Genomic DNA, 55641 nt, shown 5'->3' on the forward strand with positions numbered 1-55641 from the left:
CACGACGGCGATGAACCGCGGCATCCCCGCCACGACGCGGGCCGATACGGTCCGCTTCGACTTCAACGACCTGTCTTCGCTGGCCGCGGTGCTGGCCGCCGGGGACGTCGCCTGCGTCATGCTGGAGGCCGCGACGGCGCTGGCCGAGCCGCGTCCCGGCTTCCTCGACGGCGTCCGGCGGCTGTGCGACGCGCACGGCGCGCTGATGGTGCTCGACGAGACCATCACCGGCTTCCGGTGGTCGGCGGGCGGGGCGCAGGCCAGCTACGGGGTGCGGCCCGATCTGTCCTGCTGGGGCAAGGCGATGGCCAACGGCTTTCCACTCGCGGCACTGGCCGGGCGCCGTGAGTACATGGAACTCGGCGGTCTGCGCACCAGCGGTGACCGGGTGTTCCTGCTGTCGACGACGTACGGCCCGGAGACCGCGTCGCTCGCGGCGTTCCGCGCCGTCGTGCACGCCTACCGCACCCAGGATCCGATCGGCGCGATGGAGGCGGCTGGCCGGCAGCTCGCGGCGGAGATCACCGCCGCCGTCACCGCGGCGGGGCTCGCGTTCTACGTCGAGGTGGTCGGCCGGTCGTCGTGTCTGCTGTTCGCCACCCGGGACGCCGAGGGCCGTTTGTCGCCGGCGTACCGCACGCTGTTCCTGCAGGAACTCCTGCGCCGCGGCGTCCTGGGCCAGTCCTTCGCGACGTCGGCCGCCCACGGCGCCGCCGACGTCGACCAGACCGTCGCCGCCGTCACCGAGGCGCTCGCGGTCTACCGGCAGGCCATCGACCGCAAGTCGACCGACGGGCTGCTGCAGGGCCGGCCGGTGGCGCCGGCGATCCGGCGCGGCGCCGCACCGCGGTTCATCGAGCGGCGCGCGTAGCGGGATGCACGGCGACCAGGCCCAGTGCCCCACGGCGCTTGCACATGGCGGCCAGCTCGCCGTAGGCCTTCTCTCCGAGCAGTTCGGTCAGCTCGGGCGCGTAGGACTGCCAGACCGGCCGTGAGCCGACGTGCGTCGCGGGGTCGCCGGTGCAGTACCAGTGCAGGTCGGCACCGCCCTCGCCCCAGCCGCGGCGGTCGTACTCGGTGATCGTGGTCTTGAGGATCTCGCTGCCGTCGGGCCGCTCCACCCACTCCTGGGTGCGGCGGATCGGCAACTGCCAGCACACCTCCGGCTTCATCGTCAGCGGTTCCACGCCCAGCTTCAGCGCCTTGGAGTGCAGCGCGCAGCCGATGCCGCCGGCGAAGCCGGGCCGGTTGAGGAAGATGCAGGCGCCCTTGTACTTCCGGGTGCGCCAATTCGGCTTCCCGTCGTACTCGTCCATCTCGAGGTATCCCTTGCGGCCGAGGCCCTTCTCCCGGAACTGCCAGTCCGCGTCGGTGAGCTTCGCCACGGCGTCGTCGAGTCCGGCGCGGTCGTCGTCGTCGGAGAGGAAGGCGCCGTGCGAGCAGCACCCGTCGTCCGGGCGGCCGGCGACCGTCCCCTGGCAGGCCGGGGTGCCGAAGACGCAGGTCCAGCGGGACAGCAGCCACGTCATGTCCGCCGCGATGAGGTGCTCGGGATTCTCGGGGTCGAAGAACTCCACCCACTCGCGGGCGAAGTCGAGTTCGACCTCGCCGGGATGCTGCGGGACATGTGATCCGCTCACGGAATCCAACGGTAGACCCGTTACCGTGGGATCCGTGCGATTGGGCGTGCTCGACGTGGGCAGCAACACTGTTCACCTGCTGGTGGTGGATGCGCGGCGCGGGGGTCATCCCACGCCGATGAGTTCGACCAAGGCCTCGCTGCGCCTCGCCGAGGCCATCGACGGGTCCGGCAAGCTGACCCGCAAGGGCGCCGACAAGCTCGTCGAGACCATCGACGAATTCGCCAAGATCGCCACCAGTTCCGGGTGCAAGGAGCTGATGGCGTTCGCCACCTCGGCGGTGCGCGACGCCACCAATTCCGACGACGTGCTGGCTCGGGTGCGCAACGAGACCGGGGTCGCGCTGCAGGTGCTCAGCGGCGTCAACGAGTCCCGGTTGACGTTCCTCGCGGTCCGCCGCTGGTACGGCTGGAGCGCGGGCCGCATCACGAACATCGACATCGGCGGCGGATCGCTGGAGCTGTCCAGCGGCGTCGACGAGGAGCCCGACGTGGCGCTCTCGCTGCCCCTCGGTGCGGGCCGGCTGACGCGGGAATGGCTGCAGGACGACCCGCCGGGCCGGCGCCGCGTGGCGATGCTGCGGGACTGGCTGGACAACGAGGTGGCCGAGGCGGGTGCCAAGGTGCTCGGCGCCGGGACGCCGGACCTCACGGTCGCGACGTCGAAGACCTTCCGCTCGCTGGCCCGACTCACCGGCGCGGCGCCTTCTGGCGCGGGACCGCGGGTGAAGAGGACACTGACGGCAGCGGGATTGCGGCAGCTCATAGCCTTCATCTCTAGGATGACCGCCGCGGACCGAGCGGAACTGGAAGGGGTGAGCGCCGAACGCGCGCCACAGATCGTGGCGGGCGCACTGGTGGCCGAAGCGAGCATGCGTGCACTGTCGATCGATACCGTCGACATTTGCCCCTGGGCGTTGCGAGAGGGATTGATCTTGCGGAAACTCGACAGTGAGGCCGATGGAACCGCATTCGTGGAGACGTCGGCCGAATTAGCCAAGGCCAAAGGCGACAGACGATGACAGACCCTCAAGACGACGCCACCCGGCCCATCTCGGTCGCCGAACTGCTGGCCCGCAACGGCACCATCGGCGCGCCGCCGGTGGGCGGCCGGCGCCGCCGTCGGCGCGGCAACAGCGACTCCGTCACCGTCGCCGAACTCACCGGTGAGATCCCGATCATCAGCGCGGCGCCCGAGGAATTGGTGCAGCAGGCGCCGGTCGCGCCGGACCGCGTCGCCGACGAGGTCGACGAGGTCGACGACGCCGAGGTCCTCGACGCCCCCGATGAGGCGGGTGTGCTCGCCGACGACACGGCGGTCGAGGAAGGCGTGCCGGACGAGGCCGGGCGTGCCGAGGCCGGGCGTGCCGAGGACGCCGGAGACACCGAGGTCGTTACCGACGACGAGGCCGACGCCGACGACGAGTCGGCCCTCGAGGCCCGGGACCGTGCCACCGACAGCGGCACCGGCACGGAGACGGTCACCGAGGTCCCGGCCACGCCCGAGGAACGCGACTACGCCGCGCATCTCGCGCAACGCGACGCCGACCCCGCGCCGCTGGAGTTCACCCCGCGGACCCGGCGTCCGAGCGGTTTCACCGGCGGCGGCGCCGAGCAGATGAGCCCGGACCCCGCGGTCGACGACGACGTCGACGACGATGCGCTGGATCTCGACTTCACCGAAATCGCTTCCACGACAACCGAATCCGGTGACGCATCGCCGTCCTACCTGCGGTCGAGCACCGACACGCTGTTCGGCGGTCAGACCGTCGCCGACGACCTGGCCCGCCGCGGCAGGCAGCCCGGGCCGGAGGACATCGACCTCGGCGACGGCGACCTCGGCGATACCGGTGACGTCCGCGACGCCGCGGAGGACGACGAGGACGGCTTCGTCGACGTCGAGGAGGAACCCGAGTCCCGCGGCACGGCGATCCTGCGGGGCGCCTGGGTGGTGGCGCAGTGCATCCTGGCCGTCGCGTTCGGTGCCGGGCTGTTCATCGCGTTCGACCAGCTCTGGAAGTGGAACAACATCGTCGCGCTGGTGCTGTCGGTGCTGGTGATCCTGGGCCTGGTGGTCGGCGTGCGGGTGGTGCGCAAGACCGAGGACATCGGCAGCACGCTGATCGCGGTGGCCGTCGGTGCCCTCGTCACCCTGGGCCCGCTGGCGTTGCTGCAGTCGAATTGACCCCACCCCGGCCGGATAGGACCTGATGCGCCCTGCCATCAAGGTGGGTCTCTCGACCGCCTCGGTCTATCCGTTGCGGACCGAGGCGGCCTTCGAGTACGCCGCCCGCCTGGGGTACGACGGCGTCGAACTCATGGTGTGGGCCGAGACGGCCAGCCAGGACGTCGACGCCATCGCGACGCTGTCGCGCCGTTACGACGTGCCGGTGCTGTCGGTGCACGCGCCGTGTCTGTTGATCTCGCAGCGGATCTGGGGCGCGAACCCCATCCCCAAACTCGATCGCAGCGTGCGCGCGGCCGAGGAGTTGGGGGCGCAGACCGTGGTGGTGCACCCGCCGTTCCGGTGGCAGCGCCGCTACGCCGAGGGCTTCTCCGACCAGGTCGCCGAACTCGAGGCGCGCAGTGACGTGATGGTGGCGGTGGAGAACATGTTCCCCTTCCGCACCGACCGCTTCTTCGGTGCCGGGCAGTCCTCGATCGAGCGGATGCGCCGGCGCGGCGGCAGCCCCGGCACGGCGATCTCGGCGTTCGCGCCGTCCTACGATCCGCTCGACGGCGGCCACGCGCACTACACGTTGGACCTCTCCCACGCCGCCACCGCGGGGACCGACGCCCTCGACATGGCGCAGCGGATGGGTGACGGGCTGGTGCACCTGCACCTGTGCGACGGCAGCGGCGCCGCCACCGACGAGCACCTGGTGCCCGGGCACGGCACGCAGCCGGCCGTCGAGATCTGCCAGATGCTCGCGGCGTCGGACTTCGCCGGGCACGTCATCCTCGAGGTCACCACGTCGCGCGCGCGTACCGCCGCCGAACGCGAGCAGCTGCTGACCGAGTCCTTGGAGTTCGCGCGCCAGCACCTGCTGCGCTGAGGAAGGGAAGACCGTGAGCGACCCGAGCCCGGCGGAACCGTCGGCGTCCTTCACCGAGGCGATGGCCCTCGAGGAACTCACCCGCGACGGCGATGTCAGCCGCTTCGGCGGCGTACTGAACGAGCACTGGACGATCGGTCCGAAGGTGCACGGCGGGGTGATGCTGGCGCTGTGCGCGAAGGCCGCCCGCGCGGCGATCGGAACGCCCGGCCTGGAACCCATCGCGGTGTCGGGCAGCTTCCTCTGGGCGCCCGATCCCGGGCCGATGCACGTGACGGTGACGACCCGCAAGCGCGGCCGGCGGGTGAACCTCGTCGACGTGGAACTCGGCCAGGGTGACCGCGTGGCGGTGCGCGCGGCCATCACGCTGGCCGTACCGGAGCAGCACGTCGACCCGTTGCTGGTCGCCAATCCCGTGGTGCCGCTGATGACGCCCGAACCGCCACCGGGACTGGAGCCGATCGGCCCGGGTCACCCGATGGCCGACGTCGTGCACCTGGCCCGTGGCTGCGACATCCGCCCCTCGCTGACCACCATGGCACCGCGCGCCGACGGCGGCCCGCCCGTGATCGAGTACTGGGTGCGGCCGAAGGACTGCGCGCCCGACGTGCTGTTCGCGCTCGTCTGCGGCGACGTCTCGGCGCCGGTCACCTACGGCGTCAACAGGTTCGGCTGGGCGCCGACGGTGCAGCTGACGGCCTACCTGCGGGGCATCCCGGCCGACGGCTGGCTGCGGGTGCTGTGCACCACCATGCAGATCGGTGCGGAGTGGTTCGACGAGGACCACGTGGTGGTCGACTGCGAGGGCCGCATCATCGTGCAGTCCCGCCAGCTCGCGCTGGTGCCCGGGCCGGCCTGAGGCACGCCCGGCGGCGGCCGTGACCGCCCCGGACCCCCGGGCGTGCCATGCTTCCCCCGTGGCGAGAATCGCGATCATCGGCGGCGGAAGCATCGGCGAGGCGCTGCTGGCGGGGCTGTTGCAGGCCGGCCGGCAGGCCAAGGACCTCGCGGTGTCGGAGAAGGATCCGGCGCGCGCCAAGAAGCTCTCCGAGAAGTACTCGGTGCTGCTGACGTCGGTCGCCGACGCGGCCGAGAACGCGGCCTACGTCGTCGTCGCGGTGAAGCCCGGTGACGTCGCCGGAATCGTCGAGCAGATCGCCGAGGCCGTCGGCCGTGCCGACAACGGCAGCACCGAGCAGGTGATCGTGTCGGTGGTCGCCGGGGTGGGCACCGGGTACTACGAGTCGCAGCTGCCTGCGGGCGCCCCGGTCGTGCGGGTCATGCCCAATACCCCGATGCTCGTCGGCGTCGGCATCAGCGCCGTCGCGGCGGGCACGTTCGCCACCGAGGAGCAGGTGGCCGAGGTCGCCGAGATCTTCGGGTCGGTCGGCGAGGTGGAACGGGTGCCCGAGAGCCAGATCGACGCGGTCACCGCGGTGTCGGGATCGGGCCCGGCGTACTTCTTCCTGATGGCCGAGGCGCTCGTCGACGCGGGCGTCGCCAACGGCCTGCCGCGGTCCGTGGCGACGAAGCTGGCGGCCCAGACGATGCTCGGTTCGGCCGCGATGCTGCTCGACCGCATCGACGCCGGGGCCAAGGCGGGCGACGGCGCGATCGACGCCAGCGCCACCGTGTTGCGGGCCATGGTGACGTCCCCGGGCGGCACCACCGCCGCTGGTCTGCGGGAACTCGAGGCCGGTGGCCTGCGGGCCGCGGTGGCCAATGCGGTGTCCGCGGCGAAAACCCGCTCTGAGCAGCTAGGAATTACATCGGAGTAGTTCCGGAACTTCGTACGGAAAGTCCCACACCCGTCGCAATAATCCCTCCTGCCACGCTATTCTCCTCGTTGTATGCACGCACCTGCGCCAACGGTGGGGAAGCCGCTGGCAAGGCCGTGCCTGATTGATTGGGTTGCGATGACGTCTATGAACGGGCCATCGGCGCGCGATTCGGCCGGCGGAAAGGCTGCGCGCGACGCCGCCGGGGGCGCTGGAGACGGCGGTCAGCCGGCACGCGCTCAATTCCTCACGGTCGCCGAGGTCGCCAGCCTCATGCGGGTCAGCAAGATGACGGTCTACCGCCTGGTGCACAACGGCGAGCTGCCGGCCGTGCGCGTCGGCCGCTCGTTCCGCGTGCACGCCAAGGCCGTGCACGACCTGCTGGAGACGTCGTACTTCGACGCCGGTTAGGAGAGCGCGTCCGCACCGGCGGCACCGGGGCGTTTTCGTCCCGGCGCGGCTCTGCGGGTAAGCTCACCAGGTCAGTCGACAGGGCATGGCCGATTCGCTCGGCGGTGGTAGCCCTGGTAGTCCCTGGTTGTCTTAGGTAGCGGAGTTCATGGGTTCAGTCATCAAGAAGCGGCGCAAGCGCATGTCGAAGAAGAAGCACCGCAAGCTGCTTCGTCGCACCCGGGTCCAGCGTAGAAAACTCGGCAAGTAGTCCTCGGGCTCTGCCGATAGGCTGGGCCGATGGACGCTGACGGGCGCTCGGGCGGTCGGCCCCAGACGGGGTCGACGTCCGGCGGATCCTCCGACGACACCGCGGCGAACCAGCACCCGAAGGTGGTGCTGGTCACCGGCGCGTGCCGCTTCCTGGGTGGCTACCTCACCGCCCGGTTGGCGCAGAATCCCGCGATCGACCACGTCATCGCCGTCGACGCCGTGACCCCGAGCAAGGACCTGCAGCGCCGCATGGGGCGCGCGGAGTTCGTGCGGGCCGACATTCGGAACCCGTTCATCGCCAAGGTGATTCGCAACGGCGACGTCGACACCGTGGTGCATGCGTCGGCAGCCTCCTACGCCCCGCGCTCGGGTGGCCGCGTCGCGCTCAAGGAGCAGAACGTCATGGGCGCCATGCAGCTCTTCGCGGCGTGCCAGAAGGCGCCGTCGGTGCGCCGCGTCGTGCTGAAGTCGACCTCGGAGGTGTACGGGTCGAGTGCGTTCGATCCCGTGCTGTTCACCGAGGACGGCAGCGCCCGCCGGCCACCGACCGGTGGCTTCGCGCGCGACTCGATCGACATCGAGGGCTACGCGCGCGGGCTGGCCCGCCGCCGCCCCGACATCGCCGTCACCATCCTGCGGCTGGCCAACATGATCGGCCCCGGCATGGACACCGCCCTGTCGCGGTATCTCGCCGGGCCGGTGGTGCCGTCGGTGCTCGGGCGCGACGCCCGGCTGCAACTACTGCACGAGCAGGACGCCCTCGGTGCGCTGGAACGCGCGACGGTGGCGGGTCGGCCGGGCACGTTCAACGTCGGCGCCTCCGGCATCATCATGATGTCGCAGGCGATCCGCCGCTCCGGCCGCGTCCGGTTGCCGGTGCCGAAATCGGCACTGTCTGCCGTCGATTCGCTGCGACGTGCCACCCGTTACACTGAGGTCGATCGCGAACAGCTGAACTACTTGAGCTACGGCCGGGTCATGGACATCTCGCGGATGCGCACCGACCTGGGTTATAGCCCGAAGTGGAGTACGGCGGAGGCTTTTGACGATTACGTGCGCGGTCGGTCGTTGACACCGATCATCGATCCCGGGTGGGTACGCTCACTCGAGAAGCGCGCCGTGGCCGTGGCGCAGCGCTGGGGCCGGTAGGCGCCAGGATGACGAGGACCGGACGGGGTGGGAGAAGGTAGCGACGTGGCGGGCGAATCGAAGGCGAAAGTCATACCGCTGCACGGAAGTTCGAGCCGTTCCTCGGCTGCGCGCCGTGCCGCCGCGCGGGCCGAGAGTTCGCGCAGACACCCGTCGCTGCTGACCGATCCGGGGACCCGCGCCTCGGCCGAGCAGATGGCCGCCGTGGTCCGCGAGATCGACGCGCACCGCACCACCGCCGCGGGCACGTCGACCGCGGCCGACGATCCCAACGAGCTGGCCCAGAAGATCGCCGCGGTGGCCGAGTTCACCCGCAAGCGGATGACCGGCGACTACGAGGTCGACGAGTTCGGCTTCGACCCGCACCTCAACAACGCAATCTTCCTTCCTTTGCTGCGTGGGCTGTTCAAGTCGTGGTTCCGGGTCGAGGTCAGCGGCATCGAGAACCTCCCCGAGACGGGTGCGGCGCTGGTCGTGGCGAACCACGCGGGCGTGCTGCCGCTCGACGGCCTGATGGCGTCGGTCGCGGTGCACGACTACCACCCCGCGCACCGGGACCTGCGCCTGCTGGCCGCCGACATGGTGTTCGACATGCCGTTCGTCGGCCAGGCCGCGCGCAAGGCCGGTCACACCATGGCCTGCACCGCCGACGCGCACCGCCTGCTCGCGGCCGGCGAACTGACCGCGGTGTTCCCCGAGGGTTACAAGGGTCTGGGCAAGCCGTTCCGGGACCGCTACAAGCTGCAGCGGTTCGGTCGCGGCGGGTTCGTGTCGGCGGCGCTGCGGGCCAAGGCCCCCATCGTGCCGTGCTCGATCGTCGGGTCCGAGGAGATCTACCCGATGCTCGCCGACGTGAAGCTGATCGCGCGGCTGTTCGGATTGCCCTACTTCCCGGTGACGCCGCTGTTCCCGCTCGCGGGCCCGCTCGGGCTGGTGCCGCTGCCGTCCAAGTGGCACATCCAGTTCGGCGAGCCGATCCCCACCGACGCCTACGACGAGGCGACCGCCGAGGATCCGATGGTCACGTTCGAACTCACCGACCAGGTGCGCGAGACCATCCAGCAGACGCTGTACCAGTTGCTCGCCAACCGCGGCAACACCTTCCTGGGCTGACGCGCCGGGCCGGCTCCGCCGCCACGGCCGGGTCAGGCAGACGCGTCCTTGCCCGCGTCGGATCTTTGCCCGGCAACCATCCGCGCGATGGCGGCGTCGCGCGCCGCGGCGATCTGCGCGCTGACCTCGTCGGCCTCGTCGGGGTGCGACGCCTCGCCCAGCATGGTCACGATGCTGGTGAGCACCGGCTTGCCCTCGTCGTCGGTCACCTCGCCGCGGACCTCGGTCAGCACGGTGCCGTGCGACTCGATCACCGAGTCGAGGTAGGAGTCGAACCACAGCTTGTCGCCCACGACGATGGGCCGGTGGAAGGTCAGCTTCTGGTCGCGGTGCAGCACCCGCTCCAGGTTGATCGGCACGTCGAAGTTGTTGAAGATCTCCAGCTGCACGCGGCGGCCCGCCACGGCGACGAACGTCAGCGACGCGATCAGGGTGTCGTAGCCGCATTCACCCGCGGCGGCCTCGCTGTAGTGCGCGGGGTGGTCGTCCTTCACCGCACGGGCGAACTCGCGCACCTTCTCCCGGTCGACCTCGAAGTAGTCGGGGTACCGGTAGTGGGTTCCGATGATGTCGGCGGCGATGCTCATGGTTCGGTGCTGCTCCCGTGCAGTGGTTCGTCCCAGCCGGGCGAGCCTATCAGCGCCGGGTCAGTGACCGTCCCGGCGCGAGACCACGGCGGCCAGCGCTCCGCCGACCGCTCCGAGCGCCAGCGCCGAGGGCACCCCGATGCGTGCGGCCTTGCGGGCGGTGCGGAAGTCGCGGACCTCCCAGCCGCGCTCGCGGGCGAGGTCGCGCAGCGCCGCATCCGGGTTGATCGCCACGGCGGTGCCCACCAGCGACAGCATCGGCACGTCGTTGAAGCTGTCGGAGTAGGCCGTGCAGCGTCGCAGGTTCAGTCCCTCGCGGATGGCCAGCGACCGCACCGCGTGCGCCTTGCCGGCGCCGTGCAGGATCTCGCCGACCAGCCGTCCGGTGAAGACGCCGTCGACGGACTCGGCGATGGTGCCGAGCGCGCCGGTCAGCCCCAGCTTGCGGGCGATCGTGGCGGCCAGCTCGTAGGGCGTGGCGGTGACCAGCCACACCTGTTGGCCCGCGTCGAGGTGCATCTGGGCCAGCGCCCGCGTCCCCGGCCAGATCTTGTCGGCGATGATCTCGTCGTAGATCTCCTCGCCGACGTCGGCCAGCTCCGAGGTGGGGCGACCCTCGATGAACGCCAGCGCCTTGCGTCGTCCGGCGGCGACGTCGTCGCTGTTCTCCTTGCCGGTGAGCTGGAACTTGGCCTGCGCATAGCCGAACCGGGCCAGATCGCCGTAGGTGAAGTACTTGCGGGCGGCCAGGCCGCGGGCGAAGTGGACCAGCGAGCTGCCCTGCACCAGGGTGTTGTCCACGTCGAAGAACGCCGCCGCGGTCAGGTCCGGGGGCGGGGGTTGCGGTGCCGTCGCCTCGGCGAGGACGCCATGCTCGTCGACGAGCACGTCGGCGTCGCGCTCGGCGTCGGACGGGGCGTGCTCGTCGCCTGCGCCGTGTGAGTCGGACACGGCTCAACAGTAGGTCACGGGATACTGACGGGCATGAGGCAGAAGGTGGTGTTGCTGACGCGCGCCGGGTGCAGTCTCTGCGAGGCGGCCGCGGCCCGGCTGACGGCCCTGGCCGACGAGCTGGGCTTCACCTGGACCGCCACCGACGTCGACGCCGCCGCGGCGACGGGTGACGCCGCGCTGCGCGCCGAGTACGGCGACCGGCTCCCGGTGGTGCTGCTCGACGGTCGCGAGCACAGCTACTGGGAGGTCGACGAGCCGCGGTTGCGGGCCGACCTGACGGGCTGAGCACCCGGGCCGGGTGGGGTTGTGAGACTGCTCAGCAAATTTGGAGGACGGGCCGGTCAACGACTACCGTCGATGACGTGGTGACGAGGCCATGAGCGTTCTCCTGTTCGGCGTTTCGCACCGCAGCGCGCCCGTTTCCGTGCTGGAGCAGTTGAGCACCGACGAGTCCGACCAGGCCAAGATCGTCGAGGAACTCCTCCGGTCGTCGCTGGTCACCGAGGCCATGGTGCTGGCGACCTGCAACCGGGTCGAGGTCTACGCGGTGGTCGAGGCCTTCCACGGCGGTCTGTCCGTGGTCGGGCAGGTGCTCGCCGAGCACTCCGGGATGTCGCTGCAGGATCTCACCAAGTACGCCTACGTCCGGTACGCCGAGGCCGCGGTCGAGCACCTGTTCGCCGTCGCCAGCGGCCTGGATTCGATGGTGGTCGGCGAGCAGCAGGTGCTGGGCCAGGTGCGTCGCTCCTACGCCGCCGCCGAGGCCAACCACGCGGTCGGCCGCACCCTGCACGAGCTGTCCCAGCGGGCGCTGTCGGTCGGCAAGCGGGTGCACAGCGAGACCGGCATCGACGCCGCCGGGGCATCGGTGGTGTCGGTCGCGCTGGAGATGGCGTCCCGCCGGTTGGACGGCCTGGACGGTCGCACGGCGGTCGTCATCGGCGCCGGATCGATGGGCGCGCTGTCCGCGGCGCACCTCGTCCGCGCCGGCATCGGCCGCATCCACGTGGTCAACCGTTCGCTGCCGCGCGCCGAGCGCCTGGTGGCCAACCTGCGCGAGCAGGGCGTCGACGCACACGCGTTCCCGTTCGACCACCTGCCGCCGGTGCTGACCGACGCCGACGTCGTCGTGTCGTCGACCGGAGCGGTCCGCCCCGTGGTGTCCCTGGCCGACGTGCACCGCGGCCTGGCGCACGGGCAGGAACCCAAGCAGCTCGTCATCTGCGATCTCGGCATGCCGCGCGACGTCGACCCGGCGGTTGCCGGACTGCCCGGCGTGCACGTCATCGACATGGAGCGCATCCAGCGCGAGCCCGCCGCGCGCACCGCTGCCGCCGACGCCGAGGCGGCCCGCGCGATCGTCGCCGCCGAGGTGGCGAGCTACCTCGCGGGCCAGCGCGTGGCGGAGGTGACCCCGACCGTGACGGCGCTGCGCCAGCGCGCCGCCGACGTCGTGGAGGCCGAGCTGCTGCGCCTGGACAACCGCCTGCCGGGCCTGGACGCCGCACACCGCGACGAGGTGGCCCGCACGGTGCGCCGGGTGGTCGACAAGCTGCTGCACGCGCCGACCGTCCGGGTCAAACAGCTCGCGGGCGCGCCCGGCGGCGACAGCTACGCCGAGGCGCTGCGCGAATTGTTCGAACTCGACCCGCAGGCCGTCGACGCGGTCGCCGGTGGCGAATTGCCGTTGCCCGCAGGCGGTTCGGCGCCGTCGCTCGGCGCCGACCTGGACAAGACCGAGTAGCGCTTGCCGAACAACGCAGCCATCCGGATCGGCACCAGGGGCAGCCTGCTGGCCACCACGCAGGCCGGTGCCATCAGGGACGCCCTGACGGCCAGAGGCCACGCCGCCGAACTCGTCATCGTCTCCACCGAGGGCGACCGGTCCGACGCGCCGATCGCCGACATCGGCGTCGGCGTCTTCACCGCCGCCCTGCGCGAGGCGATCGCCGAGGGCTCCGTCGACATGGCCGTGCACTCGTACAAGGATTTGCCGACCGCCCGCGACGAGCGGTTCGCCATCGCTGCGATCCCGCGACGCGAGGACCCCCGCGACGCGCTCGTCGCCCGCGACGGCCTGGTGCTGGGGGAGTTGCCGGCGGGCTCCGTCCTCGGGACGTCGAGCCCGCGGCGGACCGCGCAGCTTAGAGCACTGGGTCTCGGTTTGGAAATCCGCCCCCTACGAGGCAACCTAGACACCAGGTTGAACAGGGTTACGAGCGGTGATCTCGACGGTGTCGTCGTCGCCCGAGCGGGCCTGGCTCGCATCGGACGACTCGCCGCCATCACGGAGACGCTCGAGCCGGTGCAGATGTTGCCAGCGCCGGCTCAGGGGGCGCTCGCCGTGGAGTGTCGCGCCGAGGACGTCGAGTTGGCCGCGTTGCTCGCGGAGTTGGACGACCCCGACACGCGCGCCGCGGTCACCGCCGAGCGTGTCCTGCTCGCCGAACTGGAGGCGGGGTGCTCCGCGCCGGTGGGTGCGATCGCGGAAGTGGTCGAGTCCATCGACGAGGAGGGCAATGTCTTCGAAGAGCTGTCGCTGCGCGGATGCGTGGCGGCGGTGGACGGATCCGACGTGATCCGTGCGTCCGGCATCGGGACTCCCGAGCGGGCCCGAGAACTGGGGATCTCGGTGGCCGCGGAGTTGTTCGAGCTGGGAGCGCGCGATCTGTTGGTGGATCGGACACAAGAGCGGGAGTGAAGGATGACGACCCGACGTAAGCACAAGCCCGGCCACATCACGTTCGTGGGCTCGGGGCCGGGAGACCCGGGCCTGCTGACCACGCGGGCCCGCGCGGTGCTGGCCAACGCGGCGCTGGCGTTCATCGATCCCGACGTGCCGGAGGCGGTGCTCGCCCTGATCGGCTGCGAGCTGCCGCCGCCGTCGGGACCGGAGGCGCCCAGCGCGGCCGACGACGCCGCCGATGCCGACGCCCCGGCGGCCCTGCCGGGTGGCGTGGACGTGCGGCCCGCGCTCGGCGATCCCGCCGAGGTGGCCAAGATCCTGGTGAACGAGTCCCGCGCGGGCTCCGACGTCGTGCGACTGGTGGCCGGTGACCCGCTGTCGGTGGACTCGGTGCTCGCCGAGGTCAACGCCGTGGCGCGGACGCAGGCGCACTTCGAGATCGTGCCGGGCCTGCCCGCCACCACCGCCGTTCCGACCTACGCCGGGCTACCGCTCGGCTCGGCGCACACCGTCGCCGACGTGCGCGGCGACGTCGACTGGGCGGCGCTGGCCGCCGCGCCGGGCCCGCTGATCCTGCACGCCACGGCCTCGCACCTGCCGGACGCCGCGCGCACCCTCATCGAGTACGGCCTGACCGACACGACGCCGGTCGTCGTCACCGCCAACGGCACGACGTGCCAGCAGCGTTCGGTGGAGACCACGCTGGTGGGTCTGCTGGACAAGGCGACGCTCGAGAAGCCCGTCGGCAGCGAGCCTGCCGGTCCGCTCACCGGCCCGCTGGTCGCGACGATCGGCAAGACCGTCGCCAACCGCGCCAAGCTGAACTGGTGGGAGAGCCGCGCCCTGTACGGCTGGACCGTGCTGGTGCCGCGCACCAAGGACCAGGCCGGCGAGATGAGCGACCGCCTGGTCTCGCACGGCGCCCTGCCGATCGAGGTGCCGACCATCGCCGTCGAGCCGCCCCGCAGCCCGGCGCAGATGGAGCGCGCCGTCAAGGGTCTGGTGGACGGCCGGTTCCAGTGGGTCGTGTTCACCTCGACCAACGCGGTGCGGGCGGTGTGGGAGAAATTCAACGAGTTCGGCCTGGACGCCCGGGCGTTCTCCGGAGTGAAGATCGCGTGCGTCGGTCAGGCGACCGCCGACCGGGTCCGCGCCTTCGGCATCAATCCCGAACTGGTCCCGACCGGTGAGCAGTCCTCGCTGGGGCTGCTCGACGAGTTCCCGCCCTACGACGACATCTTCGACCCGGTGAACCGGGTGCTGCTGCCGCGCGCGGACATCGCCACCGAGACGCTGGCCGAGGGGCTGCGCGAACGCGGCTGGGAGATCGAGGACGTCACGGCGTACCGCACGGTGCGTGCCGCGCCGCCGCCCGCGCAGACGCGCGAGATGATCAAGACCGGCGGTTTCGACGCGGTGTGCTTCACGTCGAGTTCGACGGTGCGCAACCTCGTCGGCATCGCGGGCAAGCCGCACGCACGGACCATCGTGGCGTGCATCGGGCCCAAGACCGCCGAGACCGCAGCGGAATTCGGGCTGCGCGTCGACGTGCAGCCCGAGACGGCCGCGGTCGGCCCGCTGGTCGAGGCGCTCGCCGAGCACGCCGCCCGGCTGCGCGCCGAGGGTGCCCTGCCGCCGCCGCGCAAGAAGAGTCGCCGCCGCTGACCGGTCACGAGGAGCGCTAGCCATGGCCTTCCCGAGGCACCGGCCGCGTCGGTTGCGCAGCACGCCGGCGATGCGCCGGCTGGTCGGCGAGACCTCGCTGGAGCCACGGCATCTGGTGCTGCCGATGTTCGTCGCCGACGGCACCGACGCGCCGCGCGAGATCGCGTCGATGCCGGGCGTGTACCAGCACACCCGCGACTCGCTGCGGCGCGCCGCGGTGGACGCGGTCGCCGCCGGGGTGGGCGGGTTGATGCTGTTCGGCGTGCCCCGCGACGAGGACAAGGACGCGATCGGCTCGGCCGGAACGGATCCCGAGGGCATCCTCAACGTCGGCCTGCGCGACCTGGCCGCCGAGGTGGGCGACGCCACCGTGCTGATGGCCGACACCTGCCTCGACGAGTTCACCGACCACGGGCACTGCGGCGTGTTGGACGTCTCCGGTCGCGTCGACAACGACCTCACCAACACCCGCTACGTCGAACTGGCCGTCGCACAAGCGGATTCGGGCGCCCACGTGGTGGGTCCGAGCGGCATGATGGACGGCCAGGTGGCGGCGATCCGCGACGGGCTGGACGCCGCGGGGCACACCGACACCGCGATCCTGGCCTACGCCGCCAAGTTCGCGTCCGGTTTCTACGGCCCGTTCCGGGAGGCGGTGGCCTCCAGCCTGTCCGGTGACCGGCGCACCTATCAGCAGGAGGCCGGCAACGCCCGAGAGGCGCTGCACGAGATTGCGCTCGACATCGACGAGGGCGCCGACGTCATCATGGTCAAGCCCGCCATGTCCTACCTGGACGTGGTGCGCGCGGCCGCCGACGTGTCTCCGGTCCCCATCGCCGCCTACCAGGTGTCCGGGGAGTACTCGATGATCCACGCGGCCGCCGCCAACGGCTGGATCGACCTTCGCACGGTCGCGCTGGAGACGCTCGTCGGCATTCGGCGGGCCGGCGCAGACATCGTGCTGACCTATTGGGCGGCCGACGTCGCCGGATGGCTGGCGTGACCGAAGCGACCTCGCCCGACGGCATCCCCGAGGACGTCGGCACGGGCTTCTGGTGCTGGCTGATCGCGGTGCCGCTGCTCGCGGGCGCCTACGTGCTCGACGTCGTCGCCGGGCAGGACTCCCGCACGCCGTGGGTGATCGACGCCTTCGCGGTGTTCTTCGTCGTGGCACTGTCGGCCATCGTGGTGGCGCTGCTGATGCTGCTGCGCCAGGGCTACCGCTGGGCACGCACGGTGCTCACCGGCGGCAGCGCCGCGAGCGTGGTGTACCTGGTGACGCACCTGTTCGGCGGCGACCGTCCGGAGACGGTGGCGCTGGGCTACGCGGCGTGCGTGATCGTCGGATCGGTGCTCGTCGTCGGCGGCGTCTACCTGCTGCACCGCAAGGACGCCCACGCCTATCTCACCCGATAGGCTGGCCCGACCATGCCCGCCCACCCCGCCGGTCCCGACCGTCCGCGCGTCGTCGACTTCGCGTTCGGCTGCTGGCTGGCGGGTGCCGTTCTGGTCGCGGCGCTGGGCCTGCTGACGCTGACCCAGGGCGGGCATCCGACTATCGTCGGCCTCGGCGTGCTGCTGGTGGCGGTGGGATTGGCGCAGGGCTACCTCGCCGGGCGGACCCGGCGGCGGCACGTCCGCTTCGCCAACGCCGCGGTGGGTCTCGCGCTGGCCGCCGTCGTCTTCCTCGCGCTGGTCCTGCTGCTGTTCGGCGGCGGCATCATCGACGTCGTCCTCATCGCGGTCACCATGGCCTGCCTCATCGCCGGCTGCGTGCTGATCCGGCGCACGGCTGCCCAGCAGTGGTTGGGCGGCGCGGCGTGACGGGCGGCCCGCTGTTCGCCGAACCCGGCGCCACGTGGTGGTGGGCCGCGGCCGGACCGGCCTCGGCGGCGGCGATGCTGCTCATCCAGGTGTGGGCCGGCTACGGCGTCCAGTGGCTGGTGCCCCTGGTGTTCTTCGTGCTCGTCACCGGCTTCCTGTCGATCCAGGTGAAGGCCGCCCGCATCCACACGTCGGTGGAACTCACCGAGGAGTACCTGCGGCAGGGCACCGAGACCATCCGGATCAGCGAGATCGTGCAGATCTACCCCGAGCCGTCCGGCTCGGAGACGCCGAAGTGGCAGTCGGCCCGCGCGCTCGGCGAGCTGACCGGTGTCCCGCGCGGCCGTACTGGCATCGGTCTGAAGCTGACCAACGGCCGCACCGCCCAGGCCTGGGCGCGACGGCACCGGCAGCTGCGCGCGGCGCTGGAGAGCGTGGCGGTGACGCCGTGAGCAGGCGGGTGCGCGGGATCGTCGAGCTGGTGCTGGCCGTCGCGGCAGCCGTGGGCTGCGTGCTGTGCTGGGTCGCCGCGCGGTCACCGGAACTGGCACCTCCGGTCACCGCGGACGAGCCCAGCCGGGTGGTGGTGGCCTACGACCCCACGCTGATCTCGCTGGCGCTGCTGCTGGCGGCGGCCGCCGGGGTGCTGGCGGTCGCCGGGGTCGGTGCGCTGCGCACCCGGCGGTGAGGCTGGTCACACGCCTGTTGGTACAAAGTACGCGATCTGTAACACTGTTTCCATGACGGACGTCGCGCACACCATGACCCCTACACCCGCGGACGCGCTGCCGCTGGGGCCCGACTCGCTGGTGTGGCGGTGGTTCGGCGACAACCGCATGTACCTCATCGGTCCTCGCCCGGCGGTGCTGCAGAACATGCTCGCCGAGCTGGGGCAGGGCGTGTACGACCACTCCACGTTCTTCGCCGACACCGCCGAGCGGCTGCGCCGGACCATCCCGCCGATCTTCAACACCGTGTACGGCACGGACACCGCGAACGCCGGCACCCAGGTGCGCGACTTCCACCACGACGTCAAGGGCGACCTCACCCACCCCGACGGCACCGTCACCCGCTATCACGCACTGGACCCCGAGACGTACTTCTGGGCGCACGCCACCTTCGTCGAGCAGGTGCTGTACTTCGCCGACACCTTCGTCAGGCGCCTCACCGACGACGAGAAGGAGCGCATCTACCTCGAGTCGAAGACGTGGTACCGGCGCTACGGGGTGTCCGACCGCCCGATGCCCGACACCTACGCCGACTTCCAGCGGTACTGGGAATACATGCTCGACGAGGTCCTCGTCGCGCACCCGTCGGCCAGGTACGGCGTCGGATACGTCACCAAGGGCTTCCCCTGCCCTAAGGGCGTGCACCCGCTGCTGTGGCGCGTCCTCGCGCTGGTGTTCGACCCGCTGGCGGCGTTCCTCACCACCGGCGGGCTGCCGCCGCGTGCCCGCGACCTGCTGAACCTGCCGTGGACCGACCGCCAGGAGCGGGCGTATCAGCGCTTCGCGGCGTGCTGGCGATCGCGTCCGGTCAACTGGGTGTGGGACCGGCTGCCGATGTCGGTGCGCTACAACGGATACGCGCGGCGCGGCTACGCTCGGAGCTGATGACGACCTCCGTACCGGGTAGCGACGCCACCATGGTGGCGATCCTCGACGCGGCCCTGGTGGAGTTCGAACGGCACGGCTTCCGGCGGGTGGCACTCGACGACGTCGCCCGTCGTGCCGGCGTCAGCCGCACCACGATCTACCGGCGCTTCGCCAACCGCGACGACCTCGTCGGCGCCGTCATCGAGCGGGAGAACGTCGCCCTGTTCGCCGACATCGCCGCCGAACTGCGGCAGGCCGGGCCGCCCGCCAACTACTACGTCGAGGCGTTCACGCTGTCGATCCTGCGGTTCCGCGAGCACCGGGTGCTCAATCAGATGATCACCGACGAGCCGGCCCTCGTGCTCGAGCTCGCCCGGCGGCACTGGCCGGCCGCCATCGCCCGGATGGCCGAGGCGCTGCGCGTCATCTTTCCGCCGGGGTTCGCCGTGCGCCTCGGCGACGAGGGGATCGACGACCTTGCCGACACGATCCTGCGGTACGCCGCGATGGTGCTGCTGCTCCCGGGCACCGAGCCGCTGGAGGGGGCCGACGACGTCCGCGCCTTCGCCACCCGGCACTTCCTGCCGAGCCTGCCCGCGGCCCTGCGTACCGTCGGTGTCTAGCTGGCGCTGTTTCGTGGATCACAGTTTCGGGCAGACGCTCTCCATGAGCACTGACGCCGAGAGCCAGACGACCGGGAGCGAATCGACCGGAAGCGACACGACCGAGGACGGGACCATCCCCAAGCCCGAGGTCACCGACGAACACCGCGAGAAGGCCAAGGAGATGGCCAAGGCCTACGAGGACGACCGCCCGACGGTCGCGGTGCCGGGCACCAGCAACACCGTCACCGGGCAGGCCGTCGCCGACTGGATCGACGAGGACGGCAGCCCGAAGTACGGCGAGGTCGAAGGTGGCGGCATCGACCGCGACGACATCATGGGCGAGCGCGAGAAGACCATGAACGACGACTAGGTGCCGACTACCGTCGGCCCCGTGACTTCCCTCGAGCCCACCGACTCCGGGCGCACCGATCCCGAGCACGCTGCCTTCGCCCGCACCGCAACGGCCTTCCGCGACATGGCGCACGCCATCGTGTGGGCGTCCGTCGCCACCGTCGATCCCGATGCCCGCCCGCGTACGCGCATCCTGCACCCGATCTGGGACTGGGACGGCACCGACCTGACCGGGTGGGTGGCCACCGTCCCGTCGCCGGTCAAGCGGGCCGACCTCGACGCGCATCCGCACGCGTCGGTGAGCTACTGGACCACCAGCCACGACACCTGCAGTGCCGACTGCCACGTGCAGTGGCACTTCGACGACGAGACGCGAAAAGCGGTGTGGGACAGGTTCGCTCACGGGCCTGCGCCCGTCGGCTACGACCCGTTCATCATCCCGCAGTGGGCCGGCGGTCCGACGTCGGACCAGTTCGCCGTGCTGCGGTTGACTCCCTACCGGCTGCGCGTGATGCCCGGGACGGTGCTGATCGCCGGCGAAGGCGAGGTGCTGTCCTGGCGCGATACGACGAGCGACGTTGCGGGCACCCGGTGACCGATCCCCACTCAACCGTGGCCCCATCCGACTCGCTCTCCGCCCCGGCGCGGACGACCACCGAACGTCCCGACGTTGCCACCCTCCCGCTGGTGCCCCGCAACCCGCTGCCGTACCGCGAACTGCTGCGCTCGGTGCGCCGTCTCGACACCGGCCAGGAGGTCATCCGCGACGCCGGCGGGCGCATCACCCGCGTCGGCATCGGACCGGCCTGGCTGATTCCGCCGCTGGTGTCGGTGATGTCGCCGGACGGGGTGCGCGACGTGCTGGGGCGCAACGACGCATTCTCCGAGCGGTGCGTCGTGCACGACGAAGTCCGCCACCTCGGCGGCGACAGCCTGTTCGTCCTGCCCAACGAGCCCTGGCGCCCGCGCCGGCGCGCCCTGCAGCCGGTGTTCGCCAAGCCCAACGTCAAGTCCTTCGGCGGCCACATGTCCCGCGCCGCCGAGGCGTTCGTGGCGCCGTGGCGCCAGGGCGCGGCCGCCGCGGACGTCGACCTCGACCTCGCGTGCCGCCGGATCACCATGCAGTCCCTCGGCCGGTCGGTGCTCGGCATCGACCTCAACGAGCGGGCCGACGAGATCGCCGCCCACATGCACGTCGCGTCGTCCTACACCGCCGACCGCGCGCTGCGGCCGTTCCGGGCACCGCGGTGGCTCCCCACGCCGGCGCGCCGGCGGGCCCGCGCGGCGGTGGCCGCGCTGCGCCGGATCGCCACGGACATCGTCGACGCCTGCCGCGCCGACCCGACGCGCGACGCCCCGCTGGTGCACGCATTGCTTGCGGCGCGCGACCCGGAGACCGGGCAGCCGCTGTCGGACACCGACATCGCCGACGACCTGATGATCTTCATGCTCGCCGGTCACGACACCACGGCGACCGCGCTGACCTACGCGCTGTGGGCGCTCGGCCACCACCAGGACGTGCAGGACCGGGTGGCCGCGGAGGCCGCCGCGCTCGGCGACCGCGACGTCGTCGCCGCCGACGTGACGCGGCTGCCGTACACCGTGCAGGTGTTGCGCGAGTCGCTGCGGCTGTGCCCGCCGGCGGCCGGCGTCGGTCGCGTCGCCACGCGCGACATCGACGTCGCCGGGCACCGGGTGCAGAAGGGCACGCTGATCGCCGTCGGCATCTATGCGCTGCACCGCGACCCGCAGCTGTGGGAGGACCCGCTGCGCTTCGACCCGGACCGCTTCACCCCGGAGCGGATGAAGCGCCGCAACCGGTGGTCGTTCGTGCCGTTCGCCGGCGGCGCGCGGTCCTGCATCGGCGAGCACTTCGCGATGCTGGAGACCACGCTGGCGCTCGCGACCATTGTCCGGGCCGCCCGGGTGCAGTCGACCGACGCCGAGTTCCACACCGACGTGCCGTTCACCACCGTCGCCCGCGGGCCGATCCGCGCCCGCGTCGCACCCCGCCCGCCGCTGCCGCCGAACTGAGCGTCACGTCGGGCGGGCGCACGCGCCGGCGACGCTACGTTCTAGTTCGGTGCGGTCCGTCCGGTGCGCAATGCCACGAGATCGACGTGGGGGTCGTGCATCAAGGCTCGTCCGCGGCCCTGGTGTCGATCTCGCGGCGGACTCCCGCCGCGGCACGGAGCGCCGCACTGCCCACGTGCCGAGGACCACTACACCCTGTAGTTGACGCCTTCGGCCAGGCTGGGACACTGGGTGTCATGGGTGTTCACGACGCGGTCACCGGCCAGTCGACCGAGGTCTCGGCGCGGCTGTTCGCCGAGGCCGCCGCGGTCATCCCGGGCGGCGTCAACTCGCCGGTGCGGGCATTCAACAGCGTGGGCGGCACGCCGCGGTTCATCACCCGGGCCAACGGCTATGAGCTGACCGACGCCGACGGCAACACCTACGTCGACCTGGTGTGCTCCTGGGGTCCGGCGCTGCTCGGTCACGCCCACCCGGCGGTCGTCGAGGCGGTCCGCTCGGTGGCCCTCGACGGGCTGACCTTCGGCGCGCCGACGCCCACCGAGACACACCTGGCCACCGAGATCATCGAGCGCGTCGCGCCGGTCGAGCGGATCCGCTTCGTCAACTCGGGCACCGAGGCCACGATGAGCGCGATCCGGCTGGCCCGCGGCTTCACCGGTCGACCCAAGATCGTCAAGTTCTCCGGCTGCTACCACGGGCACAGCGACGGGCTGCTCGCCGATGCCGGCTCGGGTGTCGCCACGCTCGGGTTGCCGTCCTCGCCGGGAGTCACCGGTGCGGCCGCCGCGGACACCATCGTGCTGCCGTACAACGACGTCGCCGCCGTCGAGCAGGTGTTCGCCGAGGCCGGCGACCAGATCGCGTGCGTCATCAGCGAGGCCGCCGCGGGCAACATGGGCGCCGTCCCGCCGCTGCCCGGCTTCAACGCCGCGCTGCGCCGCATCACCGACGCCCACGGCGCCCTGCTGATCCTCGACGAGTTGATGACCGGCTTCCGGGTCAGCCGTGCCGGCTGGTTTGGGATTGACGGCGTGGCCGCGGACCTGCTGACGTTCGGCAAGGTGATGAGCGGCGGGTTGCCCGCCGCCGCGTTCGGCGGGCGTGCCGACGTCATGGACCGGCTCGCGCCGATCGGCCCGGTGTACCAGGCCGGCACGCTGTCGGGGAATCCGGTCGCGATGGCCGCCGGCCTGGCGACGCTGCGGGCCGCCGACGACGCGGTGTACGCGGCCGTCGACGCCAACGCCGACCGGCTCGCGGCGCTGCTGAGCGACGCGCTCACCGAGGCGTCGGTGACGCATCACGTCTCGCGGGCCGCCAACATGCTGAGCGTGTTCTTCGCCGACGGGCCGGTGACCGACTTCGCGTCGGCGAAGGCCACCGAGACGTGGCGCTTCCCACCGTTCTTCCACGCGCTGCTGGAGGCCGGGGTGTACCCGCCGTGCAGCGCCTTCGAGGCGTGGTTCGTCTCGTCCGCGCTCGACGACGCGGCCTTCGACCGGATCGCCGCCGCCCTGCCCGCCGCCGCCCGCGCGGCGGCCGCCGCGGAGCGTCCCGCCTGATGGCCGAGACGACCCGGACCACGGTGCACGTGGTCCGCCACGGCGAGGTGCACAACCCCGATCAGGTGCTCTACGGTCGGCTGCCCGACTTCCACCTGTCCGACCGCGGCCGCAGGCAGGCGCAGTCGGCCGCCGAGTGGCTCGCCGGCCACGACGTCGCCTATGTCGTCGCGTCGCCGTTGGAGCGCGCCCAGGAGACCGCGGCGCCCATCGCGGCGACCCACGGCCTCGACGTGGACGTCGACGGGGACCTCATCGAATCGTGGAACCAGTTCGAGGGGGAGAAGGTGGCCCCCGGTGACGGCGCGCTGCGCGACCCGCGGAACTGGCCGAAGCTGCGCAATCCGCGCCGACCGTCGTGGGGCGAGCCGTACACCGAGGTGGCGGCGCGGATGACGGCCGCGCTGCACCGCGCCCGCACCCGGGCCGCCGGGCACGAGGCCGTCTGCGTCAGCCACCAGCTGCCGGTGGAGACGCTGCGCCGCGCCATGACCGGTCGCGCGCTCGCGCACCTGCCGCTGCCGCACAGCCGGCTGTGCAACCTCGCGTCGGTCACCTCGTTCACGTTCGACGGCGACCAGCTGATCCGCTGGGGTTACTCGGAGCCCTGGGGACTGTAGTGGGACGGCTGGTCGCGATCGTGGCGGCGTGCACGGCAGCGGTCGCCGTGCTCGCCGGCTGCTCCACGGGCGACGACGCCGTCGCCCAGGGCGGCACCTTCGAATTCGTGGCGCCCGGCGGCAAGACCGACATCTTCTACGACCCGCCGGAACAGCGCGGCTCGCCGGGCCGCATCTCCGGCCCGCAGCTGACCGACCCCGCCAAGACGCTGTCGCTCGACGACTTCGCGGGCAAGGTCGTCGTCATCAACGTGTGGGGCCAATGGTGCGGCCCGTGCCGGTCAGAGATGCCGGAGCTGCAGAAGGTGTACGACGCCACCCGCGCGCGCGGCGTCGCGTTCCTCGGCATCGACGTCCGCGACGCCAACCGCGACGCGGCCGTGGACTTCGTCGTCGACCGCAGGATCACCTTCCCGTCCATCTACGACCCCGCGATGCGCACGATGATCGCCTTCGGCGGCAAGTACCCGACCACCGTGATCCCGTCGACCATCGTGCTGGACCGCGAGCACCGGGTGGCGGCGGTGTTCCTGCGCGAGCTGCTGGGCGAGGACCTGCGACCGGTGGTCGAGCGACTGGCGGCCGAAGAGACGCCCGCGAAGTGAGCGTGCTGGCGGCATCCCTCGACCAGGTCGACCAGCTGATGGCGACCGGGCCGCTCGCGCTCGCGCTGGCGGTCAGCGCGCTGGCCGGCGTGGTGTCGTTCGCGTCGCCCTGCGTGGTGCCGCTGGTGCCGGGCTACCTGTCCTACCTCGCCGCGATCGTCGGGGTCGACGACGACGACGACAACGACCGCCGCCCGACTGACGGCGGCGGGGTCGCGGTCCGCACCGGCCGCTGGCGAGTGGCCGGCGCGACGGCGCTGTTCGTCGCCGGGTTCACCGTGGTCTTCGTCCTGGGCACCGTCGCCGTGCTCGGCATGACCACCACCCTGATCGCGAACGAGATCCTGCTGCAGCGCATCGGCGGCGTGGTGACCATCGTGATGGGCCTGGTGTTCGTCGGCTTCATCCCCGCGCTGCAACGCGACACCCGGTTCACCCCGCGGCAGGTGTCCACCCTCGGCGGGGCGCCGCTGCTCGGCGCGGTGTTCGGGCTGGGCTGGACGCCGTGCCTGGGACCGACGCTCGCCGCGGTCATCGCCATGGCCTCGGCCACCGAGGGCGCCAACGTCGCCCGCGGCGTCGCGCTGGTGGTCGCCTACTGCCTGGGGCTGGGAGTGCCGTTCGTCGCCCTGGCCTTCGGCTCGGCGCGCGCGATGCGCGGCCTCGGCTGGCTGCGCAGGCACACCCGGGCGATCCAGGTCTTCGGCGGCGTGCTGCTCATCGTGGTGGGGCTGGCGCTGGTCACCGGCCTGTGGGCCGACTTCGTGTCGTGGGTGCGCGACGCCTTCGTCAGCGACGCGAGGCTGCCTCTGTGAGTCCCTCGAGGTTCGGCCCGCGGGGCCTGCTCGCCCTGGTGCGCAACACCTGGCGCACTCTGACGTCGATGGGCACCGCGCTGGTGCTGCTGTTCCTGCTGGCGCTGGCCGCCATCCCCGGCGCCCTGCTGCCGCAGCGCAGCCTCAACGCCGGCAAGGTCGACGAGTACCTCGCCGCGCACCCCACGGTCGGACCCTGGCTGGACCGCCTGCAGGCGTTCGACGTGTTCGCCAGTTTCTGGTTCACCGCGATCTACGTGCTGCTGTTCGTGTCGCTGGTCGGCTGCCTGACGCCCCGCCTCGCCGAGCACGTGCGCAGCCTGCGGGCCACCCCGGTCCCCGCGCCCCGCAACCTGTCCCGGCTGCCCAAGCATCACCGCGCCGACGTCCCGGGCGACCCCGACGCCGTCGTCGCGACCGTCGAGGCCGGCCTGCGGGGCTGGCGCCGCACGGTGCGCCGCGACGGCGACGTCGCCGAGATCTCCGCGGAGAAGGGGTATCTGCGCGAGTTCGGCAACATCGTGTTCCACTTCTCGCTGCTCGGGCTGCTCGTCGCGATCGCCGTCGGCAAGCTGTTCGGCTACGAGGGCAACGTCATCGTCATCGCCAACGGCGGCCCCGGCTTCTGCTCCGCGTCGCCCGCCGCCTTCGACTCGTTCCGCGCGGGCAACACCGTCGACGGCACGTCGCTCAACCCGATCTGCCTCCGCGTCAACGACTTCGACGCCGACTACCTGCCCACCGGGCAGGCGCTGACGTTCGCGGCCAACGTCGAGTACCAGGCCGGTGACGACCTCGACACCGACACGTGGCGGCAGTACCGGCTCGAGGTCAACCATCCGCTGCGACTGGGCGGTGACCGGCTGTACCTGCAGGGCCACGGCTACGCGCCGACGTTCACCGTCACGTTCCCCGACGGGCAGACCCGCACCCAGACCGTGCAGTGGAAGCCCGAGGACCAGCTGACGCTGCTGTCGTCGGGCGTGGTGCGCGTCGATCCGCCGGGCGGCACGTATGCCGACGACCGGGAGCGCCGCCGCAACCAGATCGCCATCCAGGGGCTCCTGGCGCCCACCCAGCAGCTCGACGGCACGCTGCTGTCGTCGAAGTTCCCCGCGCTGAACGACCCCGCCGTCGCGATCGACGTCTACCGCGGCGACACCGGCCTGGACACCGGCCGGCCGCAGTCCATCTTCACCCTCGACCCCCGGCTGATCGGGCAGGAGCGGCTGAAGAAGGAGGCGCGGGTGAACCTGGCGGCCGGCGAGTCGACGCGGCTGGCGGACGGCACCGTGGTCCGGTTCGACGGCGCCGTGCCGTTCATCAACGTGCAGGTGTCGCACGACCCGGCGCAGGTGTGGGTGCTGATCTGGTCGATGACGATGATGGCCGGCCTGCTGGTGTCGCTGGTGGTCCGCCGGCGCCGTGTCTGGGTTCGTGTGACGTCGTCGGGGCCGGGTACCGTGGGCGTCGAGCTGGGCGGACTGGCGCGGACCGACAATTCCGGTTGGGGTGACGAGTTCGAGAAGCTGACCGGGCGGCTGATCGCAGGAGAGAGATCCAAGCCATGAATACCTTCGAGATCGATCTGGGCCTGGCCCGCTACTCGGACTGGGCGTTCACCACGTCGGTGCTGGTCCTCGTCGGCGCGCTGCTGCTCTTGGCCGTCGAACTCGCCTACAGCCGCAGCCGCAAGGTCGAGGCCCGCGAACTGGTCGCCGCCGGAGGCGGCTCGATGGCCGGAGCCGCCGGACGCGGCTCGGTGGGCGTCGACAGTGCGCGCCCGGGTGTGGTGACCGCCGCGCCGCGCCGTCCGGTCGACGAGCGCATCGGCCGCGCCGGACTGGCGCTGGTGTACGTCGGCATCGTCGTGCTGTTCGCGTGCATCGTGCTGCGCGGGTTCGCCACCTCGCGCGTGCCGTGGGGCAACATGTACGAGTTCATCAACCTGACCTGCTTCTGCGGTCTGGTCGCGGCGGCCATCGTGCTGCGCCGCCCGCAGTACCGGGCGCTGTGGGTGTTCGTCCTGCCGCCGGTGCTGGTGCTGCTGACCGTCTCGGGAAAGTGGCTCTACACCCACGCGGCGCCGGTGATGCCCGCGCTGCAGTCCTACTGGCTGCCGATCCACGTCTCGGTGGTGAGCCTGGGCTCCGGGGTGTTCCTCGTCGCCGGCGTGTCGAGCATCCTGTTCCTGGTCAAGACGTCCCGGCTGGGGGAGCCCCGCGAGGGCGCGCTCGGCGCGATCCTGGCGCGCGTGCCGGACGCACAGACGCTCGACCGGATCGCCTACCGCACCACGATCTTCGCGTTCCCGGTGTTCGGTTTCGGCGTCATCTTCGGCGCGATCTGGGCCGAGGAGGCGTGGGGCCGCTACTGGGGCTGGGACCCCAAGGAGACGGTGTCCTTCATCGCGTGGGTGGTGTATGCGGCGTACCTGCACGCCCGCTCGACCGCGGGATGGCGGGACAAGAAGGCCGCCTGGATCAACGTCGTCGGCTTCGTCGCGATGGTGTTCAACCTGTTCTTCATCAACCTGGTCACCGTCGGCCTGCACTCCTACGCCGGGGTGGGCTGACTTGCTGCTCCCCGGCGGCGAACAGGGGTTCCGCGCGCAGCAGCGGTTCCGCGACCCCGCGCAGCACGTCGCCGCGCCGACCGTCCCGCCGGAGTGGACCGCGCCGACGCCGCCGCGGGGCCTGCCCGTCGCCGCCCCGGAGCCCGCCCGGCCGGCCGTCGCCGCGGCCCCGGCCACCTGGTCGGGCCTGTCGTCGGATCCGACGGAGCTGGCGCTGCTGGCTCAGCCCAAGCGCGCACCGGCCGGCGGCTGGCGCCGCTGGCTCTACCTCGGTACCGGAACGCTGGTGAACCTGGGCGAGAGCGCCCGCGACGTCGAGCGCAAGCAGCTGGCCGCCCAGGCTGGCCGACCGCTGCGGGACTGCTACCGCATCGCCCTCCTCTCGCTCAAGGGCGGCGTCGGCAAGACCACGATCACCGCCACGCTGGGAGCGACGTTCGCGTCGGTCCGGGGCGACCGCGTCATTGCGGTGGACGCCAATCCCGACCGCGGCACGCTGAGCCAGAAGGTGCCGCTGGAGACGCCGTCCACGGTGCGTCACCTGCTGCGCGACGCCGAGGGCATCGTCGGCTACTCCGACGTGCGGCAGTACACCTCCCGTGGGCCGAGCCGGCTGGAGGTGCTGGCCTCGGAGAGCGATCCCGCGGTGTCCGACGCCTACAGCTCCGAGGACTACGACCGCACGCTCGGGGTGCTCGAGAAGTTCTACAGCCTGGTGCTGACCGACTGCGGTACGGGGCTGCTGCACTCGGCGATGTCGGCGGTACTCAGTCAGGCCGACCTGCTGGTGGTGGTGAGTTCGGCCGCGGTCGACGGCGCCCGCAGCGCGTCGGCGACGCTGGACTGGCTCGACGCCCACGGCTACCGGGACCTGGTGTCCTCGTCGATCGTGGTGGTCAACGCGGTGCGGCCGGGCAAGGGCGCCACGCGGGTGGACATGGACAAGGTGGTCGACCACTTCGCACGGCGGTGCCGCGCGGTGCAGACGGTGCCCTTCGACCCGCACCTCGAGGAGGGCGCGGAGATCGACCTGGAACGGCTGCGTCCGGAGACCCGCGACGCATTGCTCCACCTGGCGGCCACGGTGGCGGGCGGGTTCCCCGCCTCGCGCTGACGCCTAGTGGGTGTCCGGGTCGGGGTGGTTGAGCCTGCGGAGGAAGTCGGGGTCGTCGTCCGGGCCGACGACGCGCGTCCGCGGTGCGCCGGCCGACGCCCGCATCAACCGCCACCCGACGTAGATCAATCCCGCCAGGATCAGGGCGAGAATCAAGAACTGCACGACGACCTCCTACCTGTTTCGAGCATACGCGCCGTCGGTAGGCTCGGGGCCGTGACTGACGGACGGCCCGGCCCCCGCATGGTGCTCGACGTGGCGGTGTATGCGGTGGCGCGCCTGCTGCTGGTGGCGGTGATCGCCGGTGTCATCTACGCCCTCGGCGGCCTGCTCGTCGACGAGTTCCCGCTCGTCGTCGCGCTACTGTTCGCGATCGTCGTGGCTCTGCCGCTGGGCATTTGGTTGTTCGCGCCGCTGCGCCGCCGCGCGACGGCGAGCATCGCGGTCTTCGACGAGCGCCGCCGGGCCGAGCGCGACCAGCTGCGGGCGCGGCTCCGCGGCGACGACGCCCCGTCCGAGTGACGGTTCGGTGACGTCGGCACGGTGGGCCTTCGGGGCCGAATTCCCGGGCGCGGACGGCTTTCTCAACTCGCCGACCTACGGCCTGCCGCCCACGTTCGTGTCCGAGGCGCTGCACGACCACCTCGCGGCGTGGCAGGCGGGCACGATGGACGTCCCCGCCTTCGACGAGTGGGTGCGCCGCGGTCGTGCGGGCTATGCCGCGCTGACCGGGACGCCGGCGGAAACGGTGGCGATGGGCGGCAGCGTGTCGGCACTGCTGGCGCTGGTCGCCGCCGCGGTCCCGGACGGCAGCCGGGTCGCGACGCTTGCGGGCGAATTCACCAGCACCACCTTCCCGTTCGCGGCGCAGGACCGCCGTGGGGTCACCGTCACCGAGCTGGCCCCGGCCGAGTTGCTCGCCACGGCCGGGCAGTACGACGTGGTGACGGCCTCCGTGGTGCAGTCCGCGTCGGGCACCGTGCTCGACGTCGACGCGCTGCGGTCGGCGGTCGCGGGGACCGGCACGTGGACGGTGCTCGACGCGACGCAGGCGGCGGGGTGGAAGCGACTCGACCTCGGCTGGGCCGACGTCACGGTCGCCGCGGTCTACAAGTGGCTGCTGGCGCCGCGCGGGACGGCGTGGATGTCGGTGAGCGACCGGGTGGCCGCGACGCTGACGCCGCACGCCGCGAACTGGTACGCCGGCGAGGACCCGTGGTCGTCGATCTACGGGCTGCCGTTGCGGCTCGCGGCCGATGCGCGCCGATTCGACACCTCACCGGCGTGGTTCGGGGCGCTGGGGTCGGGGCTGACGCTGCCGTGGCTGGCTTCGCTCGACGCCGCCGCGGTCGAAGCGCACTGCGTCGGGCTGGCCGACCGGGCGCGGGCGGCGCTCGGGCTGCCGCCGTCGGACTCGGCGATCGTCACCATCCCGACCGCCGACGCATCGGAGCGGCTGCGCGACAACGGCATTCGGGCCGCCGTGCGCGCCGGTGCGGTGCGGGTCGGCTTCCACCTCTACAACACCGAGGACGACCTGGACCGGTTGGTCGACGCGCTGACCGGCTGAGCGGCTCAGCCGAGCGTCAGCGCCAGGGCGACCGCAACCGACCACGCCAGCATCGTCAGGCCGGTGTCGCGCAGCACCGGAATGAGGTCGCGGCCGCCGAGGCCGCGCCGCACCGGCGCGGCGGCCCGCACGGCGAGCGGCAGCGCCACCAGGCCGACCGCGCACCACGGCGTCGCGAGCAGCAGGACCAGCGTCAGCACGAAGGTCAGCGCCACCAGGGCCTGGAACAGCAGCCGGCTCCGCGCGTCGCCCAGGCGCACCGCCAGCGTGATCTTGCCGACCTCGCGATCGGTGGGGATGTCGCGGAGGTTGTTGGCCACCAGCACCGCCGACGAGAGCGAGCCCACCGCGACCGCGGCCGCCAGGCCCACCCAGTCCACCCGCAGCGCCTGGGTGAACTGCGTGCCGAGCACGGCCACCAGACCGAAGAAGACGAACACGGCGATCTCGCCGAAACCGAGGTAGCCGTAGGGCTTCGACCCGCCGGTGTACAGCCACGCCCCGGCGATGCACACGGCTCCGACGGCGATCAGCCATGGCGCGCTGACGATCGCCAGCACCAGACCGGCGACCGCTGCGACGGCCAGGCTGATCACGGCCGCGGTGAGCACCGCCCGCGGCGAGGCCAGCCGCGACCCCACCAGGCGCAGCGGTCCCGAGCGCACGTCGTCGGTGCCGCGGATGCCGTCGGAGTAGTCGTTGGCGTAGTTCACGCCGACGATCAGTGCCAGCGACACCACCAGGGCCAGCAGGGCCTTCCACCACACCGCCGAGTCCAGCCACGCCGCCGCGCCGGTGCCCGCGAGGACCGGGGCGACCGCGTTCGGCAGCGTTCTGGGCCGGGCCCCCTCGAGCCACTGTGCGACGGTCGCCATGGGCACGATCCTCGCATGCAGGATGATGGATGGATGCGTGCGGACTCGAGGAGCGGCGAATGCTGGGTGTGATCGGTGGGAGCGGGTTCTATTCGTTCTTCGGCCCGGACGCGCGGAGCGTCAACCTGGACACCCCCTACGGCGCGCCCAGCGCGGCGATCACGGTGGGCACGGTCGGCACCCACGAGGTCGCGTTCCTTCCGCGGCACGGCGTCGACCACGAGTTCTCGCCGCACACCGTGCCCTACCGCGCCAACATGTGGGCGCTGCGGGCGCTCGGCGTACGCCGCGTCTTCGGGCCGTGCGCCGTCGGCAGCCTCACCCCGGACCTCGGCCCGGGCGCGATGGTGGTGCCCGACCAGCTCGTCGACCGCACCAGCGGCCGCAAGGACACCTACTTCGACTCCGGCGGCATCCACGTCGGTTTCGCCGACCCGTACTGCCCGACGCTGCGCGCGGCGGTGACCGACCTGCCCGGCGTCGTCGACGGCGGCACCATGGTGGTGATCCAGGGGCCGCGGTTCTCGACGCGCGCCGAGAGCCGGTGGTTCGCCTCGCAGGGCTTCACGCTGGTGAACATGACCGGGCACCCGGAGGCGGTTCTGGCCCGCGAACTCGAGATGTGTTACGCCGCAATCGCTCTCGTGACCGACCTGGACGCCGGCATCGAGACGGGCGCCGGCGTCACGGCGGTAGACGTGTTCGCCGAATTCCAGCGCAACCTGGTGCCGTTCAAGCAGCTGGTGCACGAGGCCATCGACCAGGTCGCCGACGAGCGCACCTGCACGCACTGCCTGCCGCACGCCGGCGTCACCCTGCCCATCGAGCTGCCGTGAGGATCCTGCTCACGGGCGCAGCCGGTTTCATCGGCTCCCGGGTCCACGCTCGGCTGACCGACGCCGGCCACGACGTCGTCGCCGTCGACGCGATGCTGCCCGCCGCGCACGGCGAGGGCTCGTCGGTGCCCGACGGCGTGCTGCCGCTCGACGTCCGGGACGCGGCGGCCCTGCGGCCACTGCTGCGCGGCGTCGACGTCGTGGTGCACCAGGCCGCGGTGGTCGGCGCCGGCGTCGACGCCTCGGACGCGCCGTCCTACGGCAGCCACAACGACTACGGCACCACGGTGCTACTCGCCGAGATGTTCGCCGCGGGCTGCCGCAGGCTCGTCCTGGCGTCGTCGATGGTGGTGTACGGGCAGGGCCGGTTCGCCTGCGCCGCGCACGGTGTCGTCGACCCGCTGCCCCGCACCCGCGCCGACCTCGACGCCGGGGCGTTCGAGCACCGCTGCCCGGTGGGCGGTGAATCGCTCGACTGGCGCCTCGTCGACGAGGACGCGCCGCTGCGTCCGCGCAGCCTGTACGCCGCCAGCAAGGTCGCCCAGGAGCACTACGCGCTGGCGTGGGCCGAGGCGACCGGCGGCGCGGTGGTGGCGCTGCGCTATCACAACGTCTACGGCCCGTACATGCCGCGCGACACCCCGTACTCCGGCGTCGCCGCCATCTTCCGTTCGGCGATCGAACGCGGCGAACCGCCGAAGGTGTTCGAGGACGGCGGACAGATGCGCGACTTCGTGCACGTCGACGACATCGCCGCCGCCAACGTCGCCGCCACCGCCGCCGACCGCGGCGGGTTCGCCGCCTACAACGTGTGCTCGGGCCGGCCCATCGCGATCCGCGACGTCGCCGCCCGGCTCTGCGAGGTCCGCGACGGTCTCGCGCCGGTGTTGACGGGGCAGTACCGCAGCGGCGACGTGCGGCACATCGTGGCCGACCCGGCGCGCGCGGCCGACGAACTCGGGTTCCGCGCCGCGACCGACCCGATGACGGGGCTCGCCGACTTCGCGTTCGCGCCGCTGCGCGGCTGACCGCCGGCGGCATACTGGCGGTGTGAACGACCTGAGCCGACGGTTCGGCATCGAGTTCCCGCTGTTCGCCTTCAGCCACTGCCGCGACGTGGTGGCCGCGGTGACCAACGCCGGCGGGTTCGGCGTGCTCGGCGCCACGGCCTACACCCCCGAGCAGCTCGACCGCGAGCTGTCCTGGATCGACGACCACGTGGACGGCAGGCCCTACGGCGCCGACATCATCGTGCCTGCCACCTTCGAGGGCAAGGGCGAGCGCCTCGGCAAGGCCGACCTCGCCGCGCGCATCCCGGACGCACACCGCGACGTCGTGGCGACGCTGCTCGCCGAGCACGGCATCGAACCCGACGCCCGCCCGCGGCTCGGCGGCACCATGCTGTCCGGGGACACCGGCCGCGAACTCCTCGACGTCGCCATGAGCCACCCGATCAAGCTGATCGCCAACGCCCTCGGCGTCCCGCCGGACTACATGATCGAGGCGGGCCGGGAGCACGGCGTCCCGGTGGCCGCGCTCGTCGGCGCGAAGGAACACGCGCTCAAGCAGGTGGCCGCGGGCGTCGACCTGATCATCGCCCAGGGCACCGAGGCCGGCGGGCACTGCGGCGACGTCAGCACGCTGGTGCTGGTCCCGGAGGTCATCGACGCGCTCGCCGAGGCCGGCAGCGACGTCCCGGTCCTCGCGGCGGGTGGCATCGTCACCGGCCGGCAGATGGCGGCCGCCATCGCGCTCGGCGCGGCGGGCGCCTGGACCGGCTCGGTGTGGCTGACCACCGAGGAGGCCGAGACCGCGCCGCACACCAAGGTCAAGATGCTCGCCGCGTCGTCGCGCGACACCGTGCGCTCGGCGGGCCGGACGGGCAAGCCGTCGCGGCAGCTGGTGTCCGACTGGACGAAGGCGTGGTTGCCCGCCGACGGCGGCGAGAAGCCCCTGCCGCTGCCGCTGCAGTCGATGCTCAGCGAGCCGGTGCTGCGCCGCATCGACGTGCTCGCCGAGCAGGGCCATCAGGGCGCCCAGGCGCTCGCCACCTACTTCGTCGGCCAGGGCGTCGGGCTGATGCGCGAGGAGAAGCCGGCACGTCAGGTGGTGCTCGACTTCATCGAGGACTACCTCGCGGCCGCCGAGCGAATGGCCGCGACGCTGCCGGAGTGACGCTGCCGGACTGACGGGGGCGCCGGACTGACGGGCGGGCTGGATCGACCGGCGCCGCTACTCCGCGCCGGCCAGCGGCAGCCGCACCTCCAGGCGCGCCCCGGTGTCGAGGTTGTAGGCCGTGACCGTGCCGTGGTGGGCCTGCACCAGACCCGCGGCGATCGCCAGTCCGAGCCCCGAGCCGCTGGGCAGCGACGAGTCGTCGCGCGGCACCCGGCCGTTGGAACCGCGGTAGGCGACGTCGAAGACGCGCGCCAGGTCGGCCTCGTCGATGCCGACGCCGGTGTCGTCCACCCGGGCCCACGCCCCGAGCTCATCGGACCCCACCGACAGGGCCACCCGGCCACCGTCGGGAGTGTGCGCGATCGCGTTGGCCACCAGGTTCGACAGCACCCGCACCAGCGCGCGGTCGCTGCCGATGACCCGCACCGGCTCGCTGGGCAGGTCGGCGCGCAGCGTCACCCCGGCCCGTTCGGCGGTGATGCGGTGGGCGTTGATCACGTCGTCGACCACCTCGTCGAGCGCGACCTTGTCGTAGGCGGGCTGGATGGCGCCGGCGTTGATCTTCGACATCTCGAACAGGTCGTCGACCATCTCCGAGAGCCGCACCGTCTCGTGCTCGATGTGCTGGGCGTGGTCGCGGATCTCGTCGCCGGTGACGACGCCGTCGGCGATGGCCTCGGCGACGGCGCGGATGCCGGCCAGCGGCGTGCGCAGGTCGTGGCTGACGAACGCCACCAGGCGTCGCCGGGACTCCTCGGCGGCGTGCTCGGAATCGCGGATCTGCTGCTCCCACACCGTTCTTCGGGCCTGATAGCGCCCCAGCATGATCGCGGCGGGAATGGTCACGACCGACACGATCACCAGCACGATCACGATGCGTTCGAAGCGCTGGGTGAACATGAAGCCGCTCGCGCCGAGGATGCCGGTGAACGTCGCGACGGTCGGGATCAGGACCAGCACCACCATGCTGACGGCGATCGACCAGGACCGGGCGAGCCGGATGAGCAGCGCACCGGCTAGCACCACCGGTAGCGAGCAGGCCAGCGCCAGCCCGACGATCTCGGCCAGGGCGGGTTCGGTCACTCCCGGGCCTCGCCCCACATGTAGCCGCGCCCCCACACCGTCTGCACGCGGTGTTGGTCGCCGAGCTTGGAGCGCAGCCGCTTCACGTGGACCGTGACCGTGGACAGGTCGCCGTAGTCCCACTGCCACACGTACTTCAACAACTCCTCGCGGCTGAACACGGTGTCGGGGTGGGACAGGAAGAACACCAGCAGGTCGAATTCGCGGTTGGTCAGCGACACCGGCTGGCCGTGCACGGTGACCGAGCGCGCGGCCGCCGACACCGCGAGCCCGCCGGTGGCCCGCACGGCCTGGGACTGGGGCTGCGCCACCGGGCCGCGGCGCAGCACCGAGCGGACCCGCAGCGCCAGTTCCCGCGGGCTGAACGGCTTGGTGACGTAGTCGTCGGCGCCGGCCTCCAGACCGGCGATGCGATCGTCCTCCTCGCCCAGGGCGGTCAGCAGGATCACCGGGACGGCATAGCCGCTGCGCTGGCGCAACGTCTGGCACAGCGCCAGCCCGTCCGGCCCCGGCATCATCACGTCGAGGACGGCGAGGTCGACGCGCTCGCTGCCGAGCACCCGCAGGGCCTCGTGCCCGTCGCGGGCGGTGGAGACGTCGAGGCCGTCGCGTTCGAGATAGCGCCGCAGCACGTCGCGGACGACGTTGTCGTCGTCGGCGATCAGCACACGGGTCACGACGATCCAGGGTAACCGCGAATGAGCCGTTCGCACCGCGTGTCATCGTTTCGTCAGGGATGTCCATGTTTCGGATCAGCGTGATTGGCAAACCTCCACCGGTGGGCGACGGTCGGGTGACGGTGGTGCTGCCGTGCATGAACGAAGCCGACTCACTACCCGGCGTCCTGGCCGGCATCCCGGACGGTTACGAGGCGCTCGTCGTCGACAACAACAGCACTGACGGGACGGCCGAGGTGGCACGCAGGCACGGCGCTCGAGTGGTCGCCGAATCCGTTCCGGGTTACGGTTCGGCGGTGCACGCCGGAATCGAGGCCGCCGCAACCGAATTCGTCGCCGTCATCGACGGCGACGGCTCGTTGAACCCCGCCGACCTGCCGGCCCTGGTGCGCGACGTCGAGGGCGGGGCGGACATGGCCGTCGGCCGCCGCCGACCTGCCCGGGGTGTGCGCTGGCCGTGGCACGCACGTCTCGGGACCGCCGCGGTGAGCTGGCGGTTGCGCACCCGGCACGGACTGGGAGTGCACGACATCGCGCCGATGCGGGTGGCACGCCGCGACGCCGTCCTCGGCCTCGGGGTGGTCGACCGCCGGTCGGGCTATCCGCTCGAACTGCTGGTCCGCGCCGCCGCCGCCGGGTGGCGCGTGGTGGAGCGCGACGTGGCCTACGGCGCGCGCACGGGCGGCCGGTCCAAGGTCAGCGGCTCGGTGCGCGGCAGCGCCCACGCGTCCGTCGACTTCTGGCGGGCCATCTCGTGAACCCGCCCGACGACGTTCCCTGTACCGCGCTGGTCGTCGCCAAGGCGCCCGTCCCGGGGTTGGCGAAGACCCGCCTGGCCGCCTCCATCGGGCCCGAGGCCGCCGCCGACGTCGCCGCTGCCGCGCTGCTCGACACCCTCGACGCGGTGCTGGCGTCGTCGCTGTCCGGGCGCGTCGTCGCGTTCACCGGCGACCTCGACCGTGCCTGCCGGTCCGCCGAGATCCGCGCGCGGCTGGCCGACGTCACGGTCGTGGAGCAGCGTGGCGAGGACTTCGCCGAGCGGCTCGTCGGGGCGCATGCCGACGCCGCGGCGGCCACCGGTCACCCCGTCCTGCAGATCGGCATGGACACTCCGCAGGTGAGCGGCCCGCTGCTGACGCGGTGCGCCCGCACGCTGCTCGCCGAGCCGGCCATCCTCGGCATGGCCCGCGACGGCGGCTGGTGGGTGCTCGGCCTGCACGATCCCCGGGTGGCCCAGTGCCTGCGCGCCGTGCCCATGTCTCAGGCGGACACCGGCGAGCAGACCCTGCGAGCGCTGGTCGCCGCGGGGGTGACACCGGCGTTGGTCGAGGAGCTGGCCGACATCGACACCATCGCCGACCTGGCTGCGGTGGGCCGCGAGTGCGCGGTGGGAAGTCGGACGAGAAGCGTTGCGGCAGTAGGAGGTACGTAAGGGTGTTCGGGAATCTCTATGATCGGGCGCTCACGGGCGAACGCTGCTGGATCCGCTACGACGACGGTTCGGTGCACGGACTGGCGGTACGCAGCTGGCTGGGCAGCAAGCGGCGCAGCGACAGCAGCTTCGACCGCGCCGTGGTCGACCTGTGCGACGGCCCCACGATCGACCTGGGCTGCGGCCCGGGCCGGCTGGTGGCCGACCTGGTGCGCCGCGGCATTCCCGCGCTCGGCGTCGACCAGTCCGCCACCGCGGTGACCCTGGCCCGCCGCCGTGGTGCGCCTGCGCTGCACCGCGACGTCTTCGACCCGCTCCCCGGCGCGGGCCGCTGGTCGACGGTGCTGCTGGCCGACGGCAACGTGGGCCTGGGCGGGGACCCACTGCGTGTGCTGCTGCGTGCCGGCGAGCTGCTGCGGTCGGGCGGCCGCTGCGTCGTCGAGTTCGACCCCGACACCGAGGGCGTCGTGACGCGCTGGGTGCGGCTGGAGTCGTCGAAGACCATCGGCCCGTGGTTCCGCTGGGCGAACGTCGGCCTCGACGGCGCCCGCAAGCTCTGCGACGACGTCGGCCTCGCCGTCTCCGCGGTGCAGCCGGTGAACGGCCGCATCCTCGCGACGCTCGCCGCGGCGTGAGACCCGCTACCAGTTGGTGAAGATCAGGCTGTTGAGCAGCAGTGCGCCCAGCACGTTGAGCGCCAGCCACCACCGCTGCGATCGCGGCGGCAGCAGGGCCCCGGCCGCGACGAACCACACCGTGAACGGCAGCCAGATGCGCTCGACCTCGGCCTTGCTCAGCATGCTCAGGTCGGCGCACAGGATCGCGGCCACCGCACCCAGCAGCACCAGGTGCAGGCCGGCGCGGCGCTTGAGGGCGGCGACGTCGAACAGCCGGGCCAGGCCCGCGACGGTGCCGAGCCCCACGGCGCACACCACCGAGGCGAGGTTGCCCCACACCCAGTACTGGAACGGCCGGTCCAGCGCGATGCCCTGCCAGTAACGCTCCTGGACCAGGTGGTAGCCGTCGAACCACCAGAAGCCCGCCGCGAAGAACACCGCGACCACCGCCACGGCGGCCAGCACCGCAGGCAGCAGCGCCCGCACGGCCGAGCGCAGCGTCGGGGCGCCGGCCAGCACGGCCACGGCGGGTAGCGCCATCAGACCCGCGCCGTAGTTGAGGAAGATCACCCAGCCCAGCAGCAGCCCGGCAGCCGTCGCGGCGACGACCGGCAGCCGCACGGCACCGCGGGAGGCGAGCGCCAGCAGCGCGATGCCCCAGGCGGCGACGCCGGCGAAGTATCCGTCGGCCGACACCGCGATCCAGATGGCGGTCGGCGCGACGGCGACGAACGGCGCCGCCCGGCGCGCGATGGTCTCGTCGGCGAGGACGCGGGCCGCGACCACGATGGCCGCGGCGGCACTCGAGCCGACGAGCAGGCACAACGCACCGGCCCAGGCGCCGCCGGACAGCCCGATGCGGTCCAGCCACACGAAGGTGAGCAGCGCGCCGGGCGGATGCCCCGACACGTGCGTGATCCAGGAGTTCGGCTGGAAGTCCAGAATTCGGTCGGAGAAGGTGCGGACGGTTTCCGGGATGTCGGTGATGTCGGGCACCTGGCGCAGGTACTCGTGGCGGGCGGTGAGCCGGCCGGCGAAGCCGCGTTCCCAGCCGTCGATCATCGCCAAGGAGAAGGCCCACGCGGCCGACGTCGCCCACGTCACCCACGGCACCGCCCGCCAGGGCAGCCGTGCGGCCACCGACTGGCCGACGAGCACGGCGGCCACGCCGATGACGACGGCGGGCACCGTGCCCCACCCGACGTGCACCTCCCACCAGCCGAAGATCGGTGCCATTCCGGCGAAGTCGCGGAACCGCTGCGGCGTCGCGTTGATCAGGGGGGTGACGGTGTCGAGGTGCAGGTGCGGCACCGCGAAGGCCGCCACCACCAGCGCGAGTGCGACGACGACGGCAACGATCTCGCGGCGGGCGGACTTCACGCCTGCCACCCTAGGTGGCGTTCTCGTGGGCCGGTCTGACGGTTCGGTGACGCGCGCCCGGCTCTCGTCAGCGCGGTTCGGAGTCGACGACGCCGAGCCGCTCGAGCAGGTAGAGGAAGGCGGCCGCGAAGTCGTTGTCCGAGGTGTCGGCGCGCACCCGCGCCCAGTCGACCTGCTCGCGCACCGCCCGCACGGGCGGCATCAACTTCGCGAAGTCGCAGTGGTGCTCGTGCAGTGAACGCAGCTTCTGGGTCAGCACGACCGTCGGCGGCAGCACCGGCATGGGGATGGCGAGCACGTCGCGCTCCTCGGCCGTCGCGAGGAGTCCGGCGTCCACTCGCGTGCCGTTCACCCGGTGCAGCACGTCGACGAGCGCTTCGTTCAGCGTGGCCTTGAACAGCCAGTCCTCGGGGGTGCGCTCGATGGCGAAACCGGCCGCGGCCAGTGCGGCGACCGCCTGATCGACGTCGTCCTCGGCGACCACCACGTCGGCGTCGTGCACCGGTTCGGGGGCGCCGTACGCCCACAGGGCGTAGCTCCCCGCCAACGCGAACGCCGGCCCATCGGCCTTCAGGGCCGACGCGGCGTGCCGCAGCGCCTTGCGTAACGCGTCGGCATGGCCGAGCACGTCGGGTTCGTCAGCCTCCGGTGAACGACCGTCCGTCATGTGGGTATGCATTACCCCGTGCGCGTAGCGACATTCAACATCCTGCACGGCAGGACGGTCGGTGACGGCGTCGACGTCGACCGGCTGGCCGAGTGCGTCCGCCGCCTCGACGCGGACGTGCTGGCCCTGCAGGAGGTGGACGTGGACCAGGAGCGGTCGGGCCTCGCCGACCTCACGGCGGTGGCGGCCGAGGCGATGGGCGCGCGCAGCCACCGCTTCGTCGCGGCGATCTCCGGGACGCCCGGCGCGACGTGGATGGCCGCGACGGGCGAGGAGCAGCCGGGCACCGCGGGCTACGGCATCGCGCTGCTGTCCCGCTATCCGGCCTCGACGTGGCAGGTCGTGCGGATGCCGAGGATCCCGTTCCGCTTTCCCATGTACCTCCCCGGCCCCAACCGCGTGATGATGGTCGAGGAGGAGCCGCGGGCTGCGGTGATCGGCAGCTTCGACACCCCGCACGGGCCGCTGACGGTCGCCAACACCCACCTCTCGTTCGTGCCGGGCTGGAACCGGCTGCAGCTGCGGCGGCTGGTTCGCGACCTGCGCGGACTGCCGGGCCCGCACCTGCTGGTCGGCGACCTCAACATGACCGAGCGCGTGGTGGCCCGCTGGTCGCGGCTGCGTCCGCTGGCCGCGGCGCCGACGTTCCCCGCCGACGTGCCGACGCGCCAGCTCGACCACGTCCTCACCGACGATCGCCGGCTGCGGGTGACCGCGGTCGACGCACCGGAGATGCCGATCTCCGATCACCGGCCGCTGGTCGTCGACCTGGACGAACGCGTCTGACCGACCGGCGCTGCGCCCGTCCGTTGGGCGAAGTGGTCGGTACGAGATGCGAAGCGCTTCTCCCGGCGCCGTTTCGCGACGCGGCGAAGCGGGCTTCCCTCCCGGACACGTCGAAGGGAGCTGGCATGCGGGTGGGTCTGGTCGGAGTTCCGCGCCTCCTGGCGCCACTGGCGGGGGCACTTGCGTCGCAGGATGCCGAGGTCACCGTCTACGGCTGCCTGCAGGACGCCGAGACGCCGGACCGGGCCGACGACGCCGGTTACCGCGTCGTCCGAATGCCGGGCGTGGTCGGACGCACGGCGGCCGACCTCGCCCCGGTGCTCAACGACTTCGCCCGCTTCCTGGCGTCGGAGTGGGAGACCGACCGGCCCGACGCCGTGAACGCCGACGGGTGGATCCACGGCGTCGCCGCGCAACTGGCCGCCGACCGCACGTCGATCCCGACGGTGCAGACCCTGCCGCGCCTCGGTGCCGTGACCGGGCAGCGGCAGTCGCGCATCGTGGGCCCGCCCGCACGATCGCGGCTCGAGCGGTTGCTCGCGAAGTCGGCCACCCGCGTGGCGGCCGCCTGCTCGGAGGACGTCGCCGAATTGATTCGCATGGGGTGTCCCCGCTCGCGCACCGCGGTGCTGCCGCACGGCGTCGACCTCGAGGTGTTCGAACCGACCGGTGCCAAGGACGAGCGGTCGGCCGGCTTTCGCGTCGTGACCGCGGTGGACGACCTGCTGCCCTACCAGGGGCTCGAGGATCTCGTCTGCGCCGTCGCGAAGCTGCCCGACGCCGAGCTGGTGGTCGTGGGCGGTCCGGCCGGCGCGGACGTGGCCACCGACGCCGACGCCAACCGCCTGCTCGCGATGGCCGCCCACTACGGCGCCGCCCACGTCACGGTGACCGGGTCGCTGTCGCCGGCCCGTCGGGCGGAGGTGCTCCGCTCGGCCGACGCCTTCGCCTATCCGTCCTGGTACGACTCTCAAGCCGTGCACGTCATCGAGGCAATGGCGTGCGGGGTGCCGGTGGTGGCGTCCGAGGCGGGTGCCATGGCCGACGTCGTCGTGCACGAGGTGACCGGTGTGCTGGTGCCGCCCCGCGCACCGGCGCGACTGCGCGAGGCGCTGTCGGGGATGCTGCACGGCGGCGTGCTGCGTGACGGCATGGGCCTCTCCGGGCGGACCCGCGCCCGGTCCTGCTATTCCTGGGAGCGGGTGGCCGTGCAGTCGCTCGACCTCTACCGGGCCGCGGTGGGCGTTCCCGCCGTCGGAGCACGACGCGTACCGGTGGCCGCCGCCGCCCGATGACGTTGTCAGCCAACGCCTCTCGTCGGTGATCGCCCTGGTGTCCCGCGAACCGTTTCGCCTCCCCGGCGTGGGGTAGTTCCCCTCGAGTGGAAGGGAGCATGCGATGAAGGCAGTCACCTGGCACGGCAAGCGCGACGTTCGGGTCGAGGAGGTACCCGACCCGAAGATCGTCGAACCGACCGACGCGATCATCGAGGTCACGTCCACCAACATCTGCGGATCCGATCTGCACCTCTACGAGGTGCTCGGGGCGTTCATGAAACCCGGGGACATCCTCGGGCACGAACCGATGGGCGTCGTCACCGAGGTGGGGTCGGCGGTGACCAACCTCGCGGTCGGCGACCGCATCGTGGTTCCGTTCCAAATCTCTTGCGGCAGTTGCTACATGTGCGATCAGACGCTCTACACCCAGTGCGAGACGACGCAGGTGCGCGACCAGGGGATGGGCGCCGCGCTCTTCGGCTACTCCGAGCTGTACGGTTCGGTGCCCGGCGGTCAGGCGCAGTACCTGCGCGTACCGCAGGCGCAGTTCACCCACGTCAAGGTGCCCGACGGGCCCCCGGATTCGCGCTTCGTGTACCTGTCCGACGTGCTGCCCACCGCGTGGCAGGGCGTCGCGTACGCCAACGTGCCCGACGGCGGATCAGTGACCGTGCTCGGGCTCGGGCCGATCGGCGACATGGCCGCGCGCATCGCCCATCACCTCGGATACCGCGTGATCGGAGTCGACCGCGTTCCCGAGAGGCTGGAGCGGACACGGGCTTTCGGCATCGAGGTGCTCGACTTCGATGCGCTCGACGTCGGTGTCGGTGATGCGATCCGCGACCTCACCGGTGGTCGCGGCACGGATTCGGTGGTCGACGCCGTCGGCATGGAGGCCCACGGTTCCGGGGTCGCCAAGACCGCGCAGCAGGTGACGTCTCTGTTGCCCGACGCGCTGGCCAAGCCGATGATGCAGAAGGCCGGCGTGGACCGGCTCGACGCGTTCTACACCGCGATCGACGTCGTCCGCCGCGGCGGCACCATCTCGCTGTCCGGCGTGTACGGCGGCGCAGCCGATCCGCTGCCGATGCTCACGATGTTCGACAAGCAGATCACGCTGCGGATGGGGCAGGCCAACGTCAAGCGGTGGGTGGACGACATCATGCCGCTGCTCACCGACGCCGATCCGCTCGGCGTCGACACCTTCGCCAGCCACGTCCTGCCGCTGGACGAGGCCCCCCACGCCTACGAGATCTTCCAGAAGAAGACCGACGGCGCGGTCAAGGTGATGCTGACGCCGTGACGTCGGGCGTCGACGCCGCGAAACATCGTGTTCTCGCGGCGTTTACGCACGTCGAGGACCGGAGAAACGCTTCTCGCCAATCCCGTTTGAGTCAAAACGCGAAGGGTACTCGGCGCGCCATGCCCTCGACGAGCACCTCGGCGACCACACCACGAACGGTGCTGATCTGGCACGTCCACGGCTCGTGGACCGAGGCCTTCGTCGCAGGTGGGCACGACTATCTCGTGCCGTTCACCGGCGACGCGCGTGCCGGCGGACTGCGCGGCCGGGACTGGCCCGACGCCACCGAGGTCACGCCGGACGAGTTGCGACTTCGCGATGTGGACCTGGTCGTGCTGCAGCGGGTCGAGGACCTCGAGTTGGCAGCCCAGTGGTTGGGCCGACGGCCGGGCGTCGACGTACCCGCCGTGTTCGTGGAACACAACGCGCCGCGCCCGCACCCGGTCGACAGTCGGCACCCGCTGGCCGACCACAGCGACATCCCCATCGTGCACGTCACCGACTTCAACGCCCTCATGTGGGACAACGGATCGGCGCCGGTGCGCGTCATCAACCACGGGGTCCCCGACCCCGGTCCGCTGTACACCGGCGAGATCGCCGCCGCCGCAACGATGATGAACGAGCCGGTGCGACGCTGGCGCACCGTGGGCGCCGACCTGCTGGGCCCGCTGAGCGGGCACGTGCCCATCGACGTCTGGGGCATTGCGTCGGAACGGCTCGACGAGGAGCCCCACCGCAATGCGCGCGTGAGCGCGCGCGGTGACCTGCCGACCCGCGAGTTGCTGGGAGAAGTCGCGCGCCGCCGGGTGTATCTGCACACGGCACGGTGGACGTCGCTCGGGCTCTCGCTGATTGAGGCGATGTTCCTGGGCATGCCGATCGTCGCGGTGGCGTCGACCATGGCGCCCTTGGTGATTCCGCCCGAGGCCGGGGTGGTCAGCGCCGACGTGCCGACGCTCGGCTGGGCGGCGGAGGGCTTCGTCGCCGACCACGTCGCCGCCGTCACCGCGGGCAAGGCCGCCCGCGACTACGCCACGACCCACTTCGGCGTCGACAGGTTCCTCGCCGACTGGGATCGACTGATCGAGGAGGTATCGAGGTGACGATGCTGGAGAGCGCCAGAACGGACACCGCGCTGAGGATCGCGATGATCTCCGAGCATGCCAGCCCACTGGCCCACATCGGCGGCGTGGACGCCGGCGGCCAGAACGTCGCCGTGGCCGAGCTGTCGGCGGCGTTGGCCCGGCTGGGCCACGACGTGGTGGTGTACACCCGGCGGGACGACGCCGGGCTGCCCGAGCACGTCGACACGGCCGACGGATACTCAGTGGTGCACGTTCCCGCCGGACCGGCCGAGGTGATCGCGAAGGACGAGATGCCGCAGTACATGGGCGATTTCGGCGAGTACCTCGCCGGCCAGTGGACGCAGTGGCGACCCGACGTCGCGCACGCCCACTTCTGGATGTCCGGCCTCGCCACGCTCGCGGCCGCCGACCCGCTGCGCATCCCCACCGTGCAGACCTTTCATGCACTCGGTGCCGTCAAGCGGCTGCACCAGGGTGCTGCCGACACCAGCCCCGACGAACGGATCCGGCTGGAGACGATGATCGCCCGCAGCGTCGACTGGGTGGCGGCCACGTGCTCGGAGGAGGTCGCCGAACTGGTGCGCATGGGCCGCCCCGCCAACCGGATCTCGGTGGTGCCGTGCGGCGTCGACGTCGAGGAGTTCACCCCCGACGGCCCCACGGCGCCGAAGGGCAAGGCGCACCGCGTGGTATCCGTCGGGCGGATGGTGCCGCGCAAGGGCTTCGACACGATGATCCGGGCCATGCGACAGCTGCCGCGCACCGAGCTGGTGATCGTCGGCGGCCCGGACAAATCCGAACTCGACGACGACGCCGAGGCGATGCGGCTGCAGCGGCTCGCCGCCGCCCAGGGCGTCGGCGACCGGGTGCACCTCTACGGCTCGGTGGCGCGCGACGAGATGCCGATGCTGCTGCGGTCCGCGGACGTCGTGGCGGCGACGCCCTGGTACGAGCCGTTCGGCATCGTCCCGCTGGAGGCCATGGCGTGCGGCGTGCCCGTCGTCGCATCGGCCGTCGGCGGCATGCTCGACACCGTGGTCCCCGGCAGCACCGGACGGCTGGTGCCGCCGCGCGACGCCAACGCCCTCGCCGCGGCGATCGGCCCGCTGCTGTGGGACGGCCGGTTGCGCGACCGCTTCGGTGCGGCCGGACGCCGGCGCGTCTGCGAGCACTACACCTGGGACCGCGTCGCGGACGGCACCGAGGAGGTCTACCGCACCCTGGCCGCCGTCGGGAGGCTGCGGTGAGCGCCGCTCAGCCCGTCTCGCCCGCACGTTCGAGGAGCCGCAGCCTGCGCTCCACGTGGTCGGGCAGTCGCCGCCGCCCGCGCGTCACCGCGGGCAGCCGGCGGAGCGCCTCGGTGAGCGCCCTCGCGTGCTCGCCGTCCGAAGCGGCCGCCCGGACGAGCCGCGCCGTGACCTCCGCACACCGGTCCGCGGGGCGGCGCAGCCACGTCGTCAGCGCCTCGTTGCGCAGCACCCGCGCGGCCTGGGCGGCCGACGTCTGGCGTATCGGCGAGGGCTGGTGGTGCGCCACCAGTTCCGGCGTGAAGCACAGGTCGCAGCCGGCCGCTGCCAGGTCCCAGGCCACCAGGCTCTCCTCGCCGCGGAAGTGCAGGATCGGGCTGAAGCCGCCGACGGCCAGGAACGCCGCGCTGCGGACGATGGACCCGCAGGACAGGAATCCGAGGATCGACGGTCCGGGCAGTGCCGGGTCGCGGCCCAGCGGGCTGGTGGCGAGCGCCGCGACCACCGGATCGTCGCGTTCGCCCGGCCAGACGGTCATCCGCCCCGCCAGCAGGGCCACCGACGGGTACGCGTCGAAGACCTCCTCGGCCCGCACGGTCGACTCCGGTTCCCACCAGGAGTCGTCGTCGCAGAACGCGACGAACTCGGTGCCGCAGCGTCGCACGCCGACGTTGCGTGCGACCGCGCCGAGGTTCTCGTCGAGCGCGACGACCTCGAGCCGGCCCGCCGCGGTCGCGGCGAGCCGGGTGACGGCCGCGACGGAGTCGTCGGCCGAACCGTTGTCCACCACGACGATCGGACAGGTAGTGGTATCGAGCAAGCGTGACACGACCGATGTCAGCTCCGAGCGGCGGTCCCGGCTCGCGATGACGAACGAGGTTCGCGAACTGCGTGATTCGGGCGTCATGGCAGGGGCGGCTACCCAGCGCGGTGCGGGCCGAAACGGCCCGGTGCGCGCCCTGGTGACCGGCGGATGCGGCTTCGTCGGCGGCCACCTGTGCGAGGCGCTGCTCGACCGCGGCGTCGAGGTCACCTGCCTCGACGATCTCTCGACCAGCGCCCCGGACGCCGCCATGCGCCTGGCGAACCGCACGGGCTACCGCTTCGTGCGCCACGACGTCGCCGACCCGCTGCCCGGTGAGCTGCTCGACGAGCCCGCCGACGTCGTTTACCACCTGGCGTCCCCGGCGTCCCCGGTCGACTACCTGCGGATGCCGACCGCCACGCTGCGCACCGGGTCGCAGGGGACGGCGAATGCGTTGGACTACGCAGAACGCCACGGCGCCCGGCTGGTGCTGGCCTCCACCAGCGAGGTGTACGGCGATCCGCTGCGGCACCCGCAACGGGAGGACTACTGGGGCAACGTCAACCCCATCGGGCCGCGCAGCGTGTACGACGAGGCCAAGCGCTTCGCCGAGGCGCTGGCCTTCGCCCACCACCGCGAGCGCGGCACGTCGATCGGCGTGGCCCGCATCTTCAACACGCACGGGCCACGGATGCGCGCCGACGACGGCCGGGCCGTCCCGACGTTCTGCCGCCAGGCGCTGCTGGGCGAACCGATCACGGTGTCCGGCAACGGTTCCCAGACGCGCTCGCTGTGCTTCGTCGACGACACTGTGCGCGGGCTGATCGCCTTGGGCGAATCCGATGTCACCGGGCCGGTCAACATCGGCAACCCGGAGGAGCGCACCGTGCTCGAGATCGCGGAGATGGTCCGCGAACTCGCCGGCAGCGCCTCGCCCATCGAGTTCGTCCCCGCCGTCGTCGACGACCCGTTCCGCCGCTGCCCCGACATCGGACTGGCTGCCGAGCAGCTCGGCTGGCGACCGCTGGTCGGCTACCGCGAGGGACTGGCCACCACCGTCGAATGGTTCCACCGCCAGGCCGACCGGCTGTTGGCGACCCCTGCAGGAGGAGGACTGTAGATGCGAATCCTGGGTATCAACGCCGTCTTCCACGACCCCGCCGCGGCGCTCGTCGTCGACGGCCGGGTGGTCGCGGCCGCCGAAGAGGAACGGTTCAGCCGGCGCAAGCACGGCAAGCAGGCCGTGCCGTTCTCGACCTGGGAGCTGCCCACCGCGGCGGCGAAGTGGTGCCTGGAGTACGCCGGCGTCGCCCCGGAGGAGATCGACGCCGTCGGTTACTCCTACGACCCGGCGCTCATGGAGGGCGAGAGCGACGACCTGCCCGGCCTCGACAACCGCTGGGAATGGGTGCGCACGATGTACGCCCAGCGCGCGCCGGGGTTCCTGGCGACCGCGCTGCCGGGACTGGACCCGGCCGTCGTCCGCCACGTCCGCCACCACGTCGCGCACGCCGCGTCCACCGCGCTGGCCGCGCCCGACTCCGACGCCGCGGTGCTGGTGGTCGACGGCCGCGGCGAGCGCACCTCGATGCTGGCCGGGGTGTACCGCGACCAGAAGCTCGACGTCCTCGCGACGCAGTCGCTGCCGCACTCGCTGGGCCTGCTGTACGAAGACCTCACCGCTCATCTGGGGTTCGCGCGTTCCAGCGACGAGTACAAGGTGATGGCGATGGGCTCCTACGGCAAGCCCACCTTCGCCGACGAGCTGCGCAAGCGGGTGTACGCCACCGACGACGGCGGGTTCCGCACCGAGCCGATCGACTGGCATGCCTTCGCCCCGCCGCGGCCCGCGGTGCCGGCCGAGGCCGCCACCGACACCGCCCCGGAGGCGGTGTACGCCGATCTCGCGTGCAGTGTGCAGACCGTCCTGGAGGAGGTGCTGCTGCAGATGGTGGCGTGGCTGCGTCGTCGCGTCGACACCGACCGGCTGACGCTGGCCGGCGGCGTCGCGCTGAACTGCGTCGCCAACACCAGGATTCACGCCGAGAGCGACTTCGCCCACGTGTGGGTGCAGCCTGCGGCCGGCGACTCCGGCACCGCGCTCGGTGCCGCGCTGGCAGTCGCGACCGATCTCGGCGAGACGGTCGCGCCGATGCCGACCGCGCGGCTGGGACGCGAATGGAGCGACGACCAGATCGCCCGCGCCCTCGACGACGCGCGGGTGCGCTACGAGCGTCCCGCCGATTTCGCGACGACCGTCGGCGACGCGCTCGCCGACAACAAGCTGGTGGGGTGGTTCCAGGGCCGCGCGGAATTCGGCCCCCGCGCCCTGGGCAGCCGCTCGCTGCTGGCCGATCCCCGGCAGACGGCGAACCTGGAGCGGCTCAACGCCGTCAAGGGCCGCGAGCAGTTCCGCCCCGTCGCACCGATGGTGCTCGCCGACCGTGCGGCCGAGATCTTCAGTCGCGGGCCGATTCCCAGCCCGTACATGCTGTTCGTGCATGACGTCGCCGAGCAGTGGCGCGACCGCATCCCGGCGGTGACCCACGTCGACGGCACGGCCCGCATCCAGACCGTCGACGAGTCACATCCGGCACTGCACGCCACCATCTCCCGGTTCGCCGAGCGCACCGGCGTGCCGGTGGTGGTGAACACCAGCTTCAACACCGCGGGACGGCCGATGGTCGACAGCCCCCGCGATGCGCTGGAGTGCCTGGGCAGTTCGCCGATCGACCTGCTCGCCATCGGACCCTTCGTGGTGTGGAAGCCGTGACCGGACCGGCTGATTCCGGCACGGCCGGCCCCGCGGCGAGCGGAGCCGAGACCGTCGCCGCCGACTGCACCGTGGTCATCCCGACCATCGGCCGGCCGTCGCTGCAGCGTCTGCTCGACGCTCTCGACGAGGCGACCGGGCCGGCGCCCGCGCAGATCTTCGTCGTCGACGACCGCCCGGTGCCGGAACCGGAACTCGCGGTGGTGTCCCAGTACCCGGTGACGGTGCTGCGCAGCGGCGGCCGCGGGCCCGCGGCGGCGCGCAACACCGGCTGGCGGGCCTGTTCCACCCGGTGGGTCGCGTTCGTCGACGACGACGTGCTGCCCGGGAGCGACTGGCTGGCCTGCCTCGCGGCCGACCTGGAGGCCGCCGAGGCCGCCGGTGCGGTGGGCTCGCAAGCCCGCCTCGTCGTCCCCGGCGATACGGCGCGGCCCGCGACGGACGACGAACGTCGCACCCTGCGGCTCGCCGACGCCCGCTGGATCACCGCCGACATGGCCTACCGGCGCGACGCGCTGGTCGCCGTCGGCGGCTTCGACCACCGTTTCCCCCGCGCCTACCGTGAGGATTCCGACCTCGCCCTGCGCCTGGTGTCGCGGGGCGCGCGCATCGTCGACGGGCGGCGTACCAGCACCCATCCGGTCGCAGCGTCGACGCCGCTCAGCAGCGTCCGCGCGCAGATCGGCAACCGCGACAACGCACTCATGCGGCGCAAGTTCGGTCGCGGCTGGCGCGAGCGCGTCGGGGAGGGCCGCGGGCGGCTGCCCGCGCACGTCGCCACCACCGCGGCCGCGCTCACCGCGGCGGGCACCGCGCTGGCCCGGCGCCGCACCCCGGCCGCGCTGGCGGCGGCGACGTGGGCGGCGCTGTTCGGCGAGTTCGCCGTCCGCCGCTTCCTCGCCGGGCCGCGGACGCCCGCGCAGGCCGGCCAGATCGCGCTGACGTCGCTGCTCATCCCGCCCGCCGCGGTGTGGCACCGGCTGGCGGGGGAGTGGATGCACCGCGCGGCAGCCCCCGAACCGGTGCTCGCCGTGCTGTTCGACCGCGACGACACCATCATCGAGGACGGCCCATTCCTCAACGACCCGAACGGCGTCCGGCCGCGGCCCGGCGCCGAGCGGGCGCTGCGTGCGCTGCGCGACCGGGGCCTGCTGGTGGCGGTCGTGACCAATCAGTCCGGCGTCGCCCGCGGCCTCATCACCACCGATCAGCTGCGCGAGGTGAACGCCGAGGTCGACGCCCAGCTCGGCCCGTTCGACAGCTGGCAGGTCTGCGTGCACGACGACGCCGACGGGTGTGAGTGCCGCAAGCCCCGCCCCGGGATGGTGCTGGCCGCCGCGGCGGCGCTCGGCGTGCCGCCGGAGCGGTGCGTGATGATCGGTGACACCGGTGGTGACGTGAACGCGGGGTTGGCGGCGGGTGCGGCAGCAGTGCTGGTGCCGACGGCGCGGACCCGGGCCGAGGAGGTCGACGCGGCGAGTGCGCATCCGCGTGCCCGGGTCGCCGACACGATCACCGACGCCGTGCACGCCGTCCTGCGGGAGGCGCGATGAGCACCGCCCTCGTCGCCCGCCTCGACAGCGCCGGCGACGTCCTCATCGCCGGGCCCGCGGTCCGCGCCGTCGCCGCCACGCACGGCGACGTGGTGTTGCTCGCCGGCCCGCGCGGGCGCGCGGCCGCCGAGATCCTGCCCGGCGTCGCCGAGGTCGTCGAGTGGCAGGCGCCGTGGGTGGACTTCGACGCGCCGGAGCTGACCGCCGACCACGTCGAGGGACTGCTCAAGCGCTTGGGCGACATCGCGCCCACCCACGCCTACGTCCTGACGTCGTTCCACCAGTCGCCGCTGCCGCTGGCGCTGCTGCTGCGGATGGCCGGCGTCGGCTGGATCGGCGCCATCTCCGAGGACTATCCCGGCACGCTGCTGGACCTGCGTCACCACGTGCCGTCCGGTGTCGCCGAGCCGCTGCGCGCGCTGTCACTCGTCGAGGCGGGCGGCTGCGCACTGCCACCCGGCGACGACGGCACCCTGAGAGTGGCCGTGCCGCAGTGCATCCCGGACGACGTGGTGCCGCTGCTGGGCGCGGGGCCCTACGTCGCCTTCCATCCCGGCGCGGCGGTCCCGGCCCGTCGCCCGACCGCCGAGCGCAGCGCCCGCATGGTGGGCGCACTCGTCGAGGCCGGGCACCGCGTGGTCGTCACCGGCGGCCCGGACGAGTGCGATCTCACGGCCCGGGTGGCCGGCACGCACGCCGTCGACCTCGGTGGCCGCACCGATCTGGGGGCCCTGGCCGCGGTGTTTGCCGGCGCCCGCGCGGTGGTGACCCCCAACACCGGGCCGGCGCACCTCGCCGCCGCCGTGGGCGTGCCGATCGTCTCGCTGTTCGCCCCCGTGGTGCCCGCCTCGCAGTGGGCGCCCTTCGGCCCGCGGGTGACGATCCTGGGCGACCAGGACGCGCCGTGCCGAGAGACCCGCGCCCGCGACTGTCCCGTCGAGGGCCATCCCTGTTTGGACGGAATCACCGATGCCGCCGTCGTTTCCGCGGTGGCGCGGTGGGGAGGAGAATCATGATCGCAACTCACTTCGAGGCACTCCGCGACGCCGTCGGACGCACCGCCGCGGACGCCGGACGGGTGGACGCCTGGGGTGAACACCTCGCCCGCGTGCTCACGTCCGGCGGCCGACTGCTCGCCTGCGGCAACGGCGGAAGTGCCGCCGAGGCACAGCATCTCACCGCCGAACTGGTCGGTCGCTTCCGCGACGAGCGCATGCCGCTGTCGGCGATCTCGTTGCACGCCGACACGTCCGCGCTGACGGCGATCGCCAACGACTACGGCGAGGACGAGATGTTCGCCCGCGGCGTGCGCGCCCACGGCAGGCCGGGCGACGTGCTGGTGGCGCTGTCCACCAGCGGCTCGAGCCGCAACGTGCTGTCGGCGGTGAAGGCCGCCCACGAGGTCGGCATGACGACCTGGGCGCTCACCGGGCCGGCACCCAACCCGCTCGAAGGCACCTGCCACGACGCCGTGTGCGTCGACGCGCCGACCACCGCGACGGTGCAGGAGGTGCACCTGCTGCTGGTGCACGCGCTGTGCCTGGCACTCGACGCCCGCCTGGTGACGGCGGACGCGCCGTGACCCGGGGACCGCTGGTCGTCGTCGGCGACGCGCTCCTCGACGTCGACCTCGAGGGGTCGGCGACGCGGCTCAGCCCCGAGGCGCCGGTGCCCGTCGTGGACACCGAGCGGGTGTGGCAGCGTCCCGGCGGTGCGGCACTCGCGGCGCTGCTCGCGGCCCGCCACGCCGACGACGTGGTGCTGGTCAGCGGCATCGCCGACGACTCGGGTGGCCGCATCCTGCGGCGGCTGCTGTCCGACGCCGGCGTCACCGTCGCGAGCCTGCCGACGAGGGGGTCGACGGTCACCAAGACCCGGGTGCGTGCCCGCGGGCAGTCGGTGCTGCGCATCGACCGCGGCGACGCCACGGTGTTGCGGGACCGGTTGCCCGCCGACGTGTCCGACGCGCTGATGGATGCCCGGGCCATCTGCGTCGCGGACTACGGCCGCGGCGTCACCTCGATTCCCGCGCTGCGCGCGGCGCTGGAATCGGCGGCCGGCCGCGTGCCGGTGGTGTGGGACCCGCACCCGCGCGGCTGCACGCCGGTCGCGGGATGCGCGCTCGTCACGCCGAACGAGGACGAGGCCAGGCAGCTGTTCGGCGACGCGTCCCCGGACGCGATGCGGCAGAAGTGGCGGGCCGGTGCGCTGTGCGTCACGGTCGGCCGGCGGGGTGCGCGGGTGTTCGAGCGCGACCAGCCGCGCCGCCACGTCGAGGTACCCCACGTCGTCGGCACCGCGCCCGCCGACGCGTGCGGAGCCGGGGACCGCTTCGCCGTCGCAGCGGCGGCGGCACTGGCCGACGGTGCCGACGCCCACGCGGCGGTGACCGCCGCCGTGGACGCCGCGGCCCGGTTCGTGGTGGCCGGCGGCGCGGCCGCCGTGTCCACCCTCGCCCCCGAGGACACCGGGTCGAGCGCCGCCGCGGGGGCGACGGGCGCGATGCCGGAGGCCGACGTGGTGGCGTGGGTGCGCGCCCAGCAGGCGAGCGGCCGAACGGTGGTCGCGACCGGCGGGTGCTTCGACCTGCTGCACACCGGGCACGTCTCGCTGCTGCGGCATGCCCGCCAGCTCGGCGACGCGCTGGTGGTGCTGGTGAACTCCGACGACTCGGTGCGCGGCCTGAAGGGCCCCGACCGTCCGGTGATGGCCGAGGCGGACCGGGCCCGGGTGCTCGCCGCGCTGGCATGCGTCGACGCCGTCACGGTGTTCGACGACGCCACTCCCAACCGCGTGCTCGACCTGCTCCGACCCGACGTGTGGGTCAAGGGCGGCGACTACGCGGCCGACGACCTGCCCGAGGCCGAGGTCGTCCGACGGCACGGTGGCGACGTGGTCATCGTGCCGACCGTCAGCGGTTACTCCTCCTCGCGCCTGATCGCCATGGCGCGCAACGACGAAAGGTCCTCCTCGTGACGAACGATCCCCAGGCCAACACCCCGACGTTCCCTCCCCGCGACTACACCCCGGCGCCCACGCCGCTGGGCAACGTCCTGATCACCGGTGGCGCCTCCGGCCTCGGTGCGGCGGCCGTCGACGCCGTCCTCCGCCACGGCGGCACGCCGCTGGTGATCGACCTCAAGGCGCCGGCCGCGGACGTCCCGCACGAGATCGCCGACCTGTCCGAGACCGAGACCGTCGACGCGGCGGTGCGCAGCCTCGTCGAGCGCGCCGACGGACCGCTGACGGGTGTGTTCACCGCCGCGGGCACCGACGCGTGCGGCGCACTGGACGACGTGCCCGCCAAGGAGTGGGAGCGGGTCGTCACCGTGAACCTGTTGGGCACCGCCGCGGTGGTGCGCTCGGCGCTGCCCTTCCTGCGGCAGAGCCACGGACGCGTGGTCACCTGCGCGTCGACGCTCGGCATCAAGGCGGTCGGCGACGCCACCGCGTACTGCGCGTCGAAGTTCGGCGTCGTCGGGTTCACCAAGGCGCTGGCCGCCGAACTCGCCGGCGAGGTCGGCGTGACGCTGCTGATTCCCGGCGGCATGTACACCGCGTTCTTCGACGGCCGCACCGACCAGTACAAGCCGCCGCCGGACGCGAAGCTCAACGAGCCGGCCAACGTCGCCGAGGCGGTCGTCTTCGCCCTGTCCCAGCCTGCCGGATGCGAGATCCGGGAGTTGGTGGTGGCCGCCGCCACGGAATCGTCGTGGCCCTGAGTACGGACCTTCCCGCCGGACGCGCCGAGGTGTACGTGCTGCGGGCCCTCGGTCTGGGGGATCTGCTCACCGGCGTGCCGGCGCTGCGCGGGCTGCGCCGGCACCTGCCGCAGGCCCGCATCGTGCTGGCCACCCCGGCACCGCTGCGCGACCTCGCGCTGCTCACCGGCGCGGTCGACGCGGTGGCGCCGGCGGCGGGGTTGGGCGATCTCGACCACCGGCCGCACCGGAGCCCCGACGTCGCGGTGAACCTGCACGGCCGCGGCCCGCAGAGCCTCGATCATCTGTGCGCGGTGACGCCCGGACGGGTGCTGAGTCACCGGCACCCCGCGCACCCGGAGGTCGACGGCCCGGACTGGGACGCCGACGTCCACGAGGTCGACCGCTGGTGCCGGCTGCTCGGCTGGTACGGAATCGGTTGCGACGCCGACGATCTGCTGCTGGCGCGGCCCGAGGGCGGCCCCGACGGTCGCGGCCTGGTCGTCGTGCATCCGGGGGCGGCGGCCGGTTCGCGCCGGTGGCCGGTCGAGCGCTTCGCCGCCGTCGCGGCGGCGCTGCACGCCGACGGGCACGACGTGGTGCTCACCGGCAACCGTGCCGAGGCGGACCTCACCCACGAGGTGGCGCGCCGGGCCGGCCTGCCCGCCGCGGCGGTGCTGGCCGGGACGCTCGACGTGCTGGGCCTGGTGGCGCTGATCCACGACTGCCGGCTGGTGGTGTGCGGTGACACCGGCGTCGGTCACGTCGCCACCGCCACCGGCACGCCGTCGGTGCTGCTGTTC

General features: G+C 72.4%; 62 protein-coding genes (2 of these 62 cut by a window edge). 52 read left to right on the forward strand and 10 right to left on the reverse strand.

The annotated features are described in order from the left end of the window. A protein-coding gene (locus FZ046_RS09640; RefSeq protein WP_246182950.1) for a glutamate-1-semialdehyde 2,1-aminomutase crosses the window boundary here: on the forward strand, window positions 1-871 show its 3' portion. It extends 485 nt beyond the left edge of the window; only the last 871 of its 1356 coding nucleotides appear in the window; the start codon falls outside the window, past its left edge; it ends in the stop codon at window positions 869-871. Here the strand turns inward: FZ046_RS09640 and FZ046_RS09645 are convergent. Continuing rightward, the gene (locus tag FZ046_RS09645; RefSeq protein WP_099045963.1) at window positions 852-1649 is read right to left on the reverse strand and encodes a DUF3109 family protein; all 798 of its coding nucleotides are present in this window, start codon (window positions 1647-1649) and stop codon (window positions 852-854) included. The two genes, FZ046_RS09640 and FZ046_RS09645, sit on opposite strands and share 20 nt — an antisense overlap. A gap of 25 nt (window positions 1650-1674) precedes the next feature. Between FZ046_RS09645 and FZ046_RS09650 the strand changes: the two genes are divergently transcribed. From FZ046_RS09650 to FZ046_RS09690, 9 genes are all read left to right on the forward strand, one after another. Next, window positions 1675-2661: a Ppx/GppA family phosphatase gene (locus FZ046_RS09650; RefSeq protein WP_070354133.1), complete on the forward strand. Its 987-nt coding sequence runs from the start codon at window positions 1675-1677 to the stop codon at window positions 2659-2661. Then, window positions 2658-3824 (forward strand): Rv0497 family membrane protein, encoded by a 1167-nt coding sequence (locus FZ046_RS09655; protein ID WP_070354090.1) that lies wholly within the window; start codon window positions 2658-2660, stop codon window positions 3822-3824. The genes FZ046_RS09650 and FZ046_RS09655 overlap by 4 nt, the downstream gene beginning before the upstream one ends. Window positions 3825-3849: 25 nt before the next feature. Next, window positions 3850-4695, forward strand: coding sequence for a sugar phosphate isomerase/epimerase family protein (locus tag FZ046_RS09660; RefSeq protein WP_070354089.1), 846 nt, complete (start codon window positions 3850-3852; stop codon window positions 4693-4695). 61 nt (window positions 4696-4756) lie between these two features. Next, window positions 4757-5554, forward strand: a complete 798-nt coding sequence (locus tag FZ046_RS09665; protein ID WP_070354132.1) for a thioesterase family protein — start codon at window positions 4757-4759, stop codon at window positions 5552-5554. 58 nt (window positions 5555-5612) lie between these two features. Continuing rightward, window positions 5613-6473 (forward strand): pyrroline-5-carboxylate reductase, encoded by an 861-nt coding sequence (proC, locus tag FZ046_RS09670; protein ID WP_070354088.1) that lies wholly within the window; start codon window positions 5613-5615, stop codon window positions 6471-6473. 138 nt (window positions 6474-6611) lie between these two features. Further along, the gene (locus tag FZ046_RS09675; protein WP_070354087.1) at window positions 6612-6884 is read left to right on the forward strand and encodes a helix-turn-helix domain-containing protein; all 273 of its coding nucleotides are present in this window, start codon (window positions 6612-6614) and stop codon (window positions 6882-6884) included. A 148-nt stretch (window positions 6885-7032) separates the two neighbouring features. Further along, complete coding sequence (locus FZ046_RS09680) at window positions 7033-7134, forward strand: 30S ribosomal protein bS22 (RefSeq protein ID WP_003402602.1); 102 nt, start codon at window positions 7033-7035, stop codon at window positions 7132-7134. 29 nt (window positions 7135-7163) lie between these two features. Next, window positions 7164-8285: an SDR family oxidoreductase gene (locus tag FZ046_RS09685; RefSeq protein WP_070354086.1), complete on the forward strand. Its 1122-nt coding sequence runs from the start codon at window positions 7164-7166 to the stop codon at window positions 8283-8285. Window positions 8286-8330: 45 nt separating this feature from the next. Continuing rightward, window positions 8331-9398 (forward strand): lysophospholipid acyltransferase family protein, encoded by a 1068-nt coding sequence (locus FZ046_RS09690; RefSeq protein WP_070354085.1) that lies wholly within the window; start codon window positions 8331-8333, stop codon window positions 9396-9398. A 32-nt stretch (window positions 9399-9430) separates the two neighbouring features. On the opposite strand, the gene FZ046_RS09695 is transcribed toward FZ046_RS09690, so the two are convergent. Both FZ046_RS09695 and FZ046_RS09700 read right to left on the reverse strand, forming a co-directional pair. Beyond that, window positions 9431-9985: an FAS1-like dehydratase domain-containing protein gene (locus FZ046_RS09695; protein ID WP_070354084.1), complete on the reverse strand. Its 555-nt coding sequence runs from the start codon at window positions 9983-9985 to the stop codon at window positions 9431-9433. Between the two features lie 60 nt (window positions 9986-10045). Beyond that, the gene (locus FZ046_RS09700) at window positions 10046-10873 is read right to left on the reverse strand and encodes an HAD family hydrolase (protein ID WP_070354131.1); all 828 of its coding nucleotides are present in this window, start codon (window positions 10871-10873) and stop codon (window positions 10046-10048) included. Between the two features lie 96 nt (window positions 10874-10969). Here FZ046_RS09700 and FZ046_RS09705 point away from each other — a divergent pair, with 96 nt between their 5' ends. The 21 genes from FZ046_RS09705 (at window position 10970) to FZ046_RS09805 (ending at window position 28993) form a co-directional block, all read left to right on the forward strand. Next, a complete protein-coding gene (locus FZ046_RS09705) occupies window positions 10970-11224 on the forward strand; it encodes a glutaredoxin family protein (protein WP_070354083.1) in 255 nt (84 codons plus the stop codon). 91 nt (window positions 11225-11315) lie between these two features. Continuing rightward, entirely contained in the window at window positions 11316-12683 is a 1368-nt protein-coding gene (locus FZ046_RS09710; protein WP_070354082.1) for a glutamyl-tRNA reductase, read from the forward strand. Window positions 12684-12686: 3 nt separating this feature from the next. Next, window positions 12687-13640 (forward strand): hydroxymethylbilane synthase, encoded by a 954-nt coding sequence (hemC, locus tag FZ046_RS09715; RefSeq protein ID WP_070354081.1) that lies wholly within the window; start codon window positions 12687-12689, stop codon window positions 13638-13640. A gap of 3 nt (window positions 13641-13643) precedes the next feature. Then, a complete protein-coding gene (locus FZ046_RS09720) occupies window positions 13644-15290 on the forward strand; it encodes a bifunctional uroporphyrinogen-III C-methyltransferase/uroporphyrinogen-III synthase (RefSeq protein WP_070354080.1) in 1647 nt (548 codons plus the stop codon). A 22-nt stretch (window positions 15291-15312) separates the two neighbouring features. After that, window positions 15313-16293 carry a porphobilinogen synthase gene (gene hemB, locus FZ046_RS09725; RefSeq protein WP_070354079.1) on the forward strand — a complete coding sequence of 327 codons (981 nt, stop codon included), beginning with the start codon at window positions 15313-15315 and terminating at the stop codon, window positions 16291-16293. Continuing rightward, window positions 16281-16706 carry a hypothetical protein gene (locus tag FZ046_RS09730; RefSeq protein ID WP_070354078.1) on the forward strand — a complete coding sequence of 142 codons (426 nt, stop codon included), beginning with the start codon at window positions 16281-16283 and terminating at the stop codon, window positions 16704-16706. The genes hemB and FZ046_RS09730 overlap by 13 nt, the downstream gene beginning before the upstream one ends. Window positions 16707-16718: 12 nt before the next feature. Then, entirely contained in the window at window positions 16719-17114 is a 396-nt protein-coding gene (locus tag FZ046_RS09735) for a hypothetical protein (protein WP_070354077.1), read from the forward strand. A gap of 11 nt (window positions 17115-17125) precedes the next feature. Further along, window positions 17126-17566 carry a transport-regulating membrane protein Mce1N gene (locus FZ046_RS09740; protein WP_099045967.1) on the forward strand — a complete coding sequence of 147 codons (441 nt, stop codon included), beginning with the start codon at window positions 17126-17128 and terminating at the stop codon, window positions 17564-17566. Further along, window positions 17563-17802 (forward strand): hypothetical protein, encoded by a 240-nt coding sequence (locus FZ046_RS09745; RefSeq protein ID WP_070354076.1) that lies wholly within the window; start codon window positions 17563-17565, stop codon window positions 17800-17802. Before FZ046_RS09740 ends, FZ046_RS09745 begins: the two co-directional genes overlap by 4 nt. A gap of 52 nt (window positions 17803-17854) precedes the next feature. Next, entirely contained in the window at window positions 17855-18727 is an 873-nt protein-coding gene (locus FZ046_RS09750; protein WP_070354075.1) for an oxygenase MpaB family protein, read from the forward strand. Further along, window positions 18727-19332 (forward strand): TetR/AcrR family transcriptional regulator, encoded by a 606-nt coding sequence (locus tag FZ046_RS09755; protein ID WP_070354074.1) that lies wholly within the window; start codon window positions 18727-18729, stop codon window positions 19330-19332. Before FZ046_RS09750 ends, FZ046_RS09755 begins: the two co-directional genes overlap by 1 nt. A 43-nt stretch (window positions 19333-19375) precedes the next feature. Beyond that, window positions 19376-19684 (forward strand): hypothetical protein, encoded by a 309-nt coding sequence (locus tag FZ046_RS09760; RefSeq protein ID WP_176749586.1) that lies wholly within the window; start codon window positions 19376-19378, stop codon window positions 19682-19684. A 105-nt stretch (window positions 19685-19789) separates the two neighbouring features. Then, window positions 19790-20260, forward strand: a complete 471-nt coding sequence (locus FZ046_RS09765) for a pyridoxamine 5'-phosphate oxidase family protein (protein WP_070354129.1) — start codon at window positions 19790-19792, stop codon at window positions 20258-20260. A gap of 17 nt (window positions 20261-20277) precedes the next feature. Next, complete coding sequence (locus tag FZ046_RS09770) at window positions 20278-21699, forward strand: cytochrome P450 (RefSeq protein WP_070354128.1); 1422 nt, start codon at window positions 20278-20280, stop codon at window positions 21697-21699. Window positions 21700-21935: 236 nt separating this feature from the next. Next, entirely contained in the window at window positions 21936-23264 is a 1329-nt protein-coding gene (gene hemL, locus FZ046_RS09775) for a glutamate-1-semialdehyde 2,1-aminomutase (protein WP_070354072.1), read from the forward strand. Then, complete coding sequence (locus FZ046_RS09780; RefSeq protein ID WP_070354071.1) at window positions 23264-23884, forward strand: histidine phosphatase family protein; 621 nt, start codon at window positions 23264-23266, stop codon at window positions 23882-23884. Before hemL ends, FZ046_RS09780 begins: the two co-directional genes overlap by 1 nt. Then, a complete protein-coding gene (locus FZ046_RS09785) occupies window positions 23884-24489 on the forward strand; it encodes a TlpA family protein disulfide reductase (protein WP_070354070.1) in 606 nt (201 codons plus the stop codon). Before FZ046_RS09780 ends, FZ046_RS09785 begins: the two co-directional genes overlap by 1 nt. Window positions 24490-24527: 38 nt before the next feature. Next, on the forward strand, window positions 24528-25304 hold the full coding sequence (locus FZ046_RS09790) for a cytochrome c biogenesis CcdA family protein (RefSeq protein ID WP_070354126.1): 777 nt from the start codon (window positions 24528-24530) through the stop codon (window positions 25302-25304). A 68-nt stretch (window positions 25305-25372) separates the two neighbouring features. After that, a complete protein-coding gene (gene resB, locus FZ046_RS09795; protein ID WP_070354127.1) occupies window positions 25373-26875 on the forward strand; it encodes a cytochrome c biogenesis protein ResB in 1503 nt (500 codons plus the stop codon). After that, window positions 26872-27879 (forward strand): c-type cytochrome biogenesis protein CcsB, encoded by a 1008-nt coding sequence (gene ccsB / locus FZ046_RS09800; protein WP_070354069.1) that lies wholly within the window; start codon window positions 26872-26874, stop codon window positions 27877-27879. Before resB ends, ccsB begins: the two co-directional genes overlap by 4 nt. 1 nt (window position 27880) lies before the next feature. Beyond that, entirely contained in the window at window positions 27881-28993 is a 1113-nt protein-coding gene (locus FZ046_RS09805) for a nucleotide-binding protein (RefSeq protein ID WP_407664456.1), read from the forward strand. A gap of 3 nt (window positions 28994-28996) precedes the next feature. Here the strand turns inward: FZ046_RS09805 and FZ046_RS27350 are convergent, their stop codons facing one another. Next, window positions 28997-29158, reverse strand: coding sequence for a hypothetical protein (locus FZ046_RS27350; RefSeq protein WP_099046076.1), 162 nt, complete (start codon window positions 29156-29158; stop codon window positions 28997-28999). 78 nt (window positions 29159-29236) lie between these two features. Between FZ046_RS27350 and FZ046_RS09810 the strand changes: the two genes are divergently transcribed. Next, window positions 29237-29515, forward strand: coding sequence for a DUF4229 domain-containing protein (locus FZ046_RS09810; protein ID WP_070355803.1), 279 nt, complete (start codon window positions 29237-29239; stop codon window positions 29513-29515). 7 nt (window positions 29516-29522) lie between these two features. Further along, window positions 29523-30563 (forward strand): aminotransferase class V-fold PLP-dependent enzyme, encoded by a 1041-nt coding sequence (locus tag FZ046_RS09815; RefSeq protein ID WP_070355804.1) that lies wholly within the window; start codon window positions 29523-29525, stop codon window positions 30561-30563. A gap of 5 nt (window positions 30564-30568) precedes the next feature. Here FZ046_RS09815 and FZ046_RS09820 read toward each other — a convergent pair whose 3' ends face one another. Continuing rightward, on the reverse strand, window positions 30569-31438 hold the full coding sequence (locus FZ046_RS09820) for a 1,4-dihydroxy-2-naphthoate polyprenyltransferase (RefSeq protein WP_070355805.1): 870 nt from the start codon (window positions 31436-31438) through the stop codon (window positions 30569-30571). A 59-nt stretch (window positions 31439-31497) separates the two neighbouring features. Here FZ046_RS09820 and FZ046_RS09825 point away from each other — a divergent pair, with 59 nt between their 5' ends. The 3 genes from FZ046_RS09825 to FZ046_RS09835 are packed head-to-tail and all read left to right on the forward strand — an operon-like array spanning window position 31498 to window position 34449. After that, the gene (locus tag FZ046_RS09825; RefSeq protein WP_070355806.1) at window positions 31498-32274 is read left to right on the forward strand and encodes an S-methyl-5'-thioadenosine phosphorylase; all 777 of its coding nucleotides are present in this window, start codon (window positions 31498-31500) and stop codon (window positions 32272-32274) included. Then, window positions 32271-33302 carry an NAD-dependent epimerase/dehydratase family protein gene (locus FZ046_RS09830; RefSeq protein ID WP_070355807.1) on the forward strand — a complete coding sequence of 344 codons (1032 nt, stop codon included), beginning with the start codon at window positions 32271-32273 and terminating at the stop codon, window positions 33300-33302. The genes FZ046_RS09825 and FZ046_RS09830 overlap by 4 nt, the downstream gene beginning before the upstream one ends. A 22-nt stretch (window positions 33303-33324) precedes the next feature. Continuing rightward, window positions 33325-34449, forward strand: a complete 1125-nt coding sequence (locus FZ046_RS09835) for a nitronate monooxygenase (protein WP_070355808.1) — start codon at window positions 33325-33327, stop codon at window positions 34447-34449. 57 nt (window positions 34450-34506) lie between these two features. On the opposite strand, the gene FZ046_RS09840 is transcribed toward FZ046_RS09835, so the two are convergent. Together FZ046_RS09840 and FZ046_RS09845 are read right to left on the reverse strand one after the other, a co-directional pair. Further along, complete coding sequence (locus FZ046_RS09840; protein ID WP_070355809.1) at window positions 34507-35535, reverse strand: sensor histidine kinase; 1029 nt, start codon at window positions 35533-35535, stop codon at window positions 34507-34509. Beyond that, window positions 35532-36212 carry a response regulator transcription factor gene (locus tag FZ046_RS09845; protein ID WP_070355810.1) on the reverse strand — a complete coding sequence of 227 codons (681 nt, stop codon included), beginning with the start codon at window positions 36210-36212 and terminating at the stop codon, window positions 35532-35534. Before FZ046_RS09845 ends, FZ046_RS09840 begins: the two co-directional genes overlap by 4 nt. A gap of 65 nt (window positions 36213-36277) precedes the next feature. Here FZ046_RS09845 and FZ046_RS09850 point away from each other — a divergent pair, with 65 nt between their 5' ends. The 3 genes from FZ046_RS09850 to FZ046_RS09860 are packed head-to-tail and all read left to right on the forward strand — an operon-like array spanning window position 36278 to window position 38279. Then, window positions 36278-36970: a glycosyltransferase family 2 protein gene (locus tag FZ046_RS09850; RefSeq protein ID WP_070355819.1), complete on the forward strand. Its 693-nt coding sequence runs from the start codon at window positions 36278-36280 to the stop codon at window positions 36968-36970. Continuing rightward, a complete protein-coding gene (locus tag FZ046_RS09855) occupies window positions 36967-37644 on the forward strand; it encodes a TIGR04282 family arsenosugar biosynthesis glycosyltransferase (protein WP_070355811.1) in 678 nt (225 codons plus the stop codon). Before FZ046_RS09850 ends, FZ046_RS09855 begins: the two co-directional genes overlap by 4 nt. 2 nt (window positions 37645-37646) lie before the next feature. Then, on the forward strand, window positions 37647-38279 hold the full coding sequence (locus tag FZ046_RS09860) for a methyltransferase domain-containing protein (RefSeq protein ID WP_070355812.1): 633 nt from the start codon (window positions 37647-37649) through the stop codon (window positions 38277-38279). Between the two features lie 6 nt (window positions 38280-38285). On the opposite strand, the gene FZ046_RS09865 is transcribed toward FZ046_RS09860, so the two are convergent. After that, a complete protein-coding gene (locus tag FZ046_RS09865) occupies window positions 38286-39641 on the reverse strand; it encodes a hypothetical protein (RefSeq protein WP_070355820.1) in 1356 nt (451 codons plus the stop codon). A 67-nt stretch (window positions 39642-39708) separates the two neighbouring features. Further along, window positions 39709-40308, reverse strand: coding sequence for a hypothetical protein (locus FZ046_RS09870; RefSeq protein WP_070355813.1), 600 nt, complete (start codon window positions 40306-40308; stop codon window positions 39709-39711). Window positions 40309-40326: 18 nt separating this feature from the next. Here FZ046_RS09870 and FZ046_RS09875 point away from each other — a divergent pair, with 18 nt between their 5' ends. From FZ046_RS09875 to FZ046_RS09895, 5 genes are all read left to right on the forward strand, one after another. Continuing rightward, on the forward strand, window positions 40327-41094 hold the full coding sequence (locus FZ046_RS09875; protein ID WP_070355821.1) for an endonuclease/exonuclease/phosphatase family protein: 768 nt from the start codon (window positions 40327-40329) through the stop codon (window positions 41092-41094). Between the two features lie 125 nt (window positions 41095-41219). Then, window positions 41220-42389 (forward strand): glycosyltransferase, encoded by a 1170-nt coding sequence (locus tag FZ046_RS09880; RefSeq protein WP_070355814.1) that lies wholly within the window; start codon window positions 41220-41222, stop codon window positions 42387-42389. 103 nt (window positions 42390-42492) lie between these two features. After that, window positions 42493-43674 carry a zinc-dependent alcohol dehydrogenase gene (locus FZ046_RS09885; RefSeq protein ID WP_070355815.1) on the forward strand — a complete coding sequence of 394 codons (1182 nt, stop codon included), beginning with the start codon at window positions 42493-42495 and terminating at the stop codon, window positions 43672-43674. A 119-nt stretch (window positions 43675-43793) separates the two neighbouring features. After that, the gene (locus FZ046_RS09890) at window positions 43794-44777 is read left to right on the forward strand and encodes a glycosyltransferase (protein WP_176749659.1); all 984 of its coding nucleotides are present in this window, start codon (window positions 43794-43796) and stop codon (window positions 44775-44777) included. A 32-nt stretch (window positions 44778-44809) separates the two neighbouring features. Then, entirely contained in the window at window positions 44810-46006 is a 1197-nt protein-coding gene (locus FZ046_RS09895) for a glycosyltransferase (RefSeq protein ID WP_070355823.1), read from the forward strand. A gap of 7 nt (window positions 46007-46013) precedes the next feature. Here the strand turns inward: FZ046_RS09895 and FZ046_RS09900 are convergent, their stop codons facing one another. Beyond that, window positions 46014-46913 (reverse strand): glycosyltransferase family 2 protein, encoded by a 900-nt coding sequence (locus FZ046_RS09900; RefSeq protein ID WP_070355816.1) that lies wholly within the window; start codon window positions 46911-46913, stop codon window positions 46014-46016. Between FZ046_RS09900 and FZ046_RS09905 the strand changes: the two genes are divergently transcribed. The 8 genes from FZ046_RS09905 to FZ046_RS09930 all read left to right on the forward strand — a co-directional run. Further along, complete coding sequence (locus tag FZ046_RS09905; RefSeq protein ID WP_083298545.1) at window positions 46912-47931, forward strand: NAD-dependent epimerase/dehydratase family protein; 1020 nt, start codon at window positions 46912-46914, stop codon at window positions 47929-47931. The genes FZ046_RS09900 and FZ046_RS09905 overlap by 2 nt on opposite strands. After that, the gene (locus FZ046_RS09910) at window positions 47932-49584 is read left to right on the forward strand and encodes a carbamoyltransferase family protein (RefSeq protein WP_070355818.1); all 1653 of its coding nucleotides are present in this window, start codon (window positions 47932-47934) and stop codon (window positions 49582-49584) included. Continuing rightward, complete coding sequence (locus FZ046_RS09915; RefSeq protein ID WP_149484238.1) at window positions 49581-51137, forward strand: HAD-IIIA family hydrolase; 1557 nt, start codon at window positions 49581-49583, stop codon at window positions 51135-51137. Before FZ046_RS09910 ends, FZ046_RS09915 begins: the two co-directional genes overlap by 4 nt. Then, a complete protein-coding gene (locus FZ046_RS27355) occupies window positions 51134-52153 on the forward strand; it encodes a glycosyltransferase family 9 protein (RefSeq protein WP_070353533.1) in 1020 nt (339 codons plus the stop codon). The genes FZ046_RS09915 and FZ046_RS27355 overlap by 4 nt, the downstream gene beginning before the upstream one ends. Next, window positions 52150-52719: a D-sedoheptulose-7-phosphate isomerase gene (locus tag FZ046_RS27360; RefSeq protein WP_070353534.1), complete on the forward strand. Its 570-nt coding sequence runs from the start codon at window positions 52150-52152 to the stop codon at window positions 52717-52719. The genes FZ046_RS27355 and FZ046_RS27360 overlap by 4 nt, the downstream gene beginning before the upstream one ends. Beyond that, window positions 52716-54113 (forward strand): PfkB family carbohydrate kinase, encoded by a 1398-nt coding sequence (locus tag FZ046_RS27365; RefSeq protein WP_070353535.1) that lies wholly within the window; start codon window positions 52716-52718, stop codon window positions 54111-54113. The genes FZ046_RS27360 and FZ046_RS27365 overlap by 4 nt, the downstream gene beginning before the upstream one ends. 65 nt (window positions 54114-54178) lie before the next feature. Further along, on the forward strand, window positions 54179-54859 hold the full coding sequence (locus FZ046_RS09925; RefSeq protein WP_070353593.1) for an SDR family oxidoreductase: 681 nt from the start codon (window positions 54179-54181) through the stop codon (window positions 54857-54859). Beyond that, window positions 54850-55641, forward strand: the 5' portion of a protein-coding gene (locus FZ046_RS09930; protein ID WP_070353536.1) for a glycosyltransferase family 9 protein. The gene runs 171 nt beyond the window's last position; 792 of the gene's 963 nt are visible here — the first part of the coding sequence; it begins with the start codon at window positions 54850-54852; its stop codon lies beyond the right edge, outside the window. The genes FZ046_RS09925 and FZ046_RS09930 overlap by 10 nt, the downstream gene beginning before the upstream one ends.

The sequence above is a fragment of the Mycolicibacterium grossiae genome (genome assembly GCF_008329645.1).
GTDB classification, from domain to species: Bacteria; Actinomycetota; Actinomycetes; order Mycobacteriales; family Mycobacteriaceae; genus Mycobacterium; species Mycobacterium grossiae.

Excerpts from the sequence above, each read along its gene's own strand:
- FZ046_RS09760 (WP_176749586.1), top strand. The coding sequence starts at position 19,376 with ATGAGCACTGACGCCGAGAGCCAGACGACCGGGAGCGAATCGACCGGA.
- FZ046_RS09680 (WP_003402602.1), top strand. The coding sequence starts at position 7,033 with ATGGGTTCAGTCATCAAGAAGCGGCGCAAGCGCATGTCGAAGAAGAAG.
- FZ046_RS09825 (WP_070355806.1), top strand. The coding sequence starts at position 31,498 with ATGCTGGGTGTGATCGGTGGGAGCGGGTTCTATTCGTTCTTCGGCCCG.
- FZ046_RS09665 (WP_070354132.1), top strand. The coding sequence starts at position 4,757 with ATGGCCCTCGAGGAACTCACCCGCGACGGCGATGTCAGCCGCTTCGGC.
- FZ046_RS09695 (WP_070354084.1), bottom strand. The coding sequence starts at position 9,985 with ATGAGCATCGCCGCCGACATCATCGGAACCCACTACCGGTACCCCGAC.
- FZ046_RS09720 (WP_070354080.1), top strand. The coding sequence starts at position 13,644 with ATGACGACCCGACGTAAGCACAAGCCCGGCCACATCACGTTCGTGGGC.
- FZ046_RS09890 (WP_176749659.1), top strand. The coding sequence starts at position 43,794 with ATGCCCTCGACGAGCACCTCGGCGACCACACCACGAACGGTGCTGATC.
- FZ046_RS09880 (WP_070355814.1), top strand. The coding sequence starts at position 41,220 with ATGCGGGTGGGTCTGGTCGGAGTTCCGCGCCTCCTGGCGCCACTGGCG.
- FZ046_RS09910 (WP_070355818.1), top strand. The coding sequence starts at position 47,932 with ATGCGAATCCTGGGTATCAACGCCGTCTTCCACGACCCCGCCGCGGCG.
- FZ046_RS09885 (WP_070355815.1), top strand. The coding sequence starts at position 42,493 with ATGAAGGCAGTCACCTGGCACGGCAAGCGCGACGTTCGGGTCGAGGAG.
- FZ046_RS09905 (WP_083298545.1), top strand. The coding sequence starts at position 46,912 with ATGGCAGGGGCGGCTACCCAGCGCGGTGCGGGCCGAAACGGCCCGGTG.
- FZ046_RS27360 (WP_070353534.1), top strand. The coding sequence starts at position 52,150 with ATGATCGCAACTCACTTCGAGGCACTCCGCGACGCCGTCGGACGCACC.
- FZ046_RS09870 (WP_070355813.1), bottom strand. The coding sequence starts at position 40,308 with ATGACGGACGGTCGTTCACCGGAGGCTGACGAACCCGACGTGCTCGGC.
- FZ046_RS09705 (WP_070354083.1), top strand. The coding sequence starts at position 10,970 with ATGAGGCAGAAGGTGGTGTTGCTGACGCGCGCCGGGTGCAGTCTCTGC.
- FZ046_RS09660 (WP_070354089.1), top strand. The coding sequence starts at position 3,850 with ATGCGCCCTGCCATCAAGGTGGGTCTCTCGACCGCCTCGGTCTATCCG.
- FZ046_RS09900 (WP_070355816.1), bottom strand. The coding sequence starts at position 46,913 with ATGACGCCCGAATCACGCAGTTCGCGAACCTCGTTCGTCATCGCGAGC.
- hemL (WP_070354072.1), top strand. The coding sequence starts at position 21,936 with ATGGGTGTTCACGACGCGGTCACCGGCCAGTCGACCGAGGTCTCGGCG.
- FZ046_RS09655 (WP_070354090.1), top strand. The coding sequence starts at position 2,658 with ATGACAGACCCTCAAGACGACGCCACCCGGCCCATCTCGGTCGCCGAA.
- FZ046_RS09810 (WP_070355803.1), top strand. The coding sequence starts at position 29,237 with ATGGTGCTCGACGTGGCGGTGTATGCGGTGGCGCGCCTGCTGCTGGTG.
- ccsB (WP_070354069.1), top strand. The coding sequence starts at position 26,872 with ATGAATACCTTCGAGATCGATCTGGGCCTGGCCCGCTACTCGGACTGG.
- resB (WP_070354127.1), top strand. The coding sequence starts at position 25,373 with ATGGGCACCGCGCTGGTGCTGCTGTTCCTGCTGGCGCTGGCCGCCATC.
- FZ046_RS09750 (WP_070354075.1), top strand. The coding sequence starts at position 17,855 with ATGACGGACGTCGCGCACACCATGACCCCTACACCCGCGGACGCGCTG.
- hemB (WP_070354079.1), top strand. The coding sequence starts at position 15,313 with ATGGCCTTCCCGAGGCACCGGCCGCGTCGGTTGCGCAGCACGCCGGCG.
- FZ046_RS09755 (WP_070354074.1), top strand. The coding sequence starts at position 18,727 with ATGACGACCTCCGTACCGGGTAGCGACGCCACCATGGTGGCGATCCTC.
- FZ046_RS09820 (WP_070355805.1), bottom strand. The coding sequence starts at position 31,438 with ATGGCGACCGTCGCACAGTGGCTCGAGGGGGCCCGGCCCAGAACGCTG.
- FZ046_RS09685 (WP_070354086.1), top strand. The coding sequence starts at position 7,164 with ATGGACGCTGACGGGCGCTCGGGCGGTCGGCCCCAGACGGGGTCGACG.
- FZ046_RS09675 (WP_070354087.1), top strand. The coding sequence starts at position 6,612 with ATGACGTCTATGAACGGGCCATCGGCGCGCGATTCGGCCGGCGGAAAG.
- FZ046_RS09735 (WP_070354077.1), top strand. The coding sequence starts at position 16,719 with ATGCCCGCCCACCCCGCCGGTCCCGACCGTCCGCGCGTCGTCGACTTC.
- FZ046_RS09730 (WP_070354078.1), top strand. The coding sequence starts at position 16,281 with ATGGCTGGCGTGACCGAAGCGACCTCGCCCGACGGCATCCCCGAGGAC.
- FZ046_RS27355 (WP_070353533.1), top strand. The coding sequence starts at position 51,134 with ATGAGCACCGCCCTCGTCGCCCGCCTCGACAGCGCCGGCGACGTCCTC.
- FZ046_RS09765 (WP_070354129.1), top strand. The coding sequence starts at position 19,790 with ATGGCGCACGCCATCGTGTGGGCGTCCGTCGCCACCGTCGATCCCGAT.
- FZ046_RS09780 (WP_070354071.1), top strand. The coding sequence starts at position 23,264 with ATGGCCGAGACGACCCGGACCACGGTGCACGTGGTCCGCCACGGCGAG.
- FZ046_RS09850 (WP_070355819.1), top strand. The coding sequence starts at position 36,278 with ATGTTTCGGATCAGCGTGATTGGCAAACCTCCACCGGTGGGCGACGGT.
- FZ046_RS09790 (WP_070354126.1), top strand. The coding sequence starts at position 24,528 with ATGGCGACCGGGCCGCTCGCGCTCGCGCTGGCGGTCAGCGCGCTGGCC.
- FZ046_RS09710 (WP_070354082.1), top strand. The coding sequence starts at position 11,316 with ATGAGCGTTCTCCTGTTCGGCGTTTCGCACCGCAGCGCGCCCGTTTCC.